We start from the raw sequence: 56,454 nt of genomic DNA, 5'->3' as shown, positions 1-56,454 counted from the left end.
ACGTCGCCTGCGCCGAATCGCTGGCGGCGACCGACGCCGAGCCCGGCCCCGCCCGGCTGTGGCGCGCCGAGGACGGCGAGGCGGCGCAGGCGCTGGTCGATGAGCTGCTGACCGGCTTCGACGGCTTCCCGGCCATCCCGGGCCAGGACTGGCCCGGCCTGTTCGAGGCGATGATGGACGGCGCCGTGGTCCGGCCGCGCTGGGGCCGCCACCCCCGGCTGGCGATCCTGGGCCCGGTCGAGGCCCGGATGGCGCGGTTCGACCGCATCGTGCTGGGGGGGCTGAACGAGGGCAGCTGGCCGGCCGCGCCCGCCGCCGACCCCTGGATGTCGCGGCCGATGCGGCAGAAATTCGGCCTGCCGGCGCCGGAGCGGCGGATCGGCCTGGCCGCCAACGACTTCGCCCAGGCCGCCGCCGGCGCGGAGGTCTTCCTGACCCGGGCGGAGAAGGTGGACGGCACCCCGACCGTGCCGTCTCGCTGGCTGCTGCGGCTGCAGGCGGTGCTGGACGGCGCCGGCCTGGCCCTGGCCCCGCCGGCGCGGGACTGGCGCGCCTTGGCCCGGCGGATCGACCAGCCGGACGCGGTGCGCCCGGTGGCGCCGCCGGCGCCGCGGCCGCCGGTCGCCGCCCGGCCCCGCCGCCTGTCGGTGACCCAGATCGCCACCTGGATGCAGGACCCCTACGCCATCTACGCCCGGCAGGTGCTGCAGCTGAAGCGGCTGGACCCGATCGAGGCCGAGCCGGGGGCGGCCGAGCGCGGCACCGCGATCCACGACGCGCTGGCCGCCTTCCTGCAGGCCTGGCCCGAGGCGCTGCCGCCCGACGCGCTGGACCGGCTGCTGGCGCTGGGCCGCCTCGAATTCGCCCGGCTGCCGCCGGGGCCGGACATCCGCACCTTCTGGTGGCCGCGCTTCGCCCGCATCGCCGGCTGGTTCCTGGAGGCCGAGGCGCGGCTGCGCGCCGCCGGCCGCCGCGCCATCCTGACCGAGCAGAAGGGCGTGGTGACGCTGCCGGCCCCGGCCGGGCCCTTCACCCTGAGCGGCCAGGCCGACCGCATCGACCGGGGCCCGGACGGGCTGGTGGTGGTCGACTACAAGACCGGCACGGTGCCGTCGAACGAGCAGATCCTGGCCGGCCACCAGCCGCAGCTGCCGCTGGAGGCGATGATGATCCGCGCCGGCGGCTTCACCGGCGTGCCGGCGGACCTCGTCCTTGCCGGGCTGGAGCATTGGCGCCTGTCCGGCGGCGCCGTGCCGGGCGAGATCAAGCCGGTGAAGCCGGCGGAGGGCGACCTGGCCGCCCTGGCCGAGCAGGCGCTGGCCGGGCTGCTGGGCCTGATCGCCCGCTTCGACCTGCCCGAGACGCCTTACCTGTCGCAGCCGCGCGGCGTGGCGCCCCGATTCTCCGACTACGCCCATCTCGCCCGGGTCAAGGAATGGTCGGCGGGGGGCGAGGGATGACCCTGATCCGCCCCGATCCCACCGCGACCCAGCGGCGTGCCTCGGACCCCGGCAGCTCGGTCTGGGTCGGCGCCTCGGCCGGCACCGGCAAGACCAAGGTGCTGACCGACCGGGTGCTGCGGCTGATGCTGGCCGACACCCCGCCCGACCGCATCCTGTGCATCACCTTCACCCGCGCCGCCGCGGCGGAGATGGCCAACCGCATCGCCGTCACCCTGGCGGGCTGGGCCACGATGCCGGACGCCGAGCTGCAGCTGAAGCTGGCTGACCTGATGGGCGCGCCGCCCGACACCGCCACCCAGACCGCGGCGCGGCGGCTGTTCGCGCAGGTGCTGGACGTGCCCGGCGGGATGCGGATCCAGACCGTACACAGCTTCTGCCAGTCGCTGCTGCGCCGCTTCCCGGTCGAGGCCGGGCTGCCGCCGCAATTCGAGCTGATCGACGACCGCAGCGCCGCCGAGATGCTGGAGCGGGTGCGCCGCCAGGTGCTGGAGGATCCGGACCTGGGCTGGGCGGTCGACCGGGTGGCCGGCGCGGTCGGCGCCGACGAGTTCGGCGACATGGTGCGGGCGCTGGTGTCCGAGCGCGGCCTGCTGACCCGGCTGCTGGACGAGCAGGGCGGGCTGGACGCCCTGGTCGACGCCATCCGCCATCACCTCGACCTGCCCGATGGCGCCACAGCCGACGGGTTGCTGCAGGAGGCCTGCGCCGATTCGGCCCTCGACTGCACAGCACTGCGCGCCGCCGCCTATGCCCTGCTGGACAGCGACAAGAAGACCGACCAGGACCGCGGCACCGCCATCGCCAACTGGCTGGAGGCCCCCGAGGGCCGGGCCGCCGGATGGGGCGACTATCTCCGCGGGTTCCTGACCAAGGAGGGCACGGTCTACAAGACGCTCGCCACCCGGGCCGTCGCCGCGGTTCCCGGCGTGCTCGACGCGCTGCAGGCCGAGGCCGATCGCGTCCTGGCCCTGACCGAGCAGCTGCGCGCCGCCGAGACCGCCGACAACACCGCCGCCCTGCTGGCCCTCGGCGCCGCCCTGATCGCCCGCTACCGGGCGGAGAAGGACCGCCGCGCCCTGCTGGACTATGACGACCTGATCCTGCAGGCGGCGGCGCTGCTGGAGCGGCCGGGCAAGTCGGCCTGGGTGCTGTACAAGCTGGATGGCGGCATCGACCACGTGCTGATCGACGAGGCGCAGGACACCAATCCGGAGCAGTGGCGCGTGGTCGCCGCCCTGACCGAGGAGTTCTTCGCTGGCCTCGGCGCCCGCGCCGATGTCGCCCGCACCGTCTTCGTGGTCGGCGACGAGAAGCAGTCGATCTTCAGCTTCCAGGGCGCCGACCCGGCCGAATTCGCCCGCATGCGCGCGGTGTTCGACCGCCGCATCCACGCCGCCGAGCGGCCCTTCGAGATCGTGCCGCTGGAGACCTCGTTCCGCTCGGTCTCGACCGTGCTGGCCATGGTCGACGCCGTGTTCGCCGGCGGCCCGGCGCTGGACGGCGTGGCCCCCGAGCCGCCGCATCATTTCGTGTCCGAGCGCCGCAAGCTGGATGGCGGGCTGGTCGAGCTGTGGCCGCTCTTGGGCCCGAGCGAGAGCGACGAGCGCCCGGCCTGGGAGCCGCCGACCGAGCAGCGCGGCATCAGCGACCCCGGCGCCCGGCTGGCCCGGCTGATCGCCGAGCGCATCTCCGGCTGGCTGCGCGACGGCGCCCTGCTGGAATCGAAGGGCCGGCCGATCCGCCCCGGCGACATCCTGGTGCTGGTGCGCACCCGCAACCGCTTCTTCGTCGAGCTGATGCGGGCGCTGAAGGCGGCGGGCGTGCCGGTCGGCGGCATGGACCGCATGGTGCTGACCGAACAGCTGGCGGTGATGGACCTGATGGCCCTGGCCCGCTTCCTGCTGCTGCCGGAGGACGACCTGTCGCTGGCCGAGCTGCTGAAGGGCCCGCTGGTCGGCTTCGACGACATCAGGCTGTTCGCGGTGGCCCATGGCCGCCCCGGCACGCTGTGGGCCGCGGTGATCGCGTCGCGCGACCCGGTGGTGATGGCGGCGCGGCAATGGCTGTCGGAGCTGTTCTCTCAGGTCGACTACCAGGCGCCGTTCGAGCTGTTCTCGGCCGTGCTGGCCCGCCCCTGCCCCGGCGACGCCCTGTCCGGCCGCCGCGCCATGCTGGGCCGGCTGGGGGCCGAGGCCGAGGACCCGCTGGACGAGCTGCTGTCGCTGGCCCTGGGCTTCGAGCGCCAGCTGCCGCCGTCGCTGCAGCGCTTCCTGCACTGGCTGGAGACCGGCGAGACCGAGGTCAAGCGCGAGCAGGAGCAGGGCGACGCCCAGGTGCGGATCATGACCGCCCACGGCTCCAAGGGGCTGCAGGCGCCGATCGTGATCCTGCCCGACACCGTCGGCATGCCGCGCGGCACCGCCCGGGCCGGCGAGAAGATCCTGTGGCCGGACGAGGGCCTGCCGGTGCCGCTGTGGGCGCCGCGCGCCGCGTCGCGCCCGCCGGCCTATCGCGAGGCGCTGGAGCGGGCCGAGCGCCGCCGCGACCAGGAGTACCGCCGCCTGCTCTACGTCGCCCTGACCCGGGCCGAGGACCGGCTGTATGTCTGCGGCCACTACGCCACCGAGCGCGGCAAGCCGGCCGAGGGCTGCTGGTACCATCTGTGCCGCGACGGGCTCGCCGGGCTGGCGGAGACGACGGCGCTGGCGGTCGACGGCATCGAGGGCGAAGGCTTGCGGCTGCACCGGCCCCAGGCTGACCGGCCGGCCGGGCCCGACGCGGTGGCGCCGGCCGCGGTCGCCGCCGTGCCGCCGCCCGACTGGCTGCATCGCCCGGCGCCGGCCGAGCCCGAGCCGACCCGGCCGCTGACCCCGTCGCGGCCGGAGACCGAGCCGCCGGCCCGGTCGCCGCTGGACGGCACCGACGAGGGCCGGTTCCGGCGCGGCGCGCTGATCCACGCCCTGCTGCAGGCGCTGCCCGACCTGCCGCCCGAGGCGCGGGAGGCGGCGGCGCGGCGCTATCTGGCCCGGCCGCATCACGACCGCGACCCGGCGGAGCAGGCCGAGATCGTGGCCACCACCCTGGCCGTGCTGGAGCAGCCGGGATTCGAGGCCCTGTTCGGCCCCGGCAGCCGGGCCGAGGTGCCGGTGGTGGGCCTGGTCGGGGGCCGCGCCCTGTCCGGCCAGATCGACCGGCTGGTGGTCGGCCCCGAGTCGGTGCTGGTGGTCGACTACAAGACCAACCGGCCGCCCCCGGCCAGCGTCGACGCCGTGCCGCGCGCCTATCTGGTGCAGATGGCCGCCTACCGGGCCGCGCTGCGCCTGGTTTATCCCGGCCGATCCGTGCGTTGCGCGCTGTTGTGGACCGAAGGGCCGAGACTCATGGAGCTCCCGCCCCCGGCGCTTGACCGGCATGCCCCCGGCGCATCGGCTTGACCTTGTTCTGTTCCCGTCCCTACCCTATCTCGACATGGTGAGGTGGCGTCCCCGCCCCTAAGGCAAGGAATTCTCATGAGCACGAAGCCCGTCTCGGATAACAGCTTCGAAACCGACGTCCTCAACGCCTCGGGTCCGGTTCTGGTGGACTTCTGGGCGGAATGGTGCGGTCCGTGCAAGATGATCGCCCCGGCGCTCGAGGAAATCTCGGCCGAACTCGGCCAGAAGGTCAGCGTCGTGAAGCTGAACATCGACGAAAACCCGATGACCCCGCCGAAATACGGCGTGCGCGGCATCCCGACCCTGATGCTGTTCAAGGACGGCCAGGTCGCGGCCACCAAGATCGGCGCCGTGCCGAAGGGTGCGCTGTTCAACTGGGTCGAGAGCAATCTCTGATCCCAGCGCCGCGCTACCGGAATGCAGAACCCCGCTTCGGCGGGGTTCTTTTTTGGGCGGATGGCGGGCGCGTCGCCTCTCCCGCCTCCTTCTTCGTCATTGCGAGGAGGCGAAGCCGACGAAGCAATCCATGGCGCCACACAAGCGGCCCGATGGATTGCTTCGCTGCGCTCGCAATGACGGTGTTGGGTATGCCGAAAGGCTTCAAAGGCGGAAAGGCGGCGCGAAACGCTGCCGCCCCCTACTCCACCTTCTCGCCGGGATAGGCGCCCCAGAAGGAGGCGCGGCGCATCCAGCCGCGGTAGCCCTTGAGGTCGACATAGCACCAGTCGGCCTGCCCCCCGGCGCCCGGGCAGCGCAGCAGCGCCCCGATCACCCCGGGCTCCGCCTTGGCCATCAGCCCGGAGCCCTCGCTGGGCTCGTTGTAGATCGGCTGCTCGTCCTTGCCGGTCACCACCAGGCTGCGCCGGCCGGTCAGCAGCGCCTGCTGCACCCAGCCTTCGATCCCCTCCCAGTCGCGCACCCGGCGCCAGGTGTCGAATTCGGCGATGACCTCGACCGGCAGGCCCTTCTTGCTGACCACCCATTCGATCGGATAGCGCGTGCCGGGGCCGGTGCGCAGGTTGACCTCGTCCGACTTCAGCGAGACGAATCGGGGGATCGGCAGCTTGGTTTCCGCCGCCCGGGTCGACCCGACCGGCAAAGCGAGGAAAAGCGCGAGCAGCGGGGCGAAGGAGCGGCGCATGAGTCCTGACGGGCCGTGGCGGTCGATGCCGACACAAGAATCCCGAGGGGGCCCGCCGTCAAGTGCGGCCGTAGCGCCGCATGATGTCGGGAAGCCGTTTGATCGGCAGCGCGTGGCTGGTGCGGCCCTTGCGGCCGGTCATGGTCTCGGCGGCGCAGAGCGAGTTCCAGATCGCCTCCTCGGTCGCCTCGACCACTGCCCCCATCAGCGGCTGCAACGCGAAATCGGGCAGCATGCGCAAGCCCTCGACCGGCAGCTTGCGGCCGGGATCGGTGGCCTGGCCGAGGTCGTTGCCGGTGGAGAAGGCGATGAAGACGTCGCCGCTGCCCGGCCACCCCAGCCCGCCGGCCCGGGCCAAGCCGAGGCCGGCGCGCTGGGCCAGCCGCTTCAGCTGGTGCGGCAGCAGCGGCGCGTCGGTGGCGATCACCACAAGGATCGACCCGTCGACCTTGCGCTCGGCGAAGCAGCTGGGGATGTCGGTGGTCGGGATCTCGCGCCCGACCGGCACGCCGTCCAGCACCAGCCGCTCGCGATCGCCGTAATTGGTCTGCACCAGGATGCCGACCGTCCATTCCTCGCCGCCCAAAGCGACCAGGCGCGACGCGGTGCCGGTGCCGGCCTTGAACTCATGCGCGTTGGTGCCGGTGCCGCCGCCGGCATTGCCCTCCTTGACCGGGTCGGCGGTGGCGGCCTTCAGCGCCTCCAGCGCGTGGTGCGGCCGCAGCACGAAGTTCTCGCTCTCCGACAGCCAGCCGTCATAGGTCTCGGACACCAGCGGCATCTTGAAGTCGGCCCCGGTGTCCAGCGTCAGCTCGGCGTCGACCATGCCCTCGTGCACCGCGCCGATCGAGAAGGTGCCGGTCAGCGCCAGCGGGCCGCACAGCAGCCCGAACTCGTTGATCCAGGTCAGCCCGGTGACCTCGCTGTTGCCGTTCAGCACATGGCCGGCAGCGAACAGGTTGCGGCGCCAGATCGCGCCGTCCTGCGGCACGATGGTGGTGATGCCGGTGCGGATGATATGCGGCGAGTCCTCGACCAGCGTCACCTGGCCGACCAGCACCCCGGGGACATCGGTGATGCCGTTCTTCGGGCCGGGCGGCAACAGGCCGATCGAAATCCCCAGATCCCGCAATCTCGCGCGCGCCATCTCAACCCTCATCCCGACTCGGAGGCTCACCACCCCGCGCCTGGGTATCAGAGGGCGGGCGGTCTCAGCTACGACCCGATTGGGGTGGGGCCGGAGGCCCAAAAAGAAGGAGGCCGGCCCCGAAGGCCGGCCCGAGTTGAACAGGGAGGTTCATGCACGATGCGGACGTGCACTCCTAGAACGCCTCGCCAGGGGGGAGGTTCCCACCCCCTGAAAAATTTCACTCAAAGCCCGAGCGCGGCGTCGAACAGCGCCTCGTACTCCGCGCGGCCCACCGGCCGGGCGTTGCTGGCGGTGGAGTGGTCGGCCAGCGCCCCGGCCACCGCGCGCTCGCGATGCGCCTCGGTCACTCCCATCGCCCGCAGGCTGTCCGGCAGGCCGAGCCGGAGATTGAGCGCCTCGATCGCGGCGGCGAGGTCCGCCCCGTCCGCCAGCCCCATCGCCGCCGCCAGCCGGGCATATTTGTCGCCCACGGACGGCGCGTTGAAGCGCAGCACCGCCGGCAGGATCACGGCGTTGAGCGTGCCGTGGTGCAGCACCGGGTCCTTGATCGCGCCCAGCGCGTGCGACAGGCCATGCACCGCGCCGAGCCCCTTCTGGAAGGTCAGCCCGCCCTGCAGCGCCGCCATCATCATCTCCGACCGGGCCTCGCGGTCGCCGCCTTCCGCCACCGCGCGGGGCAGGAAGCGCATCACCCGGGCGGCGCCGTCCAGCGCGATGGCGTCGGCCGGCGGGTTGTAACGCGGCGAGAGGAAGGTCTCGATGCAATGGGTCAGCGCGTCCATGCCAGTGGCCGCGGTCAGCAGCGGCGGCAGGCCCAGCGTCAGCTCGGGGTCGCAGACCGCCCGGGCGGGGATCAGGTGCTGGCTGATCAGCGCCAGCTTGCGGCCGTCGCGCAGCGTGATCAGGGCGCCGCGCCCGACCTCGCTGCCGGTGCCGGAGGTGGTCGGCACCGCGATCAGCGGCGACACCGGCCCGATGCGGCCGGCGCCGCCCTCGATCAGCGCGTATTCGGCCAGCACCCCGGCATGGGTGGCGCGCAGGGCCACCGCCTTGGCCAGGTCCATCGCCGAGCCGCCGCCGAGCGCGACCAGACCGTCGCAGACGGCATGGCGGTAGGCGTCGAAGGCCTGGTCGACCGCGGCCTCGGTCGGGTTGGCCGGGGTCTCGGCGAACACCGCATGCTCCGCCGGCAGCAGGCCGCGCACCCGGCCGAACAGCGGCAGCGCCGCCAGCCCGGGGTCGGTGACCAGCAGCGGCTTGCGGATGCCGAGCTCGGCCAGCTCCTGCGGCAGCAGCTCGACCGCGCCCGACCCGAATCGGGTGGTGGTCAGATAGGTGATGGTGTCGGCCATGCGGTCCTCCCCGGCATTCGTCCGGCAAACCCTAGAGGATGCCGCCGGCCACCGGAAGCCGCGCCATGACCCACGCAAAGCCTTTGCGCGGCGCGGGCTGATACGCAAACCGATCGACCGGCCGACGCGATATCCTGCCGCGGCAACCGCTTCGGACCCGACATGAACGCCCCCGCGATCGACCATGCCCGCCTGCTCGACCGGCTCCAGCGACTCGGGGCGGTCGGCCGGACCGCGTCGGGGGCGCTGAGCCGGCTGGCCCTGACCGATGCCGACCGCGAGGGCCGCGACCTGCTGGCCGGCTGGATGCGCGAGGCCGGGCTGGAGGTCCGGGTCGACCGCATCGGCAACATCTTCGGCCTGTGGCCTGTCTCCCAGGTTGCCGACCCCGTCATGATCGGCTCCCACATCGACAGCGTGATCGACGCCGGGATCTATGACGGCTGCTACGGCGTGCTGGCGGGGCTGGCTGTGGTCGAGGCGCTGCGGCAGGCCGGCGCCGCCCCGGCGCGGCCGATCGCGGTCGCCGCCTTCACCAATGAGGAGGGGGTGCGGTTCCAGCCGGACATGATGGGGTCGCTGGTCCATGCCGGCGGGCTGGACATCGATGCGGCGCTGGCCGCGGTGGACAGCGACGGCTGCGTGCTGGGCGAGGAGCTGGCCCGCATCGGCTATGCCGGCGACCTGGCGCCCGGCGCGATCCGCCCGCATTGCTATCTCGAGCTGCACATCGAGCAGGGCCCGGTCCTGGAGGCGGCGGGGCTGGCCATCGGCGCGGTCGATTCGCTGCAGGGCATCTCGTGGCAGCGGGTGACGATCGAGGGCGCCGCCAACCATGCCGGCACCACGCCGATCGCCGCCCGCCGCGATGCCGGCCTGGCCGCGGCCCGCGTGATCGCCCATCTGCGCGACCGGGTGGCGGGCGCCAATGCCGGCACCCTGGCCACCGTCGGGTCGCTGCGCTTCGAGCCCGATGCGATCAATGTGATCCCGTCGCGCGCGGTCTTCACCGTCGACCTGCGCGACCCGGAGGAAGAGCGGCTGCAGGCCGCGGAGGATTCGCTGGCGCGGTTCCTGGAGGGCCTGGCCGAATCGGAAGGGGTGACGGTGGCGACCGAGCGGCTGGCGCGCTTCCAGCCGGTGCGGTTCGACCCGGCGCTGGTCGGGCTGGTCGCGGCGGCGGCGGGACGGCGCGGCCTGGGCCATCGCCGCATGACCTCCGGCGCCGGCCACGACGCGCAGATGATCGCCCGAATCGCGCCGGCGGCGATGATCTTCGTACCCAGCCGCGGCGGCATCAGCCACAACCCGGCGGAGTTCACCGCACCGGCCGACCTTGCGGCCGGGGCGGATGTGCTGCTGGACGTCGTGGCAGAGTTGATTGAGGCGTAGGGAACGACGCAGGGCGGCCCTGACCTCTTTCCCCCAATTCCATTCTGTCATGCCCGGGCCTGACCCGGGCATCCAGGAAATGTCGATGCCGCTCTGGGTGGCCCCTGGATTGCCGGGTCAAGTCCGGCAATGACAGGATAAGGGGAGCCTCACGCGCGGGCTTACGCCCGGATCAACGTCCCGACGCCCCCTTCGGTGAAGACCTCCAGCAGCACGGCGTGCGGCACGCGGCCGTCCATGATCACCGCACCTTCGACGCCCTGGTCGACGGCCGAGATGCAGGTCTCGATCTTCGGGATCATGCCGCCGGAGATGGTGCCGTCGGTCATCAGCTCGCGCGCCCGGGCCAGCGGCAGCTCGTGGATCAGCACCTTGTCCTTGTCGAGCACGCCGGCGACGTCGGTCAACAGGAAGAAGCGGGTGGCGTTCAGTGCCGCGGCGATGGCGCCGGCGGCGGTGTCGGCGTTGATGTTGTAGCTCTCGCCGCGCGGGCCGACGCCGATCGGCGCGATCACCGGAATGAAGTCGCTGTCCTCGAACGCCTCGAGGATCTCGGGGTTGACCGAGGCCGGCTCGCCCACGAAGCCGAGGTCGAGAATGCGCTCGATGTTGCTGTCGGGGTCGCGCTTGGTGCGCTGCAGCTTGCGAGCCGAGATCAGCGCGCCGTCCTTGCCGGAGACGCCGACCGCCTTGCCGCCGACCGCCTGGATCGCCGAGACGATCGACTTGTTGATGTTGCCGGACAGCACCATCTCGACGATATCGACGGTGTTGCGGTCGGTGATGCGCAGCCCGTCGACGAATTCCGACTTGATGTTCAGCCGCTCCAGCATCGCGCCGATCTGCGGCCCGCCGCCATGCACCACCACCGGGTTGATGCCGACCTGCTTCAAGAGCACCACGTCGCGGGCGAAGCTTTCGGTCAGCGAATCATCGCCCATGGCGTTGCCGCCATACTTGATGACGAAGGTGGCGCCGGCGTAGCGGCGCATGAAGGGCAGCGCCTCGACCAGGGTGTTGGCCTTGTCGAGCGAGGCGGCGGGGAGGATGGGCGGGGCGGCGAAAGGCTTGGTCATCGGGCTCGAATCCTGCGAGCTAGTTGCCGGCGTCCCTCTCATGCCCGACCGCGGGGCCGCGATCAACCGTGCTGGGCGATATCCGTGAGAAAGGCCCGCAGCTCGGGGATGCCCTCGCCGCTGTCGCTGCTGGTCAACAGCACATGCGGGAAGGCCGCCGGGTGCGCCTTGAGCACCGCCTCGACCTCCGGGATCCGGCGCTCGCGCTCGCCCTTGCCGACCTTGTCCATCTTGGTCAGCACCACCTGGGTGGCGACGGCGGTGTCGTCGAGCAGCTTCAGGATGTCCCCGTCGGAATCCTTGATGCCGTGGCGGCCGTCGACCAGCACCAGGGCACGGCGCAGGGTGACCCGGCCGCGCAGGTAGCCTTTGAGCGTCTCGGTCCAGCTGGCGACCAGCGACTTCGACACCTTGGCGTAGCCGTAGCCCGGCAGGTCGACCAGCGCCAGCCGGCCGCCGAGGTCGAAGAAGTTCAGCTGCTGGGTGCGGCCCGGGGTGTGGCTGGTGCGGGCCAGGGTCTTCCGCCCGGTCAGGGCGTTGACCAGGCTGGACTTGCCGACATTGGAGCGGCCGGCGAAGGCGATCTCCGGCAGCCCCGCCGGCGGCAGGCCGTCCAACGCCGCAGCCCCCCAGGTGAAGTGGCATTCCTGGGCGAAGAGCAGCCGGCCCGCCTCGATCGCCGCGGCGCTGTATGCCTTGGTCTCGCCGGGCTGGGCCGGGCCGGCCTGGGGGTCGGTCACCCCTTGCGGCCTGCCGGCTTGCGGGTGGCGCCGCCGGTCTTCGGCGTGCCGTCGCCGTTCTTCTTCCGGGTCACCGAAGGCGGCAGCGACGGCGCCGGTTCGGCCGATTCCTCGAGCCCGCCCGAGATCTTCACATGCATCCGCTTCATGATCGACCATTGCTGGAGGATCGTGAGGGTGTTGTTCCAGGCCCAGTACACCACCAGCCCGACCGGGAAATGCGCGAGCATGAAGGTGAACACGACCGGCAGCAGCATGAACACCTTGGCCTGGACCGGGTCGGCCGGCGCCGGGTTCAGCTTCTGCTGCAGGAACATGGTGAAGCCCATGATGATCGGCGCGGCGCCGATCATCAGCATCGACGGCGGCGTCCACGGGATCAGGCCGAACAGGTTGAACACCGTGGTCGGGTCCGGTGCCGACAGGTCGTGGATCCAGCCGAAGAACGGCGCGTGCCGCATCTCGATGGTGACCAGCAGCACCTTGTAGAGCGCGAAGAACACCGGGATCTGGATCACGATCGGCAGGCAACCGGCGGCCGGGTTGACCTTCTCGCGCTTGTACAGCGCCATCAGCTCCTGCTGCTGCTTGGCCTTGTCGTCGGCGAAGCGCTCGCGCAGCTTCACCATCTCGGGCTGCAGCGCCTTCATCTTCGCCATCGAGCGGTAGGACTTGTCCGCCAGCGGGTAGAACAGGAGCTTCAGCGCCAGGGTGAAGATCATGATCGACAGGCCGAAATTGCCGACCACGCTGTGGATCCAGGCGAGGATCTTGAAGAACGGCTTGGTCAGGAACCAGAACCAGCCGAAGTCGATGGCGAAATCGAACTTGGTGATGCCCAGCGTGTCGGCGTAGCTGCTGATCAGGTCGACTTCCTTGGCGCCGGCGAACAGGCGCCCGGTCGATTCCAGCGTCTGGCCGGGGGCCACCGTCTGGGCCTCGCCCTGGTAGGTCGCGAGGTAGCGGCCCTCGCCGTCCGACTGGTGCAGGAACTGGGTGTCGACCTTGGCCGCCTGGTCCGGCACCAGCGCCACCAGCCAGTACTTGTCGGTGAAGCCGAGCCAGCCGCCGGTGGTGGTGTGGCGGACCGCCTTGTCGTCCTGGATGTCCTTGTAGGTCTTCTCGTCCAGCGTGCCGTTGAAGACGCCGTAGGGGCCCTCATGCAGCACGTAGTAGCCCTGGGTCACCGGCGTGCCGAAGCGCAGCACGCGGCCATAGGGCGCCAGCTCCACCGGCTTGCCGGTGTTGTTGACCACGCGCTGGACCACCGTGAACATGTAGTTGGCGTCGACCGAGATCGCGCGCTGGAACACCAGCCCCTGGCCGTTGTCCCAGCTCAGCACCACCGGCGCGTCGGCCGTCAGGGTCTCGCGGTCGGCGGTCCACACCGTGTCGGTGCCGGGCACCGGGATCGACGGGTCGCTGGGCGCCCAGCCATAGTCGGCGTAGTAGGGCGAGGCCGCGGTGCGCGGCGTCAGCAGCACGATCTCCGGGCTGTTCGGATCCACCGTTTCGCGGTAGTCGCGCAGGGTGACGTCGTCGAGCCGGCCGCCGGTCAGGTTGATCGAGCCGTGCATGCGCGGCGCGTCGATCTTGACGCGCTGGGTCTGGGCCAGGGCCTGGGACCGTTCGACCGGGGCCACCGGGCCCGAGCCGATCGCGGTCGGCGCCTGGGGCGAGGCGGTCGAGGTGGTGGTCGCCGTCTGCTGCTGCTGCTCAGGGGTCGGCGCCGGCGTCGATCCCGGGAACAGGAACTGGAAGCCGAGCAGAATGGCGAGCGAAAGGGCGATCGCCAGGATCAGGTTCTTCTGGTCGGTCATCGCATCGAAGCTCCGGTCCCGGCGCCAGCCCGATAGTCTGGCCGGCCGGTCAATCAATCAGGGGCGGTCATCTGTCGGTGGGCCGGGCCGCAGCACGAATCGCGGCCGGGTCCGCCGGCAGTCTTGGTCGGGGCATCGGGCACGGGGTCATACCCCGATCCGCCCCAGGGGTGGCAACGCGCAATGCGCCGCAGGGCCAGCCAGCCCCCGACGATCGCACCGTGCCGCTCAATAGCCTCGATCGCATAGGCGGAGCAAGTGGGCGCGAAGCGGCAGTTGCGTCCGATCAGCGCCGACAGGCTGTAGCGATAGCCGATCACCGCGCCGCGCAGCACATGGGCCAGCGGGCTCACGCCCCCTGACCCGCGGCCTCGGCCGGCTCCCGGCGCACGGCGCCCAGCTTCTCCAGCGCCCGGTCGAGATCGGCCACCAGCGACGCGAAGGGGCGGCGCACGGTCTCGCTGCGCGCGATCAGCACCAGGTCGTGGCCCGGCGCGGCCCGGCGGCCGAGCACCTCGGCGGCGGCGGCGCGCAGGCGGCGACGCGCCCGGTTGCGGATGACGGAATTGCCGACCTTGCGGCTGGCGGTGTAGCCGACGCGGACGTCGCAGCCGTCCGGACCGTCCTCGGCGCCTTCGCCCGGCGCCCCGTCCCAGCGGCGAAGCTGGACGATGACGCCCTGCGCCGCCCATTTCCGGCGGGTCGCGGCCACGGCCAAAAACTCGGCCCGCTTCTTCAGCCGGCCGAGGCGGATCAGGGAAGGATCGTCAAGGCGGACGCGCATCCGGTCACCCCGGCCAGGCAGGATTCGCGGAACCGAAAATCCTGCCCATGCTTGCAGTCGGCAGATCTGCCACGGCAAATCTGCCGGAGCCCGGATTACGCGGAGAGGCGCTTCCGGCCCTTGGCGCGACGATTGGACAGGACGCGACGGCCGCCGACGGTCGCCATACGGGCGCGGAAGCCATGGCGGCGCGCACGCACCAGCTTGCTGGGCTGAAAGGTTCTCTTCACGATCGGAACTCCGGATAGCTCTACTCACGTCCTGCCGGACGCAAAAGGTCGCGGGTTATAGGCAGAAGGGGCGCCCGAGTCAATCGATCCGCCCCGACCCGGTCATGCGTGACCGGGCCGCGGGGGCAACCCGGCCGTTCGACGCGAAGGGATACGCCTGGCGCCGGTTTTCCGGTAGAACTTTGTGATGGAATGGAATCCCGCACAGACCTTGAAGTTCGCCGGTCCCCGGCTGCAGCCGGGGCTTGACCTGATCACCCGGCTGCCGGACATCGCGCCGAAGCGGATCGTCGATCTCGGCTGCGGCAGCGGCGCCCTGGCGGCGCAGCTGGCCGAACGCTGGCCCCGCGCCGCGGTCACCGGCCTGGACCGCGACCGCAACGCCCTGCGCGAGGCCCGGGCGACCCATCCGGACCTGGACTGGGTCGAGGCCGACATCGCCGACTGGGCGCCGGCCGAGCCGGTCGACCTGATCTTTTCCAACGCCGCGCTGCAATGGGTCGAGGGGCATGAGGCGCTGTTTCCGCGCCTGCTGTCCTTCCTCGCCCCCGGCGGGGTGCTGGCGGTGCAGATGCCGCGCAACTTCGACGCGCCGAGCCATGTGCTGATGCGGGCGCTGGCGACCGAGCCGCCCTGGGCCGGCAAGATCCGGCTGCGCCGCCCGCCGGTCGGGATGCCGTCCGCCTATTACGACCTGCTGGCGCCGCGCAGCGCCGCCCTCGACATCTGGGAGACCGAGTATCTCCACGTGCTGAAGGGCGACAATCCGGTGCTGCACTGGGTGCGCGGCACCGCGCTGCTGCCGGTGATGGCGGCGCTGTCGGGCCCCGAGCTGGACGCCTTCATCGCCACCTACGCGTCCCGGCTGGCCCAGGCCTATCCGCCGCAGCCGGACGGCAGCACCCTGTTCCCCTTCCGCCGCCTGCTGCTGCTGGCGAGGGTGGCCGCGTAGGGGGATCGCGCCGCGCCTCATCTCTTTTCTGTCATTGCCGGGCTTGACCCGGCAATCCAGGGGCCACGGAAAGCCGCTCTGGCCGCCCCTGGATGCCACGGTCAAGCCGTGGCATGACAAGAAGAGATAGGTGCCGGCCTACTTCCCCGGCGGCTTGTACCAGGCGTCGAGGGTCTCCTGCACCTTGGCACCGGCCTGTTCCGCGGTCAGGGTGCCGTTCAGCACCTGGGCCGAGACGTTCCAGATCGCCTGGTCGACATTGGGCTTGCCGCGCGACAGAATCTGGTGCGCCAGCCGGATGTTGGAGCCGCAGCTGTCCTTCCAGCTCTGGAACTGCGCCGCCAGCGGGTCCTTCAGCTCGACCTTGTGGGTCGACAGGGTGAAATAGCCCGGCAGGGCGTTGGTGTAGAGCGTCGCGAATTCCGCCGACGCCACCCATTCCAGGAAGGCCCGCGCGGCTTCGGGGTGCTTGCCGCCGGCATTCATGCCGAAGCCGATATCGGTGTGGTTCGAGATGAAGCAGGGATCGCCGGCCTTCTCCACCGGCGGCGGGAAGGCGCCGAGCGGGAAGTCGGCCTGGGCCTCGAACAGCGGGATCTCCCACGACCCGGCCGGGTAGATCGCGGCGCGGCCCAGGGTGAACAGGTTCTGGCTGTCGGGGTAGGATTGCGCCTGGTAGCCGTCGGCCAGGTAGGGCTTCCACGTCGCCAGCTCGGCCCAGGCCGCGACATAGGGCGCGTCGGTGAACTTGGCGGTGCCGGCGATCAGCGCCTTGCGGCCGGGTTCGCCGTGCCAGTGGTTAGGGCCGATGTTCTGGAAGCCCATGGTCGCGGCCTCCCACTGGTCGGCGCTACCGAGCGACAGCGGCACGTCGCCGGCGGCCTTGATCTTGTCGAGCAGGGCGAGGAATTCCGCCTGGGTCTTCGGCGGGGCCAGGCCGAGATCGTCGAACATCTTCTTGTTGTAGATGAAGCCGCCGATGACCGAGCCGACCGGCACGCAATAGGTGGTCTTGCCGTCGTCGGTGCTCCACGCCGTCTTGGCCGCGTCGGTGAAGTTCTCGATGCCCTTGAGGTCGTTCACCGGGGCCAGATGGCCCTTCTGGAACAGCGCCAGCGAGGCGTCGAAGGCGCGGCAGGCGATGATGTCGCCGGCCACCCCGCCCTCCATCTTGGCGTTCAGCGCGGCGTTGTATTCGGTCGGGGCCGAGGGCGCGAAGTTCAGCTTGATGCCGGGATGCGACGCTTCGAAGGCCGGGACGATCTTGTCCTGCCAGATCTTGAGATCGTCGTTGCGCCAGCTTTCGATCGTCAGCGTGACGTCCTCGGCCCGGGCGGCGTCGGTGAGCCCTGCGCCAGCCAGGGCGATGAGCGCGGCGCCGGCCAGCAGCGCGCGCGATGCGATGGTGTTCATGGTCTTGGGCCTCCCCCTCTTGTCTGGTCTAGACCAGCGGCTGGAGGCCGGCTTGTCAACCCCGGGCGGAGAGGGCTCGTCAGTCCAGCTGCAGCACGATGCCCTTGAGATAGGCGCTTTCCGGCAGCAGCGGGTGCACCGGATGGTCCGGCCCGGCGCCGGACTGGCGCAGGATGCGCCCGGTGCGCCCGGCATCGACCAGGCCGCGCGCCACCTGCTCGGCGAACAGCACCGGGTCGACGTGATGGCTGCAGGAGAAGGCGCAGAGGAAGCCGCCGGGCGCGGTGATCCGGGCGGCGAGACGGGTCAGCTTGGCATAGCCCCGCGACCCGGCGGCGAGGTCCTTCTTCGACTTCACGAAGGCCGGCGGGTCGACCACCACCACCTCCCAGCGCTCGCCCTCGCCGCCGCGGCGCTCGATCTCGGCGAAGGCCTCGCCCCGCGCCGTCGTTACCCGGTCGGCGACGCCGTTGGCCGCCGCCGCCTTCGCCGCCAGCTCCAGCGACGGGGCCGAGCGGTCGACCAGCGTCACCGCGGCGGCGCCGGCCAGCGCCGCCTGGATGCCGAAGCCACCGGTGTGGGTGTAGACGTCGATCATCCGCCGGCCGCGCGCCAGCTTGGCCACAAAGGCGCGGTTGTCGCGCTGGTCGAAGAACCAGCCGGTCTTCTGGCCGCCGAGCGGGTCGGCCTCGAACACCGCGCCGTTCTCCTCGACCGCGACCGGGCCGTCGAGGGCGCCGCGGGCGACCCGCACCTCCTCCGCCAGCCCTTCCAGGCTGCGCACGGCGCTGTCGTTGCGCAGCACGATGGCGCGGGGCTTCAGCAGCTCCTCCAGCGCATCGCATAGCGGCCCTTCCAGCCGGTCCATCAGCGCGGTGTTGCTCTGCACCACCAGCACGTCGCCGTAGCGGTCGACGATCAGCCCGGGCAGCCCGTCGGCCTCGGCATGGATCAGGCGGTAGAAGGGCCGGTCGAACAGCCCGTCGCGCAAGGCCACGGCCGCGGCCAGGCGGCGGCGCAGGAAGGCGGTGTCGATCGCCATGCCCGGGTCGCGGTGCAGCATGCGGACGGCGATCAACGCGTGCCGGTTGAAGCCGCCGACGCCCAGCGCCTTGCCGTTCGCCGACTCGACCCGCACCGGGGCGCCCAGCGGCACCTCGCGCAGGTCCGGGGTCATGGCGATCTCGTTGGAGAAGATCCAGGGGTGGCCGGCGGCGACGCGCTTGTCGCGGCCGGGCTGCAGGCGGATGGTCGGCAGGTCGGTCATGGCGGCGGAGCATAGGGATTCGGCCGCCGGACGCAAATCGCCGTGATCGATTGCCGCATAACGCCGATTTGCCGATCGGCGCGCCGACCGATGCGTTGACCGGTCCGAAGCGGCAAGCCTAGCCTTTTCGCCGATGGTTTTCCGCACGGGATCGGACGGAACCGCGGCCGGGTGACGACGCCCGACGCCGCGGCGGGTCCCGGCGGCAGGGGGAGCGCTGCGATGGCCTGCAACGTCACGGATGGGATCCCCCGGTGCTGACCCAGATCAAACGACTGTTGGACGAGAGCGCGCCCGACCTGCGCGGCCGGCTGGTGACGATCTATGCGGTGCTGATCGCGCTCAACCTCGGCGCCTGGCTGTGGGCGCTGCTGAGCTTCTACGACAAGCCGGCCCTGCTGGGCGTCGCCCTGGTGGTGTACGGGCTGGGGCTGCGCCACGCGGTCGACGCCGACCACATCGCCGCCATCGACAACGTCACCCGCAAGCTGATGCAGGCGAGGCAGCGCCCGGTCACGATCGGCTTCTTCTTCGCCATGGGCCATTCCACCGTGGTCGTCATCGCCGCCGGCGCCGTCGCCCTGGCGGCATCGCTGCTGGACGGCTTCGACAGCTTCCAGAGCGTCAGCGGCGTGATCGGCACCGCGGTCTCGGCCCTGTTCCTGTTCGCCATCGCGGCGATGAACATCGTCATCCTGGTCTCGATCTACCGCAGCTACCGCCAGGTCCGGCGCGGCGGCGCCTATGTCGAGCAGGACCTCGACATGCTGCTGAACAACCGCGGCTTCCTGGCCCGGATCTTCCGGCCAGTGTTCCGGCTGGTGACCCGCAGCTGGCACATGTTCCCGCTGGGCTTCCTGTTCGGCCTGGGCTTCGACACCGCGACCGAGGTGGCGGTGTTCGGGGTCTCGGCCGCCCAGGCCACCAAGGGCGTGCCGTTCGAGGCGATCCTGGTGTTTCCGCTGCTGTTCGCCGCCGGCATGTCGCTGGTCGACACCACCGACGGGGTGATGATGCTGGGCGCCTATGACTGGGCGTTCGTGAAGCCGATCCGCAAGCTGTACTACAACATGACCATCACCCTGGTGTCGGTGATCGTGGCCATCCTGATCGGCGGCATCGAGGCGCTGGGCCTGATCGGCGACAAGCTGGGGCTGAGCGGCGGCTTCTGGGACGCGGTCGGGGCGCTGAACGACAACTTCAACAATCTCGGCTTCGTCATCATCGGCATCTTCATCGCCGCCTGGGCGCTGTCCTTCGCCATCTACAAGGCGAAACGGCTGGACGAGCTTGACGTGCGGTCGGCCTGAGCCGATGGCTGGCCGGAGCACGACCGAAGGCCAGAGACCATGACCATCCGCCCCGGCCCGCGCAACGCCATCACCGACATCGCCGGGCTGCGGGTCGGCCAGGCCGAGGACCTGGCCGCGCGCACGGGCGTCACCGTGCTGCTGCCCGAGATGCGCTGCGTCGCCGGGGTCGATGTCCGCGGCGGCGGGCCCGGCACCCGCGAGACCGACGCGCTGGACCCGACCTGCATGGTCGAGGCGGTGGACGCGCTGGTGCTGGCCGGCGGTTCGGTCTACGGCCTCGACGCCGCCTCCGGCGTCGTCTCCTGGCTGGCGGCGCGCGGCCGCGGCCTGCCGGTGGCCGGCCTGCACGTGCCGATCGTGCCCGGCGCGATCCTGTTCGACCTGGCCAATGGCGGTGACAAGAGCTGGGGCGACACCCCGCCCTACCGCGCTTTAGCCCTCGCCGCCTGCGACGCCGCCGGCACCGAGGTCCGCCAGGGCAATGCCGGGGCCGGCACCGGCGCCAAGACCGCGACCTGCAAGGGCGGGCTGGGCACCGCCTCGGCGGTCGACCCGGAGACCGGCATCACCGTTGGCGCCCTGGTCGCGGCCAACCCGGTCGGCGCCGTGACCATGCCGGACGGCACCTTCTGGGCGTGGCCCTGGGAGCAGGACAGCGAGTTCGGCGGCCCGCACCGCCCGACCGGCCCGGCCTCGCCCGAGCCAGAATTCTTCCGCCATCCCGCCGCCGCTCCTGCGGTCGGCACCGCTTCGCCCCAGCCCGATCTGGGCGGCAACACCACGATCGGCATCGTCGCGGTCGACGCCATCCTGACCAAGGCCGAGGCCCAGCGCGTGGCAATCATGGCGCAGGACGGGCTGGCCCGCGCCATCCGCCCGGTGCACACGCCGATGGACGGCGACACCATCTTCGCCCTGGCCACCGGCGCCCGCGCGCTGCCCGAGCCGCGGGCCGTGGCGCTGGCCCGGATCGGCGCCATCGCCGCGGATTGCGTCGCCCGGGCCATCGCCCGCGGGGTCTGGCATGCCGAAACGCTGGGGCCGCACCCGGCCTGGCGCGAACGCTGGGGTGCGGCCAAGCCTTGAACCCAGCCCGACCGGGCTGTCATCATCGCGGCGCGACCAACCGGATTCGGACCGGCCGACAGCGAAACCGGCCGGACAGGGAGATGACGATGGGGATGAGGGGCATGCTCGCAGCCGCCACGCTGGCGGTCGGGCTGATCGCGACGCCGGCGCTGGCGGCCAAGGACCAGGCCGTGATCGGCATGGTGCTGGAGCCGCCGAACCTCGACCCCACCGCCGGCGCCGCCGCGGCCATCGCCGAGGTGGTCTACGCCAACCTGTTCGAGGGGCTGACCCGGATCGACGGCCAGGGCCAGGTGCAGCCGGGCCTGGCCACCGAGTGGAAGGTGTCAGACGACGGGCTGACCTACACCTTCACGCTGCGCCACGGCGCCACCTTCCACGACGGCACCAAATTCGAGAGCGACGCGGTCAAGTTCTCGCTGGACCGCGCCCGCGCCCCGGATTCGACCAACCCGCAGAAGGCCTTCTTCGAGCCGATCAAGTCGGTCGACACCCCGGCGGCCGACCAGGTGGTGGTGACCCTGTCGCATCCCGACGGGATGTTCCTGTTCAATATGGGCCAGGCGGCGGCGGTGATCGTGTCGTCGATTTCGGCACCGACCGACAGCACCAAGCCGGTCGGCACCGGCCCGTTCAAATTCGTCGAATGGGTGCCGGGCGACCATGTCACGCTGGAGCGCACCGATGCCTATGCCGGGCCGGCGCCCAAGCTGAACAAGCTGATCTTCCGCTTCGTCGCCGACCCGGCCGCCGCCTCCGCCGCCGTGATGTCGGGCGACGTCGACGCCTTCCCCAACATGCCGGCGCCCGAGACGCTGGACCAGTTCAAGGCCGATCCGCGCTTCGTGGTCGAGATCGGCACCACCGCGGGCAAGACGGTGATGGCGGTGAATCAGCGCCGCAAGCCGTTCGACGACGTCAAGGTGCGGCGGGCGCTGGCCATGGCGATCGACCGCAAGGCGCTGATCGACGGCGCCATGTTCGGCTACGGCACCCCGATCGGCAGCCATTTCGCGCCCTATGAGGCCGCGTACAAGGACCTGACCGGCGCCTATCCCTACGACCCGACGAAGGCCAAGGCGCTGCTGGCCGAGGCCGGCTATCCCGACGGCTTCAAGGCGACGCTGAAGCTGCCGCCGCCCGGCTATGCCCGCCGCGGCGGCGAGATCATCCAGGCCCAGCTGGCCGAGATCGGCGTCCAGGTCGAGCTGATTCCGGTGGAATGGGCGCAGTGGCTGGAGCAGGTGTTCAAGGGCTTCGACTACGACATGACCATCGTCTCGCACACCGAGGCGCTGGACATCGGCATCTACGCCCGCGGCAAGGACAAGTACTATTTCGGCTACGACAACCCGGCCTTCGACCAGGTGATCCAGCAGCTGAACAGCGCGGTGGATCCGGAGCAGCGCAAGGCGCTGTACCAGCAGGCGCAGCAGATCCTGTCCGACGACGAGGCGGCGATATTCCTGTTCCAGCTGGCCAAGACCGGGGTGCGCAACGCCAAGCTGATGGGGATGTGGCAGAACAGCCCGATCGCCGCCAACGACATGACCGGGGCGTATTGGGCCGAATGAGAAAGGCGCTGCCGTTCCCTTTCAGTCCCGCTTCCCGCAAGGGGCTATCGGACTCTCACATCCGGGATCGGCAGGGCAGCCTTCGGACGAGAGAGCAGATTGCCTCTCCCGCTTGCGGGAGAGGTCGGGCTCGCGCAGCGAGACCGGGTGAGGGCAGCCCGGCCGCGACACCAGAATCTGAGTTTTAGGGGCGGGCGGATCATGCGCTCCTTCCCGGTCCAGCGGCGCTTTCGGTGAGGCCGCCATCCCCTCACCCGGAGCCGCTTCGCGTCTCCGACCTCTCCCGCAAGCGGGAGAGGCAATCTCGGAGAAGCGGCCCTCGCCCCCTCTTCGCGGCCCGGAGCCCCTGATGCTGGCCTTCCTGGCGCGGCGGTTCGTGACGCTGCTGCTGACCCTGGTGGCCGCCTCGATCGTGGTGTTCACCGTGCTCGAGGTGCTGCCCGGCGACCCCGCCCTGCTGATGCTGGGCACCGAGGCGCGCGAGGACACGCTGGCGGCCCTGCGCAGCCAGATGGGCCTCGACCGGCCGGCGCCGGTCCGCTACCTCGACTGGGTCGGCGGCGCGCTGACCGGCGATCTCGGCACCAGCTACACCTATAAGCTGCCGGTGGCGCAGCTGATCGGCGACCGGCTGGCGGTGACGGCGCCGCTGGCGCTGTTCGCGCTGGCCCTGTCCACCCTCCTGGCCCTGCCGCTGGGCATGCTGGCGGCGATCAAGCACAACCGGGTCGGCGACTGGGGGGTGATGGGGTTCAGCCAGCTCGGCCTCGCCGTGCCCAATTTCTGGGTCGGCATCATGCTGATCTGGCTGTTCGCGCTGCAGCTGGGCTGGTTCGGCGCCGGCGGCTTCCCCGGCTGGTCCGCCGGCTGGGGCGGTGCCCTGCACGCGCTGGTGCTGCCGGCCCTGGCCCTGGCCCTGACCGAGGCGGCGATCCTGGCCCGCGTGGTGCGCTCGGCGATGCTGGAGACGATGCGCGAGGACTATGTCCGCACCGCCCGGGCCAAGGGCCTGTCGAAGGGCGCGGTGCTGCGCCGCCACGTGCTGCGCAACGCGCTGATCCCGGTCGCCACCATCATCGGGCTGCAGTTCGGCTTCCTGATGGCCGGCGCGGTGGTGGTGGAGAACGTCTTCACCCTGCCCGGCCTGGGCCGCCTCGCGTTCCAGGCGATCGCCCAGCGCGACCTGATCGTGGTCAAGGACGTGGTGGTGCTGCTGGCCGCCATCGTCGTCGTGGTGAATTTCCTGATCGACGTGGTCTATGCCGTGATCGACCCGCGGCCGAAGCAGGCGGGGTGACACGATGGTCCGGCTGCTGACCCATCGCGGCTTCATCCTCGGCCTGGCACTGTGCCTGGTCTTCGTCGGCATGGCGCTGCTGAGCCTCGTCTGGACGCCCTATGCGCCGAATGCCATCGCCATCCCCCAGAAGCTGCAGACACCCAGCGCGCTGCACTGGCTGGGCACCGACCAGCTGGGGCGGGACACCCTCTCGCGGCTGATGGTCGGCGCCCGCACCTCGGTCGCGGTCGGGGTGGTCGCGGTCGCCATCGGCCTGGCCGCCGGGCTGCCGTTGGGCTTGTGGGCGGCAGCAAGGCGCGGCTGGACCGACGAGATCCTGGGCCGGGCGATCGACTTGACCTTCGCCTTCCCGGCCATCCTCAGCGCCATCCTGATCACCGCCCTGCTGGGCCCCGGCGCGGTCAACGCCATCCTGGCCATCGGCATCTTCAACATCGCCGTCTTCGCCCGGGTGTCGCGCGGCGCGGCGATGGTGGTGTACGGCCGCGACTTCGTCCGCGCCGCCCAGTCGCTGGGTCGGTCGCGCATCGACATCGCGCTGCGCCACGTGCTGCCGAACATGGCCAATGCGCTGATCGTGCAGGCCACCATCCAGTTCGCCATCGCCATCCTGGCCGAGGCGGCGCTGGGCTATCTCGGCCTCGGCACCCAGCCGCCGCAGGCCAGCTGGGGCAAGATGCTGCTGGACGCCCAGACCCTCTTGGCCCAGGCGCCGCTGCAGGCGGTGTTCCCCGGCCTCGCCATCGCCGTCGCCGTGCTGGGCCTGAACTTGATCGGTGACGGGCTGCGCGACCTGATGGATCCCAGGATGAAGGTCGGGCGAATCGGATAAGCGCCCACGCAAGAACTTTGCGCTGCCACGGGACAATCAGGCGCAACATCCCGCCGACCGGCGGATACCGTCGCGAGACCGCAATCCAGGCCGGGGCCGACCGATGCAGCTGCTGTACCAGACCCATTCCCCCTATGCCCGCAAGGTGCTGGTGATGGCGCATGAGGCCGGGCTGGCTGGCCGGATCGAGGTGATCCACCACGAGACCAGCCCGACCCGGCGCAACGACACCGTGTTCGCCGCCAACCCGCTGGGCAAGGTGCCGGTGCTGGTCTGCGACGACGGGCTGGCGCTGTTCGATTCCGTGGTGATCTGCGACCATCTGGACAGCCTGCATGACGGGCCGAAGCTGATCCCGGCCGCCGCGGGTCGGGCCCGGGCCCTGACGCTGCGGTCGCAGGCTATCGCCCAGGGCCTGGCCGATGCCGGCATCGCCCTGCGCTGGGAGACGGAGCGCCGGCCGGAAGCGCTGCGCTATCCGGCGTTGGCCGAGGGCCAGGCGGCGAAGCTGGTCGCGGCCTATGACTTCATCGAGAGCGAGGTCGATCTCGACGGCCCGGTCGATCTCGGCCAGATCGCGCTGGCGACGACGCTGAGCTGGCTGGAGTTCCGCCGGCTGCCGCCGTTTCGCCCGGGCCGCCCACGCCTGTCGGCCTGGTACGACGCCTTCAGCCGCCGCCCGTCGATGCTGGCGACGCCGCTGGAGGGCGAAACCCAGGATTGAGAGTGCAGGTTGGGTTCGCCGACGCGAACCCAACCACCGAATTGCGGAATTCAGACCGACCCGGCCGGTGTCACGGCGGGAAAGTCCTTCTCGGGATCGAACACGTTGTTGAAGAAATTGGTCAGGGAGTACATGGCCACCAGCGCGACGATCTCCATGACATTCGCATCCGTGTGGCCGGCATCGCGGACGGCTTTCAGATCGGCGTCACCGACATGGCCGCGGGTTTCGATCACCTTGCGGGCAAACTGGACGGCGGCATCCCGCTTCGGGTCGCTGCCATGGCCCTTGCGGGCGAGGATGATCTCATTCGCCGGCAGCTTGGCCAGATGCTCGGCCGTGAAGCTGTGGACCGTCAGGCAGTAGTTGCAGCCATTCACTTCGGAGACCGCGAGGCCGATGCTGTCACGCGTCTTCACGTCGAGCGCCTTGCTCAAGGAGAGGAGCAGGGCGGCCCATGCGTTGAAGGCGATCGGGCTCTGCGCGAAGGTCGCCATCATGTTCGGGGTGAACCCGATGTTCTTGGTGAACATATCGAGAGTCGGCTTTGAATCGGCCGGCACCTGTTCCGGCTTGAGAGCCGCGGCTCTTGCCATCGTATTCTCCGCAAGTCACTGATTGCACGGGGAATTAGACGAGATCCAGCACTTCGGCCACCGGACGGCGCGGCTTCTGCGGCCAGTTTCCCGGGCGCTCCGGCCCGACGGACAGCAGCATGACCGGCACCTCGTCCTCGGCCAGTCCGAATTCGCGGGCCACGGCTTCGGCATCGAAACCGATCATCGGCGTCGAACCCAGGCCCAGCGAGCGGGCCGCATAGATCATCGCCGTCGCGCCGATGGCGCCGGAGCGCACGGCCTCGTCACGCTGGCGCTGGGGGTACTCCAGATACAGGCCGCGTGCGGGGATCTCCCAATCCGGCACCATCGCTGCCGGCATGATGCCCGCTGCCACCAGCGGCGCCAGGCGCTCCGGTATCACGCTGGAATCCGCCAGCTGGCCGCAGATGATGAAGGTGACGGCCGCTTCGGTGATGGGAGGCTGATTCCAGGCGATCGGTTTCAACCGAGCCTTGGCTTCGGGCGTGCGTACGGCGATGAAGCGCCAGTTCTGCAGGTGGAAGGATGTCGGCGCGGTGGTGCCGATCCGCACCAGCTCGCGGATCTGGTCGTCGCTCAAGCTGGCGGCAGGGTCGTAGTACTTGGCGGCGCTGCGGCTCAAAATACAGTCGATGACGGCGTTGGTCATGGCGGATCCGTTGGACATGGTGATTTCTGTGGGTGGAGGGTGGGGTGAAGTAAAAGAGCGATCCGCTCTTTCTCTTCCGGAAATGCTGCCGGGATGGAGCCTGTCCGGCATCTCATGCCAGGAGCCATGGATCGCGTCCCGGATTGTCCCGGGCGCGTCCAACTGGGCGCAGTCGGCCGTTCCGGACAGCGCCGGCCGGCCGCATGCATCGATGGGCGCGTGTCGCCTAGAGACCGTTTGGAAATGCGCTGGTGTGAGTCGGCTGGCGGTGGTTTCGAGAACCGGCGCGCAACGGACGTTTGAGTGCGTGAGCACCGAAAGCGGAGAAACCGCCGTCAGACGGCCTCACCGGTAGCGTTTCCAAACGGTCTCTTAGGGACGGACGCGGATGATCGTCTTGCCCGGGCGCCGCTCGGTCGGGTTGAAGGCGACGACGGCATCGTCGAGGGTCGAGACGGTGCCGATATGCGGTCGCAGGCGTCCGTCCCGCACCCGCTGGACGATTTCACCCAGCTGGGCACGATCGGATTCGACAACGAAATCGACCGCCCGGCCGTCGGTCGGCCTCACCTCGGCCGGCCCGACGACGGACACCAGCGTTCCCCCAGCCCGAACCAGGCCTGCGGATCGCTTCCCGATGTCGCCGCCGATGACATCGAACACCAGATCGATGGCGCCGATGTCTTCCAGGATTTCGTTGTCGAGGTCGACGAACTCCTGTGCGCCGAAGTCGAGCGCCGCCTGACGGTCGGCGGCGCGTCCGGTGCCGATGACGTGGGCGCCGGCCGCTTTGGCGAGCTGGGTCACCATCGACCCGACTGCGCCGGCCGAGCCGTGCACGAGGACGCTCTGCCCCGCCTGAAGGCGGCCGTGCTGGAACAGTCCCTGCCACGCGGTCAGGCCCGAGATCGGCAGGCTCGCGCCCACCGTGACGTCGACGTCGCCCGGCAGCGGCGCGAGGTTGCGTGCCTCGATCGCTACATACTCCGCCAGCGTGCCGTCGCGGTACCAGTCGGCGAGGCCGAACACCCGCTGTCCCACCGACAATCCCGTCGTGCCGTAGCCGAGAGCGGTGACCACGCCGGCCAGTTCGTGCCCGGGGATCGACGGTGTTCGGTCACGGTCGCGGCGATCGGTCCAGGTCGAGGGCCATGCCAGCTCGGTCGGGACGAATCCCGATGCATGGATCTCGACGACGACGTCGTTGATCGCCGCCTGCGGCTCGGGCCGCTCGGCCAGCGTCATCCCGGCCGTTCCCGCCGCCTGGTCCGTCACAACGATTGCCTTCATCGTCCACCTGCCTGTGTGCGGTAGCTCGTGATCTGAAGCCACGCTGCCACCGGTGCCGGCGCGATGAAACCCGCTTCGGGCGTCCCTGGACGAGCGGACACGCATTCTGGAATCCGGAGCTGGCGAGTGCCGAGGATCAATGGCTGACGGGATATCGAGCGTCTTCGTGCGTTGCCTCTCCCGCTCGCGAGACCTTTTCAGAACAGCGTTCCACCCTTTGGCCGTCATTCCCGCGAAAGCGGGAATCTTCTGCAGATCAAGCCGCTACGAGATCCCCGCTTTCGCGGGGATGACGAGTTGAGGGATTGTGAAAAGGTCTCGCGAGCGGGAGAGGTAACAACTCACCGCCTCAGTTGGGTCGCGGCGCGGGTGTGCTGGAGCTCACGCCGCGTTTGGCTCAGGCGTCCCCATCCGCCTCATCGGTCTTCGCGCTCTGCCGGTAGTCGCTGGGATCGACATCGTAGGCTTTGCGGAAGGCCCGCACGAAGCTCGAGCGGCTTTCGTAGCCGGCGTTGTAGGCCACGACGTCGACCGGGGCTGACGTCGTAGTGAGATCGAGCGCCGCCTGCCGCATCCTGAGATCCCGGACGACGGCCATCGGCGAACGGCCGAAGACCCCCGAGAACCGCGCCATGAAGGCCGACCGGCTCAGGCCCGCGCTGTGCGCCAGGCTCTGAACCGTATGGGCGGCCCCCGGACGCGCAACCATGTCGGCGAAGGCACGCGTGATCTGCCGGTCCGCCAGAATCGAAAACCGATCAATCCAGCTGCGCGAGGACTTCATCGACCGCCGCACCAGGGCGACGATGACCTGCTTCAGCAGGGACGCCGTCATGGCGCCCGTGCCGAGTTCCTGCGCGCAAAGCTCCTCTACCGCTTCGCGAAGCTTCAGGCCGATCCTGTCCGTCGGCTCGAATTTCTCGACCACCGGCTCTTGCAATTCGCGAAACAACCCGACGGACTGCCCGAAGGATGCGTTGAAGAAGCCACAGATCTGGATGATTTCGGGCTGCTCGGCCGGCATGCCGATGCGCAGCACGCCGTCATGCCGCTGCCAGCAATCGCGAGAGATCAGCGTCCTCGGGCCGCCGGCTCCGTCGACCTCGATCGCGAACGGGGTGTTCGGAGGCTTGATGATGAGCAGATGGGGCTCGAGCGGGATCGAAGGCCCGTTGCCGATCGAGATCCGTCCCCTGCCGCTGACGGTGTAATGGATCGCCGGCGCGTCGATCGTCCCCATCTCGGCGCGATGGTCCGGTGGAATCAGCATCTCGGTGAGCGCGATGACATCGATCTCGAGCGCCCGCATGAGGTTGTCGAGGTCGGCGGCGGAGAGCTTCGAGGCAGAGCCGGCGATCATCGAATCGGTCCGCTCGCCCCGTCCGCTCCCGGCCCGCGATTTGCCCGTGTTCTGCATGGCAATCTGCTTACAAGACCAACCCGTGAATCCGCCAGACGGATCATGCCTTGATCCCTGAGCTGGATTTCAGGGCACGCTGAAAGGACTTCGCGCAGCGGCCGTCCGATCAGATATGTAGGTCGATCTGCAGGAAACTGTCGGCGCTCGTCTGGTCTCGGCCTTCAAGGGTGGATCGTCGGGGAGGTATGGAGCGCGGCGCCGATTCACCTCTCCTTGGGGAGAGGCCGGAAATCCCTGGGGATTTCCGGGTGAGGGGGGCGGCCCCGGCCCATCTCATTCCAGTGCCGATGACGGCGCGGCTCAGGCGACGACGAGGTCGGTCGGCGCCAGGGTCAGGGCCTCGCAGCCGGTGTCGGTGACCAGCACGGTCTGGCCCGAGGTCATGGCCAGGCCGCGGTCGCTGTCGTAGAGGATGATGTGGATGAAGAACACCATCCCGGGCTCCGCCAGCGTCGGGTTGCCGTGGAAGAACATCGACAGGCTGGGCGCGTCCATCCAGTTCGGCGCGAAGGTGGTGCCGAGCGCATAGCCGCAGGCGTTCAGCCGGGCATGGCGCAGCCCGGCGGCATCCGCCACCCGGGCATGGGCGTCGAACACGTCGCCTAGCGGCCTGCCCGGCCGCAGCGCGGCCTTCGCCGCCTCCAGCGCGTCCACCGCCGCCTTGTGCATCGCCCTGTGCTCCGGCGACGCCTTGCCGACCAGCAGGGTGCGCATCAGGCAGGCGTGGTAGTGCCGGTAGGTACCGGCGAATTCGAGCGTCAGCTGGTCTTCGGCCGAGAGGTGACGACGGCCGGTGAAGTACCGGCACATCAGCGCGCCGGGGCCCGAGCCGATGATGAACTCATTGGCCGGGTCGTCGCCGCCGCCGCGCCACACCGCGCCCTGCATCGCCGCCAGGATGTCGCCTTCGAAGGCGCCCGGCGCGGTCAGGTCGACCGCGGCCTGGTAGGCGGCGTCGGCCAGCTTCGCCGCCTCGCGGACGTAGACCAGCTCGGCCGGGCTCTTGACCATCCGGAAGCGCGAGACGAGGTCGGAGGCATCCTCATGCGCAGCGTAGCCGTCGAGCTTGGCCTTCAGCCGGAAACCCAGCGCCGCGGTCAGGCCATAGGCGTCCCATTCGACCCCGACCTTGCCGTCGCGGACCTGGTATTCGTCCAGAATCGCCAGCAGGTCGTCCGCCGGCTCGGACCCCGCCCGGTCGACCCAGACGCGCACATCCTCGATCACCGAGGTGAAGTACGCCTGCCGCTCGTCGGCGGAGCGGGTCAGCAGCGTCATCCGCCCGTCCACGCTCAGCCACAGGCACTGGAAGTAGACATAGCCGAAGGTGTCGTAGCCGGTCAGCCAGTACAGCGACTCCTGCCGGAACACCAGCAGGCCGTCGAGGCCGCGGGCGGCGATTTCGGCACAGACGCGGCGGCGGCGATCCGCCAGCTCAGACGCCTCGAAATGGATCGGCATGGAGGTCTCGCTTCAGCGCTTCTGGCGGATCTCGGCGATCGGCTCGGCGTAGCGGTATTCGATGTCCCAGGGGAAGAAGATCCAGGTGTCCTGGCTGACCTCGGTGATGAAGGTGTCGACCAGCGGCCGCCCGGCCGGCTTGGCGTAGACCGTGGCGAAATGCGCCTTCGGCAGCAGGTCGCGCACCACGCGCGCGGTGCGGCCGGTGTCGACCAGGTCGTCGACGATCAGCCAGCCTTCGCCGTCGCCCTCGATCGGCGCCTTCAGGAGCTTGGATTCCCGCTTGTCCTGGTGGTCGTAGGTCGAGACGCAGACCGTGTCGATCAGCCGGACGTCGAGTTCGCGCGCCAGGATCGCGGCCGGCACCAGCCCGCCGCGGGTGATGGCGACGATGCCCTTCCACGGCCCCAGCTCGGCCAGGCGCCAGGCCAGGGCGCGGGCGTTGCGGTGCAACTCCTCCCAGGAGACCGGGAAGTCCTTCCGGAAGCTGGGATTCTCGGCCATGTCCTGCAACTCCACCACCTGGGAATTGGGCTTCATAGCGCAACCGCGACGGCGCCGGAAGGGCGATCGCCTTGATGTCGCCATGCTGCCGGGCGATACCTCGGCTGCAGCCGACCGGCTGCCATACGACCTTGAGAGTGGGAAATGCTCCGCCTCGTCCTGATCGCCGGCCTTATCACCTTCGCCGCCGCGCCGGCGCTGGCGGCCGTCTGCGACGTCAACGCCGAATCCGCAGCGGTGGTCGCCGCCTGGGGGTCGAAGGTGCGCGACGGGTCGCTGCCCGAGGACAAGCTGGCCGCCATCTCCGCCAAGATCCAGTCGATCCCGTCGATCAGCGCCAAGGATCCGGACAAGGCCTGCGCCACCCTGGCCGAGATCAAGCGCGAACTCGGGCTGTAGGCCGCGTCCCGCCGGCGACGCCCGGGCCCGGCCCAGACATCGCCTCGATTTGCGCCGCCCGCCGCCCTCAGCGGAAGTTGATGATGTCGAGCGCCCGCTGGATCTTGGCGGCCGGCCAGCGCTTGACCACGTCCGGCGGCGCCTTGCGGGTGGTGACCATGGTGCCGTCGCCCGGCCCGAGCGAGACCGTGCCGCCATCGGTGGTGACGTCGACCGCGCCGGCGAAGACGAAGACGCCGAAGGCGCCGTCGATCGGGCCGGCGAAGAAGCGGGTGCCGCGCACCCCCAGCGTGGCGACTCCGGTTTCGATCGACAGGCGCCGGCCGGGCACGGATTCGATGCCGCCGCCGACGAACAGGAAGGCGCCCTGCAGGCGGCGCAGCGCCAGCTGCGCGCCGCCGCCACTGTCCCCGCCATAGGCGAAGCGGTCGACCACCAGCCGCGCCGCCGGCCCCAGCGTCAGCTCGGTGCCATCGTCGAGCCGGACCTGCAGACGCGACTGCGGCCCGGTCCACAGCAGGTCGTCGCGGAACACCGGCGAGGCCGGGTCGAGCAGCCGGTCCTGGCCCTGGTACTGCGCCCCGGCCGCCGGCTCCAGCCGGTCGACCGATCCGACCTTGGACCGGTCCTCGGCCGCCGCCGCGGCGAACGGCAGCAGCAGGCAGGCCAGGCCGAGCGCGAGGACTCTTGATATCGGTGTCATCCCAGTCTCCTTTCGAAACGAGATGATCGGGCATAATCAGGGCGCGGAGTGTGACGCCCGTCATCGCACCGCGCAACCGGCCTTCCCGTCGCGGCGGCGAGCCCCTATCCTGGCGCAGCGATGCCAGGAGAGCCCGAGTGGTCAGCGTTCAGCCGGCGGAAAAGCGTCGTTTACTGTCCGAAACCCCGTTCTTCGCTGCGTTTCCGCCGGCGCAGCGCGATGCCCTGGCCGCGCATCTGAGCGAGCGCAACTGCGACGATGGCGGCACCATCTTCCTGCGCGGCGACGACAGCACCAGCCTGATGATCGTCGTCGCCGGCCGGGTGGCGCTGCGGCTGACCTCGCCGCAGGGCCGCGAGATCCTGCTGGCCATCCTGGAGCCGGGCGAGATCTTCGGCGAGATGTCCCTGCTGGACGGCCGCGGCCGCAGCGCCGACGCCGTCGCCTTCGGCGACTGCCGGCTGCTGATCCTCGAGCGCCGCGACATGGTGCCGGTGCTGCGGGATTCGCCCGAGGCCTGCATCCGCCTGCTGGAACTGCTGTCCGCCCGGCTGCGGCGCACCAGCGACCAGCTGGAGGGCGTGGCCCTGCTGGCCCTGCCGTCGCGGCTGGCCCGGCTGCTGCTGGCGCTGTCCGAGACCCACGGCACCCGCTCCGGCGCCGGCCAGATGCTGCTGCCGCTGTCGCTGTCGCAGCGCGATCTCGGCCAGCTGATCGGGGCGAGCCGGGAGAAGGTCAACCTGCAGCTCGGCCGCTGGGTCGCCGACGGGCTGCTGACCCGCGAGGACGGCGCGCTGGGGATCCGCGACCGCGACGCGCTGGCCGACATCGCCGACATGGGAGCGCCGTGACCTGATGCGCGCCTTGTGGCGGCGCCTCGGCCCGGTCCTGCCGGGCCTCGTGGTCCTGGCCGGGCTGCTGGCCCTGCGCGTCGCCGACCCCGCGCCCCTGGAGGCGCTGCGGCTGCAGAGCTTCGACCTGTTCCAGCGGATGGCGCCGCGGCCCTACGACCCGGATGTGCCGGTCCGCGTCGTCGCGATCGACGAGGAGTCGCTGCGCCGGGTCGGCCAGTGGCCCTGGCCGCGCGACCGCCTGGCCCGGCTGGTCGAGCGGCTCGGCCAGGCCGGGGCCGCGGCGATCGCCCTGGACCTGGTCCTGGCCGAACCCGACCGGTCCGCCCCCGCCCGGATTGCCGAGCTGCTGGCCGGGCACGCCGACCCGGCCACGCTGGCGGCGCTGACCGCCGGCCTGCCGGACCCCGACCGCGACTTCGCCGCGGCGCTGGCCCAGGCGCCCAGCGTCGTCGCCTTCGCCATCAGCGACATGCCGGGCCGGGCGCCGCGCATCACCGCCAGCTTCGCCGAGATCGGCCCGGTCCGCGCCCAGCTCGACCATTTCGCCGGCGCGGTGCCGAGCCTGCCGATGTTCGAGGAGGCGGCCTGGGGCAATGGCAGCATCGGCGCCCCGTCCGGCCGCGACGAGGTGCTGCGGCGGCTGCCGGTGGTCGCCCTGCTGGGCGATACCCCGATCCCGTCGCTGGCGGTCGAGGCCCTGCGGGTCGCCCAGGACGCCAAGACCATCACCCTGCGGGCATCGACCGCGGCGATGGGGCTGGAGGTGGTCCGGGTCGGCACCGCGATCGTGCCGGTGGCGCCGGACGGCCGGATCTGGCTGCATTTCGCGCCCGACGCGCCGGCCCGCGAGGTGCCGGCCTGGCAGATGCTCGACCCCGCCACGCCGGACGCCACGGTCGCCGCCGCGGTGCGCGGCCGGGTCGTGCTGATCGGCGTGACCGCGGCAGGGTTCGGCGACACCGTGCTGACCCCGCTGCACGACCGCATCGCCGGTGTCACCGCCCATGCGGAGATCCTGGAGCAGATGCTGCTCGGCCGCTATCTGACGCGGCCGGCATGGGCGGTGGGGCTGGAGGGGACGTTGCTGCTGGTGCTGGGCCTCGGCCTGATCGCGTCATGGCGGCGCCTGCCCGCGCTGGTCGCGGCCGGGCTGGTGGCGCTGGCCGCCGCCGGCATCGCCGTCGGCGCCTTCCTGGCCTTCAGCCGGGCGGGGCTGCTGCTCGACCCGACGCTGCCGGCACTCGGCCTGCTGCTGACCCATGGCGCGGTGGCGGCGACGGCGCAGTGGCGGGTCGAGAGCGAACGCCGCAGCATCCGCGCCGCCTTCGGCCAGTATCTGGCCCCCACCCTGGTGGCCCGGCTGGCCGAGCATCCGGAACGGCTGCGGCTGGGCGGCGAATGGCGGGAGATGTCGTTCCTGTTCACCGACATCGCCAACTTCACCGCGCTGAGCGAGGCGGTGCGGCCGGACCTGCTGGTCGGCACCCTGAACGCCTATTTCGACGGTGTCTGCGACTGCGTGCTGGCGGCCGGCGGCACCATCGACAAGATGGTCGGCGACGCCTTGCACGCGATGTTCAACGCGCCGCTGGACCAGCCCGACCACGCCGCCCGCGCCGTCGGCTGCGCCCTGGCGGTGCATCGCTTCACCAGCGAATTCGCCGCCGCCCGCCGGGCCGAGGGCATGCCGTTCGGCGACACCCGGATCGGCGTCAGCACCGGCGGCGCCGTGGTCGGCAATTTCGGCAGCAAGCACCATTTCGACTACACCGCCTACAGCGATGTGGTGAACATGGCGGCCCGGCTGGAGCATGCCAACAAGCGGCTGGGCACGCCGCTGTGCATCGCGACGGCCACCGCCGCCGCCTGCCCCGGCCAGGTGTTCCGGCCGATCGGGCGGCTGCTGCTGCGCGGCCTGAGCACGCCGCTGGAGACGGTGTTTCCGGAGGTGCTGTGCACCGCGCCGGCCGCAGCCTATGCGGCGGCCCATGCGGCGATGTGCCGGAACGAGGCTGCGGCCGGCGAGATGTTCGCAGCGCTGGCGACCGCCCATCCCGACGACCCGCTGGCCCGGCTGCACGCCCGGCGCCTGGCCAAGGGCACAGCAGACGGCGACCTGATCACCATCGACTGATCAGAACTGGTAGGGCGCCCCGTGCCGACGCGGCCGCGACGATCTGATTTCCACCGTCTGGCGGGTGGGCGCCAGGACGCTCCAGCGGCGCGGCTGGACCACCCAGCGATGCGAAACTTGGGTCGGCTGCATCCCCTCCTCGTCGCGCCAGGCGGCGCGGCACAGGGCGAGGCCGTAGACGGCGGCGAGAACGACACCGCCGCAGAGAATTGCGAGCATCATCCGTTCCTCCTGAAGCACCAACGACCAAGCATGCCCGCAGGTTCCCGAGGGATTGCGGATGAGGGGCCCGGCGCCGGGCCGGCGATCTGCTGGGAGAAAAGGGAGCTGGCTGGGGCGCTAGGATTCGAACCTAGGAATGACGGGATCAAAACCCGTTGCCTTACCACTTGGCGACGCCCCAATCGGCCGCGATAGATAGCTCAGCCGATCCGGCACCGCAACCGCGCGTTGCCGACCCGCCCTCGGCATAATAGAAGACTAGTCCCATATGCGGGGGCGGCACGAGTCACGGCAACGATCGAGGCAGGTCACGGCATGAGCGGCGAGCGGCCCCCAGATGATCCCCTGCATTTCCCAGCGCAGCAGGCACCCGAGACGCCGGACGAAGCCCGGCTGAAGTCCCTGAGCGACAGCGTCGTGCGGCTGCAGCAGGAGCTGGCGACCGCGCGGGGCGAGATCGGCGCGATGAACGAGAGGCTGGCGGAGGCCGCGGCGCCGCCGCGCCGCCGCGGCGGGTTCACCGGCTGGGCGGTCGCAATCGTGATCGCGTTGCTCGGCGCCGGCTGGCTGGCCGCCGATGGCTTCGGCCAACGCGGACCGCTCAGCCCGGCACCGTCGACCAAGCCGTCGGCCGCCGAGACCAAGTCGGTCGCGGCGCAGCAGGCGCCGGCCGCCCCACAGCCTGCGGCGAAGGAGGCGCCGTCGATCGACACTCCCGCACCTGCACCCGCCGCCGACGCGCCGCCAGGTCCGGCAACGACCGAGACCGCAGCGGCACCCCAGGCTGGCATGCCCACTCCGGCAGCCCCGTCTCTTCCGGCCGAACCGCCGGTCGCCGCCGCGACCATCACGACGGCGCAGCAGGAAGTGACCCCCGCGCCAGCCGCCACGCCGGCCAAGACCGAGCCGGACACGGCACAGGGTTCGACGACGCCCGACGACGAGCCCGCGACCACTCCCCCACCGGCTGCGGCACCCGGCGCCGCGGCCGTGGCCGACGATCCGGCGGCCCAGGCGCCACTGCCCGACACCGCCTCGGCGGAACTGCGCACCCTGGCCCGCAAGGCGATCGCGGGGGATGCGAATTCGGAGCATGACCTCGGCACCTTCTACGCGGTCGGCGTCCAGGTGCCGCGCAGCTTCGAGCATGCCGCCTACTGGTATCGCCGCGCGTCCGACCAGGGCGTCGCCAACGCCACCTACAATCTCGGCGTTCTGCTGGAGCGGGGCCTGGGCGTGCCGCAGGATTCGGCCGCGGCGACCGAACGCTTCCGCAAGGCGGCGGAGGCCGGCCATCCCGATGCCGAAAACGCGCTCGGCCTGGCCTATCTGAACGGCACCGGCGTGGCCGCCGACCCGGCCGAGGCGCTGAAATGGTTCCGCCAGGCCAGTGCCAACGGCAACGCCCGCGGTGCCTACAACATGGGCCGGCTGTACGAAACGGGCGCCACCGGCGCGCCAGACCCGCGCGCCGCCGCCGGCTGGTACCGCGTCGCCGCCGATGCCGGCAGCGAGGACGCCAAGGCGGCGCTGGCCCGGCTGCAGGAGCAGGCGGCGGCGCCGCGCACCGGCTTCGTCACCGTGGCGCCGGCCGCCCCCGGCATCGCGGCGGTGGCCCCGGCCGACACCTCCCCGGCCGCTGCCCAGGCGGACCAGGCCCTGGGGGCGCTGGCAGCGCAGCTGGCACCGCCGGGATCGGCCGGATCGGCCCCATCGCTGGCCGCCGACGCCCCGGCACCGGCCGCCCAGGCGCCTGTGACCACGGCACCGCCGCCCGCCGCGCCAGCGCCCCGCGCCAAGCCGCCAGCGCCGCCCGCCGTTGCGGCAGCCGCGGCTGCGCCGGCAGCAGAACCGGTGCGGCCCGACAGCACGGCGGCTGCGTCCGTGGCCCCGGCCCGAAAAGCGGCGGCCCCCCGGCCTGCCGCGGAACCCGCGGCGGAGCCGGAGACCCCGGTGCCCGAGAGCACGGCGACCGCGCCCGGCGCCCCGCCCCGGCGGGTGGCGGCAGTGCCGGCCCAGCCCGCCGCGCCTGCGGCCCCCGCCGCGCCGGACCAGCCGGCGACCGACAGCCAGCTCAAGGAGATCCAGCAGCTGCTGGGAATGATGAACTACGACCCGGGGGCGGCCGACGGCAGGATGGGCCGCAAGACCGGCGACGCCATCGGCGGCTTCCAGCGCAGCCAGAAGCTGCCGGTCACGCGCCGGCCCTCGGCGGCGCTGCTGGAGGCGCTGCGCAAAGCGGCCGGCGCCGATGCGCCGGACTGGACGCCGGGGCATTTCTGACCACGGTCCCGACCAGGGATGACACCGGGCCGCGCGATCGGGCGGGCCCGACGCGAGGGGGATGGGCGATGACGCAGGACGCGGTGTGCATCTGGGAGGCCGGGGCGACACTGGGCGAAGGGGCGCTGTGGTCGGCCGAGGAGCAGGCGCTGTATTGGCTCGACATCCTGGCGCCCTGCATCTTCCGCTGGGACCCGGCGACCGGAACCCGGACGGTGTGGCCGATGCCGGAGCCGATCGGCTGCATCGCCCCGCGCCGCCGCGGCGGGCTGGTGGCCGGGATGCGCTCCGGCTTTCACCTCATCGACCTCGACGCCGGCAGCGTCACGCCGATCGGCGACCCGGAGCCGGACCGGCCCGGCAACCGCTTCAACGACGGCAAGGTCGATCCCGCCGGCCGGCTGTGGGCCGGGACCATGGATTTCGACTGCGTCGAATCGACCGGCGCCCTGTACCGCCTGGACCCGGACCATCGCTGGCACCGCATGGATGACGGCTACATCGTCACCAACGGCCCCGCCTTCTCGCCCGACGGCCGCATCCTGTACCATACGGATTCGGAGCGCCGGGTGGTCTATGCCTACGACCTCGACCTCGCCAGCGGCGCCATCGCCAACCGCCGGCCCTTCATCCTGTTCCCCGACGACGGCAGCGATGGCGTGCCCGACGGCATGACGGTCGACCGCGACGGCCATCTGTGGGTGGCGCATTGGGGCGGCGCGCGGGTCAGCCGCTTCCGGCCGGACGGCACGCTGGACCGCGCCATCGCCATCCCGGCGCCGCATGTCACCAGCTGCACCTTCGGCGGACCGGGGCTGACCACGCTGTACGTCACCACCGCCCGGTCCGGGATGTCCGAGGCGGCGCTGCGCCAGCATCCGCAGGCGGGCGGCCTGTTCGAGATCGCCGGCGCCGGGCACGGCCTGCCGGCGGCGCATTTCGCCGGCTGATCAGGGCGGCGGCGGCTCCGGCGGGTTGACGCCCTCGGCCGCTTTGGCCGCCGCCTTGGCTGCGACCCAGTCCTGCAGCGTCCGGGTCTCGAGCCGGCGCACCGGGGCCGAGGGGGTGCCGTCGAAGCGCAGCCCCACCGGCGGCACGTCCGGATGGGCGTGGAAGCCGAAATCGACCCCGAGGTCGAGCCGCCAGCGCGGCAGGTCGAGGGTGAAGCCCCCCGTCCCCACCGCCACGTCGGTGACCAGGCGCAGATCGGTCGCGGCCACCATGCCGTCGGCGATGGTGAAGGTGGCGTTGGTCGCCGGGATCGCGGTGCTGCCGCCGGACAGGGCGGCGCGGAGCCCGTCGAGGAATGCCCCCGGCAGTCCGGGATCGGCCAGCAGCCGGTCCACGGCGGCGAGGTCGAGATCGGTCAGGGTGGCGTCGCGGATCGCGATCAGCCCCTTGCCGGACAGGCCGTAGACGATGCCGGCGACGCTGTTGCCTGTGGCCGCCGCATCGAAGCCGAGATCGAGCTTGCCGGCGATCCCGGCCGGGCCGGCCGACTGCTTCAGCACCGCGGCGAGATCGGCATCGACCACATCGGCGTGCACCGCCCAGCGCGGCATCCCGGCGAGATCGACCCGCCCGCTGCCGCCGAGCCGCCCGCCGGCGACCCCGGCCGACAGCCGGTCCAGCGTCAGCGCCCCCTGGTCGAGCCCGGCGTGCAGCGCGGGCTGGTCCAGGGTCCAGCCGCCGAGCGAGATCGCCGCCGCGTCGAGATCCAGGGTGCCGTCGATCCGGGCGAGGCCGCTGAGGTCGAAGGTCCGCGCCGACCATTGGCCGACGACGTCGCCGGCCGATCCGGCGGCGCCGAACAGCCGGTCGAGCGGCAGCGCCGTGGTGCGCAGCGACACCGCCAGCCGGGGCCGGGCCGCGCCCATGGTCAGCTCGGCCCTGCCGCCCAGCGAGACCGGGCCCAGCGTGCCCTGCAGGTTGTCGAGCAGCAGGCGACCGCCGGCCCAGTCGGCATCGGCGTAGAGGTCGACCGCGCCGAGATCGGGCGCCACCGCATCGCCCTCGCCGAAGCGCCGCAGCAGTGCCGGCAGGTCGGAATGGGTGACGCGCACGCCCAGTGCGGCATGCGGCGCCGCCGCCAGGTCGGACAGGGTGCCGCCCAGCGCCACGGTGCCGCCCAGGGCCTCGACCGTGCCGTCGACCGACAGCGCGGCCGGATCGCCACGCAGCCGCAGCGAGGCCGCGAGTGGGCCTGCCGGAGGCGGCGGCAGCCGGCCGCCGAGGCGCAGGGCGCGGATCACCGCCGCCGGGTCTTCCGCCTGCAGCTGGGCCTGGAGGTCGACATCGCCGAGCGTGGCCAGCGTCCCGATGGCGCCGTTGAGCGTCAGGCTGGTCCCGCCCGGGCCGCCGACCCGGCCGCTGTGGATGGTCAGGGCCCCCTGGGCCAAAGTGGCTTCCAGCCGCAGCGCATTGAAGCCGGTGCCGTCGACCGTGGCGGCGTCGACGGTGGTGTCGAGATTGACGTCGATGCCGCCGAGCACGCCCAGGATGCGGTCGCGTAGCGCCGCGTCGGAGCGCAGCAGGTCGAGCAGCCGCGGCGCCCCCGCCGGGCGATAGGCGTCGAGGTCGATGCGGTTCAGCGTCAGCCTGGCGCCGACGCCCGGCCGCTCGCCGCCGACATAGGTCAGGGCGCCGGTCAGGCGGTTGCCGTCGAGATCGGCGTCCAGCCCGGTGACCCTCAAATTGGCGACGTCGCCGGACAGGGTGGCGGCGACCCTGGCACGACGCAGCGCCGTGGCCGGCACCGGGCCGGGATCGATCCCGGCCCAGGCGAGCGCGCCGCGCAGGTCGTCGGCCGCGGCCTGGACCATCAGCTGCTCCGCCGCCGGCCGGTCGCCGTCGAGCCGGATGGCGCCGGACAGCGCCGCCGAGCCGCCGCCCGGCAGGCCGAAGGCGAAGCGGGTCAGGGTGAGCCGCGCGGCATCCAGCGTCGCCTGCAGCCGGAGGTCGCGGACCAGCCCGTCGCGCACCGCCAGGGCCGCGACGGACAGGTCGAGCGTGCCGGTCACCGGCACCGAGAGCTTGCGCGACAGCGCCTGGAGCAGGCGGGTGCCCAGCGTCGCCGGATCGGCGTCGCCGACCCAGTCGGCCAGCGCCAGCCGGTTGAAGCCGAGCGTCGCCTCGACCCGGGGCGCGGCGCCGAGGATCACCGTCAGGCCGCCGGCGGCGCGCATGTCGCCAAGATCGGCGGTCAGCTGGGTCAGTTCGATGCGGTCGGCGCCCGCCGGGTCGGCGGTGGTCAGCACCGTGCCGCGCAGGGCGAAGACGCCGGGCCGGGACGACGAGGCCGGCAGCTTGACGCCGAGCCGCGCCAGACTGGCGTCGAGGTCCTTGCCCACCACCGAGATGTCGCCCTGCAGACCGCCCTCGGGCCGCAGCAGCCCGCCGATCCGCGCCTCGGTGGCATCGAGACCGACCGTCGCCGTCACCGGCAGGGCGCCGAGCGGCGAGCGCGGCTGCAGCGCCAGGTCGAGCGTCATCGGGATGCCGGCCAGCACGCCGGTGCCGGTGATCGACACCGGCGCGCCCGGCCCGGCGGCGACCAGCCGCGCATCCGCCGTGTCGATGCCGATCTGGCGGCCGCTGCGGCGGTCGAGCCACAGGATCGAACCCTGGATGATCGAGGCGCGGACCGCGCCGACGCGATGGCCGATGCCGTCGCCCAGCCCGTCCCAGGAATGGCGGCCGTCCGGCAGCGTCTCCAATGCCACGCTGGGCTTCTGGAAGGTGACGCCTTCGACCTCGATCCGGCCGAGCAGCAGCGGGAACAGCGCGACCCGCAGGTCGACGCCGGTTGCGGTCAGGAGGTCGGGCACCTCGGCGCCGGGGATGCTGGCGACGCGGATGTCGCCGGCCGACAGGCGCGGCATCGGCAGCATCTCGAACGCGACCGGCCCGTCGATCACGACGGCACGGCCGGTCAGCGCGCCGATTTCATCGGCGATGCGCCCGCGATAGGGGGTCCAGTCGATCTGGCCGGGCACCACGAGGATCGCGGCGACGAGCAGAACGAGGACAAGAAGGAGACCGAAGGCGAATTTCTTCACGGCGCCCAAGCGTCGTCTGGTGGTGCGACTCCGGCCCATGATCGGAAATCACCTGTCGGAGTCACAATACAAAACCAATGAATCGATCGGCAGCGAAGGCCGATCTTATGCCACGCCACGGTTTCCGATAGTGTCGATTGCGACGCGGTGGGCGCAAGGGGTGCCGCCGGGGCCCGGGAATGGTCGGCCGGGGATGATCGGAATGGGGCGCGCTGCCGATGGGGGATGTGATCAATCTGCGGCAGGCGCGCAAGGCCAAGGCCCGCGCCGGCAAGGAGGCGCAGGCGCAGGAGAACCGCATCCGCTTCGGCCGGACCGGCGCGGAGAAGCGGCGCGACGCCGATGCCGAGGACCGCGGCGCCCGGGCGCATGACGGCCACCGCATCGAAGGCGGGGGCATCGAAGGCGGCGGCAACGAAGACGAACAGGATCCGGACGGGGGCAAGGTCTAGATGCGGCACGCTGCGAAGACCGGGATCCTGCTGGCGATCCTGGGGCCGATCCTGGCCGCCTGCGCCGGCCCCGCCAGGTCGCCGGCCGGCGGCGGCACCGGCGGCGTCGCCACCGACTTCCAGCACCTGCCGGGCTGGGACGAGGACGACCTGGCCGCGGCCATGCCCGCGGTGTGGAACACCTGCAGCGTCTATGCCGGCAAGCCGGCGGGCACGCGGCTGAACTACAACGGCATCGAGGGGCCGGTCGAGGATTGGCGGCCGATCTGCGACGCCGCCAACCGCCAGACCGGGCGCGACCGCGCCCAGATCCGCCATTTCTTCGAAAGCTGGTTCACCCCGGTCGCGCTGACCGGCCTGGACCGCGGCCAGTACGGCCGCTTCACCGGCTATTTCGCGCCGGAGCTGAACGGCAGCCGGGTGCGCGGCGGCGTGTTCCAGACGCCGTTGTACCGCACCCCGTCGCGCGACCGCGACCGCCGCCACAGCCGCGCCGAGATCGCCCGCGGCGCCCTGGAGGGCCGCGGCTACGAGATCGTCTGGGTCGACGACCCGATCGACGCCTTCTTCCTGGAGATCCAGGGGTCGGGCAAGGTGCGGCTGACCGACGGCAGCGTCATCGGGCTGAAGTTCGACGGCCAGAACGGCCAGCGCTACAAGGCGGTCGGCCGGGTGCTGGTCGATTCCGGCGTCGCCACGCTGGACGAGATGTCGATGGGCTACATCCGCAACTGGATGCTGGCCAATCCCGACCGCGCCCAATGGCTGATGAACCAGAACCCGAGCTACGTCTATTTCCGCGAGAAGGCGGCGGCGGACGTGGTCGGGGCCCATGACGTGCCGCTGACGGCGGGGCGCAGCCTGGCGGTGGACAACGACTACATCTCGCTCGGCACCCCGGTCTGGCTCGACATCGAGGATGACCCGACGGTGCCGAACCGGACGCTGCGCCGGCTGGTGCTGGCGCAGGACATCGGCGGCGCCATCCGCGGCCCGATCCGCGGCGACCTGTATTGGGGCGAGGGCCACGACGCCGGCGCCCTGGCCAGCGCCATGAACGCCGAGGGCCGGGCCTATCTGCTGGTGCCGCGCGCCACGCTGGGCCTGCCCCCGGCGCAATAGGGCCGGGTGCCAAGCCTTCGCGGCGGAATTCGGGCGGCGAGACCTGCGCGGATCGCCGGCTGGCGATGCGAGGCCTGCAATGGCGCCGCCGAGTCGCCCGACGTAGGCTGGGGATCGCGGCCTCGAGGTCGCTCTACCCGGCCGCCGCCCCCATGACCGTCGCCCTCGCCCCCTCCCGCAGCTCCGTTTCGGCGGGCATCGGCTTTGCCTGCCTCGGCTTCGCCCTCTACACCTGCATGGACACGGCGGTGAAGTGGCTGAGCGCGGGCTATCCCCTCTATCAGGTGATCTTCTTCAACGCCGCCTTCGGGCTGGTGCCGATGCTGGCCTATGCCCAGCTGACCGGCGGCTTCGGCCAGCTGAAGACCAGGCGGTCCTGGCTGCACGGCGTCCGCGCGGCGCTGGCGCTGATCGGCTCCTTCACCTGCTTCCACGCCTATTCGGTGATGCCGATCGCCGACGTCTACGCCATCCTGTTCTGTGCGCCGCTGCTGATCACCGCCCTGTCGGTGCCGATCCTCGGCGAATCGGTCGGCTGGCGGCGCTGGAGCGCGGTCGGCGTCGGCTTCATCGGGGTGATGGTGATGCTGCGCCCGGGCGCCGGCATGGCCAACCCGGCGATTCTGGGCGCCCTGTTCTCCGCCGTCGCCAACGCGCTGGGCTTCCTGCTGCTGCGCCGCTTCATCGCCACCGAGAACCGCATCACCTTCGGCTTCTACGCCAGCGCGGCCACGGCGATCGCCACCGGGCTGATGATCCTGGTGTTCGGCGGGGTGATGCCGGCGCTGAACGATCTGCTGCCGATCGCGATCGGCGGCATGCTGGGCGGCAGCGCCTATCTGTTCGTCACCAACGCCTACCGCCAGGCGCCGGCGGCGGTGGTGGCGCCGTTCCAATACACCCAGATGATCTGGGGCGTGCTGTCCGGCTACCTGCTGTGGCAGGACGTGCCTGATACGACCATGCTGATCGGCTGCGCCATCGTCATCGCCAGCGGCCTGTACATCCTGCATCGCGAGACGGTGCGGCAGGCGCCGGTGGCGCAGGGCGCCACCCCGGCCGGCACCGTCGCCTCGGCCGCGTCGCCGATCAAGACGACTTAACCCACATTACTCCCCGACCGGCGGGAAGCAGGACAGCAGCCAGGACCGGAACGCGCCCGCGGCCGGCGACAGGCGGCGGCCTTCCGCCATCACCAGCCAGTACCAGCTGCGCGGCACCGTGACGTCGAACAGCCGCACCAGCCGGCCGGCGGCGATGTCGCGGGCGCACAGCACGTCGTCGCCCATGGCGATGCCCTGCCCGGCCATGGCGGCGTCGAGCGCCAGGGCCACGTCGTGGAAGCGCGGCCCTCTTGTGGCGTCGATGCCGGCGATGCCGGCGGCGTCCAGCCACAGCGCCCAGGTCTGCGCGCTTTCGTCATGCAGCAGGGTCTGGCCGCGCAGGTCTTGCGGCCGGGCCAGGGATGCCGCCAGGTCGGGGGCGCAGACCGGATAGTCCATGACATGCACCAGCCGCTCGGCCACCAGCCCGGGCCAGGTGCCGCGGCCGTAGCGGATCGCCAGGTCGGTCTGGTCGGCCCGGAAATCCACCAGCCGGTTGGTGGGGTCGAGCTCGATGTCGATGCCGGGATGGGTCTGCCGGAACTCGCCCAGCCGCGGCACCAGCCAGCGCCCGGCAAAGGCCGGTTCGACCGACAGCCGCATGCGGCCGCGCCCGGATTCGGCCGAGATCGCGACCATGCCCTGGGACAGCCGGTCGAAGGCGTCGGCGACCACCGCGGCGAAGGCCTGGCCCGCCTCGGTCAGCACCAGGCCGCGGCCCTCGCGCAGCAGCAGCGGCACGCCCAGCCGGGCCTCGAGCCCGCGGACATGGCGGCTGATCGCGGCATGGCTGACGCCGAGTTCGGTTGCGGCCGCGGTGAAGCTGCCGCGGCGGGCGGCAGCCTCGAAGGCACGGACGGCGTTGAGCGGCGGCAGTGGGCGCATGCCCACCTGTAACTTTTCCTGACAGATCCTGCAAGGGAACGGCGTTTGTGCCGGAGCACCGTTCGCGACAGAGTCGGGGTCAAGCCCAGGAGGCGACCATGTTCCACCGTCTGCTCGACGCCTATCTCACCGTCTTCGCACCGCCGCGCCGCAGCCCGACGCTGCCGGCGGAGCTGCGCGCCGCGGCCGAGCCCCTGCCGCCGCTGCCGATCGGCCGGCGCCGCAGCCGCCCAGCGCCCCGCCCGATGGTGATCGGCCGGCCATGAGCCTGTTCCCGCTGGAGGGCGGCTGCCTGTGCGGCGCGGTGCGCTACCACATCGACGGGCCGCTGGAGTCGGTCGACTACTGCCACTGCCGGATGTGCCAGAAGGCCACCGGCAGCCCGGCCGTGGCCTGGGCGACCGGCCCGATCGGCGGCTTCCGCTGGACCAAGGGCCAGCCGCGCGGCTTCCGCTCCTCCCCGATCGGGCGGCGCTGGTTCTGCGCCGACTGCGGCTCACCGCTGGCCTTCGAGGGCTTCGAGCCCGAGGGCAAGACCATGGGCATCGCCCTGGCGACGCTGGACGACCCGACGGCGCTGCGCCCGCGCCAGCATGCCTGGGTCGGCACCCGCATCCCCTGGCACGTGATCGACGAGACGCTGCCGCAGTATGAGGATGAAGGCCCGCCCAGCGGCCTGTGACCGCGCTACGCGCCCACCTTGACCGCCGGCGCCGCGCCGCCGTTGCGGCGTCCCGGCAGCCGGGCGAAGACCAGCAGGTTGCCGAGCAGCACCAGCGCCACCCCGGCCACCGCCGCCGCGGTCCAGACATAGCCCTCGAGCAGGGCCGAGGCGTTCAGCGCCACCAACGGGAACAGCACGCTGGAATAGGCCGCCTTGTCCGCGCCGATGCGGCCGACCAGGGTCAGATAGGCCAGGAAGGCGACCACCGAGCCGGGGATGGCGAGGTAGAGCAGGGCGCCGACATAGGCCGGCGCCGGATCGAAGCGCCAGGGCAGCCCTTCGGCCAGCACCACGGCGACCAGGATCAGCGTGCCGTACAGCATGCCCCAGGCCGTGGTGGTCCAGGGCGTCAGGCCGCGCCGGCGGTGGATCACCGCGAACACGTTGCCGAAGGCGAAGCCCATGGTGCCGGCCAGCGCCAGGCCCAGCCCGTACAGCGTGTCGAGGTCGAGCCGCGCCGGGTCGATGCCGAACAGCAGCCACAGCCCGGCCAGCCCCACCAGCCCGCCGGCGATCACGCGAGGGCTGAGCTTTTGGCCTAGCGCGACCCAGCTGAACACCGCCGTCCAGATGCTGCCGGTGGAGAAGGCGACGGCGACCAGCCCGCTCGGGACCCAGGCCGAGGCGTGGTAGATCAGCAGGAAATTGCCGCTGAACAACGCCAGCCCCTGGCCGAGGCAGACCAGATGGTCGCGGGCGCGCAGCCGTTCGAACCGGCGGGTGACCAGCAGCAGCGCGAACATCACCACGGTGGCCAGGGCGAAGCGGTAGAGGATCGACAGCTCCACCGCCACCGGGCCGATCTGGTAGTGGATGGCGATCCAGGTGGTGCCCCAGATCAGGACGACAAGCAGGTACAAAACGGCGGTCATGATGGCGCTCAGGGTTCCGGACTCTCGATGCCACCCTGCGCCCGGCTGGGTCGGCGCGGCTTGCACATCCTTGCGCTCTTTCGGCCCCCGCCATGGCGCAGGGCGGGGCGCGGGTCTAGGCTGACGGCACGATGATGGAGCATGGACCCAGGGTCGAGGCCGGGCTGCAGCGGCGGCTGGCGGCGCGCTACGGCGTGGTCGCGGTGCTGGCGTCGTCGCGCGCGGTGCTGGAGCACGCGGCCGAGATCGGCGATGGCTTCACCCTGGCGCAGTGGCGCAACGCCCATGACACCACCGGCTACGAGGCGCCCGGTCACCACACACTGAGCCTGTATCTGGAGGGCGGCGAGGGCACCCGGCGCATCGGCTTCCCCGACCGCTTCGGCGGCCCCGGCCGGTTCTGCCTGCTGCCGGCGGAGCATGAATCGCACTGGATCCTGAGCCGGCCGATGCGCTTCCTGCACTTCTACTTCGACACCGGGGCCCTGGCCGCGGCCGGCGCCGCCGTGCATGACGCCGACATCCGCGAGACGGCGCTGCCGGACGAGACCTTCTTCGACGACCCCGAGGCGGCGCGCCTGATGGCCGGCTTCACCGGGCTGGACTGGAGCGATGCCGGCGACCGGCTGGCCGCGACCCAGACCGGGCACGAGATCCTGGCCCATCTCGCCGGCAGCCGGCTGCGCCGCCGCCCCTCCCCTGCCCTCGACGGCGGCCTGGCCCCGCATGTCCGCCGCCGGGTGCTGGACGTCGTCGAGACGGCGCTGGACCAGCCGCTGACGCTGGGCCGGCTGGCGGCCGCGGCGGGGCTGTCGGAGTTCCATTTCGCCCGCATGTTCCGCGCCTCGGTCGGGCTGCCGCCGCATGCCTATGTGCTGGCCCGGCGGCTGGACCGCGCCCGCCGGCTGCTGGCCGCCACCGACCTGCCGCTGGCCGACATCGCGGCCGCCTGCGGCTTCACCCACCCGAGCCACCTGACCCGGCATTTCCGCGCCGCCTTCGGCGGCCCGCCCGGCGCGTGGCGGGCGGCGATCCGGGGCTGACGATCCGGCTTTATCCGCCCGAAGCCGCCCGCCATAGTGGCGGCAAATGGGGGAGCGGAACGATGAGACGGATGCTGAGCTTGGCCGGCGGCCTGGTGTTCCTGTTCGGCGCGAGCGATCCAGCCTGTGCCCAGGCCACAGCGGAGTGCGCCGCCAAGCTGAAAACGCTGTTTGAGGCCTGGCTGGCACCGATGGAGAAGCTGACATCGGCGGAAGCCCGCTATCTCGCGACGAAGCTGTCGGGCATCCAGATCATCGGCCAGTGGCAAGTCGAACCCGACGGCGACGGATACCGCATCCAAACCCCTGGGTTCCGGACAGCAGTGGTCGCGAGCCTGTCGCCCGTGACCGGTGAGCTTATGCTCGCCTGCGAGCCGGACCAGTGGCACGCGACACCGGCCGCAGATGGTGCCTATGCTCTGGGCGCCGACGCACCGCCGACGTGCCGGCTGGAGGGTGAAGGGGGTTCGGCATGGCCCATCACCGCCGAGCGCCGGCAGACCACAGGCTCGGTTGACCTCAACGGTGCGGGTGGCCTGTCGATAGACACCGTTCTCGAACGGGTATCGGTCGGCAGTACCGGCAACAGCCGCGTGGCCGCGATCAATCGCCTGACCCTGACCGACAGTTTCAAGCTCATGACGAGCGGTCGTTCGGACCTGACCGAGCACTATATCCTTGAAGGCGCCTCCTTCGCCGGCCAGGGCAACTATGGCACAATCACGGCCGACCTGATCGCCATCGACAGCTGGGCGCAAGGGGCCGACATCCCGACCGTTACGGGCGCCTCGGTCGCATTGGTAAGGCGCCTTACCGGGCTGGCGGACTATCCCAGGCCCATGTCCGGGATGTTCCTGGGCAAGTTCGAGGACATCCGGGTTGTCCGACCTTTTCAGGAAAAACTCCTCGACGGCTGGGGCACCGACGGCCACGCCGAGGTCAAGATCGAAGGATTGCAGACGTCGATCCCTGACAGGACGATCCGGATCGGCAATCTGACGCTTCGCACCACATTCACGGGCCTCGACCAGGAGGCTGGCGATCTGACTGTGCGCATCGCAAGCCAAGGCATATCGGCCGAGCCGTCGGCCCCATACACCGCATGGATGCCGGCCGAAGGAACGATCGAGGTCTCGTTCCAGAGCCTGCCGCTGCGGGCCTTACTGGCAAACTCGATGCTGCCGGGCAAGGCGGCCCCCGAGTATACGGTTCGACTGCTCAACGAGGCGTCGAGCCGCATCCTCATCGAGACCTTCCACTTCACCGCACCCCAGAGCCTGCTCGATCTGACCGGAGCGGTCTGGTCGGCCGGCGAGACGGAACGGACGCTAACCGGCCAGTTGCACCTGCGCCTGGCTGGCCTCGACGACCTGTTGGAGAGGCTGAAGGACCAACTGCGAAGCCGCGAAATCACCGAGGGCTTGAGCGTGCTGCGAGTCCTGGGACGACAGATCACTCTGCCGGATGGCGGCGCCGCCCGGGACTACGAGATCGTGCTCGATCCGGAGAATCGCATCTTGGTCAATGGAAGCGATGTGCGGGGACTGCTCCGAGATCCGCCCTGATCCGAGTCTTCCGCCTATCCGCCGTAGAAGCTGCGGTACCACTCCACGAAGCGCGGGATGCCGATCTCGATCGGGGTGGTCGGGTGGAAGTCGATCGCCGCCTCCAGCTCCGCCACATCGGCGTAGGTCTCGGGCACGTCGCCGGGCTGCAGCTCGCGGAAGATCTTCTGCGCCTCACGGCCCAGCGCCTTTTCCAGCACCCCGATCATGTCCATCAACGCCACCGGTCGGGTGTTGCCGATGTTGTAGAGCCGGTAGGGCGCCGTGCTGGTGGCCGGGTTCGGCGCGTCGCCGGACCAGGCCGGGTCGGGCGCCGGCACGCGGTCCAGCACCCGGGCGACGCCTTCGACCAGGTCGTCGACATAGGTGAAGTCGCGCAGCATATGGCCGTGGTTGAACACCTCGATCGGCCGCCCCTCGAGGATGGCGCGGGTGAACAGGAACATCGCCATGTCGGGCCGGCCCCAGGGGCCGTAGGCGGTGAAGAAGCGCAGGCCGGTGACCGGCATCCGGTAGAGATGGGCGTAGCAATGCGCCATCAGCTCATTCGCCTTCTTGGTCGCGGCGTAGAGGCTGAGGGGATGGTCGACATTCTGCCGCACCGAGAACGGCATCGCCGTGTTGGCGCCGTAGACCGAGCTGGATGAGGCGTAGACCAGGTGGCGCACGCCGTTGTGGCGACAGCCTTCCAGCACGTTGAGGAAGCCGACCACATTGGCGTCGACATAGGTCTCGGGATGGGTCAGCGAATGCCGCACCCCGGCCTGGGCCGCGAGATGCGCCACCAGGCCTGGCTTTTCCCGGGCGAACAGGTCGGCCATGCCGGGCCGGTCGGCGATGTCGAGGCGGTGGAAGGTGAAGCCCGGCTGTTCGGCCAGCACCGCCAGCCGCGCTTCCTTCAGCCGCACGTCGTAATAGGGGCTGAGGTTGTCGACCCCCACCACCCGGCGCCCGGCCGCGAGCAGCCGCCGCGCCAGGGTGAAGCCGATGAAGCCGGCAGCCCCGGTGACGAGGACGGGATCTGCGCCCGAGAACTCAGGGGACGGGTCGACCGGGGCGGGCATCTACAGGCTCCAATAGGCGAGGCGGGACGGCACGCTCGCCGGATCCAACGCGGATTTCACATCCATGACCAGGCCGCCGTCGCGCAGGCAAGGCCAGAATTCACCGAACGGTCGGTCAATATAAGCCCGGTGCGGCACCGCCAGCACCAGCGCGTCGAGATCGCGGAAGGCGCCCAGGCCGGACAGGGTGAGGCCGTATTCGTGCCGCGCCCGGTCCGGATCGGCCAGCGGATCGTGGACCAGCGGCTCGATGCCGTAGCCCGCGAGTTCGGTGACGATGTCGGGCACCCGGCTGTTGCGCAGGTCGGACACGTTCTCCTTGAAGGTCAGGCCGAGGATGCCGACCCGGGCGCCCAGGATGGTGCGGCCCTGGCGCGCCAGCACCTTGACCAGCTTGCCCGCGAGGAAGGCGCCCATCTGGTCGTTGATGCGGCGGCCGGCCAGGATCATCTCCGGCCGGTAGCCCACCGCCTCGGCCTTGGCCGTGAGGTAGTAGGGGTCGACGCCGATGCAGTGGCCGCCGACCAGCCCGGGCTGGAACTTCAGGAAATTCCATTTGGTGCCGGACGCGGCCAGCACCTCGGCCGTGCGCAGGCCGAGCCGGTCGAAGATCATCGCCAGCTCGTTCATCAGGGCGATGTTGAGGTCGCGCTGGGTGTTCTCGATCACCTTCGCCGCCTCGGCGACGCGGATCGACGGCGCGCGGTGGATGCCCGCCGGCACGATGGCGCCATAGGCCGCCGCCACGCGCTCCAGCGTCGCCGCGTCCTGGCCGGAGACGACCTTGACGATGCTCTCCAGCCGGTGCTCGCGGTCGCCGGGGTTGATCCGCTCCGGCGAATAGGCCAGGGCGAAGTCGATGCCGGCCCGCAGGCCGGAGGCGCGGGCCAGAGCCGGGCCGCACACCTCCTCGGTGGCGCCGGGATAGACGGTGGATTCGAACACCACCACGGCGCCGGGCGACAGCGCCCGGCCGATGGTCTCGCAGGCCCGCAGCAGCGGCCCGAAATCGGGCCGGCGCTCGGCATCGATCGGCGTCGGCACGGTGGCGACGAAGAAGGTCGCGCCCTTCAGCACCGCCGGGTCGGCGGTGATCGCCAGGCCGGTGCCGGCCAGGTCCGCCGCCTCGACCTCGCCGGTGATGTCGCGGCCCTCGCGCAGCGCGGCGACGCGGCCGGGATCGATGTCGAAGCCGACAGCGCCGGGGTAGCACCGGGCGAAGGCCAGCGCCACCGGCAGCCCGACATAGCCCAGGCCGACGACGGCGATGCGCTCCGCCGCAAGGGACTCCGCCGCAGGGGATGAGGTCATGCCGCGGTCCGGCGGGTGCGGGGGCGCCGCTTCACCGCGGCCGCCACCGGCTTGGCCACCGGGTCCGCCACCACCCCGGTCAGGGTCTTGCGGATCTGCGCCAGCTTGGCCTCATGGGTGATCTTCAGCCCGAACACGTCCTTGACGTAGAACACGTCGACCGCGCGGGCGCCGAAGGTCGAGATCTTGGCCGAGGAGATCTGCAGGCCGAGATTGGTCAGCGACCGGCCGACGGCGTGCAGCAGGCCCGGCCGGTCGCGGCCGTTCAGCTCGATCACCGTGTGGGTGCGGCTGGCCTCGTTGTCGACCAGCACGCGCGGCGCGATCGACACCGCGTTGAACCTGGGATAGGTGCGGTGCCGCCGCTCCAGCTCGGCCGACATCTTCATCTCGCCGGACAGGCTGCGTTCGATCGCGACCTTGACCTTGGCCAGCCGCTCCGGCGCGTCGAAGGCGCCGCCCTCGACCGCGTCCTGGACCAGGAAGGTGTCCAGCGCCATGCCGTCGGCGAAGGTGAAGATCTTGGCCTCGACGATGTTGCCGCCGGACACGGCGATGGCGCCGGCCAGGCGCGAGAACAGGCCGGGATGGTCGGCGGTGTGGATGGTCAGCTCGGCCACCGTGCGCTGCTGGTCGACCCGGATGTCGATGGCCAGCGGCGTGGCCTCGGCCTTGGCGTCCGCCGCCTGCACCAGCCGGGCGTGGCGGGCCTGGGTGGCGCCGTCGAAGGCCAGCCAATAGGCGCGGCTGACCTTGGCGATATAGGGCTCGACCGTGTCCTTCGGCCAATCCGCCAGCGCCTCGCGCAGCAGGTCCTTGGCCAGCTCGACCCGGCGCTCGGCCCCGACCGTCTCGTCGGCGCCCGACAGCCGCTCCTCGGCCCGGTAGTAGAGCTCGGACAAGAGCGTCGCCTTCCAGGCGGTCCAGCGCCCGGGGCCGACCGCGCTGATGTCGGCCGCGGTCAGCACCAGCAGCAGCCGCAGCCGCTCCGGGCTTTCCACCGCGGCGACGAAGTCCTGCACCGTCTTGTCGTCCTCGATGTCGCGCTTGAAGGCAGTGTCGCTGAGCAGCAGGTGCCAGCGCACCAGCCACTGCGCGGTCTCGGTCTCCTCCGGCGTCAGGCCGAAGCGGGGGCCCAGCTTGCGCGCCACGCGGGCGCCCAGCACCGAATGGTCGCCGCCGCGGCCCTTGGCGATGTCGTGGCACAGCAGGGCGACGTAGAGGGCGCGGCGCGACCCGGTCTTGCGCATCACCTGGGTGGCCAGCGGCAGGGTGTCCGCCGCCTCGCCGGTCTCGATCCGGTGCAGGATGCCCAGCGCGAACAGCGTGTGCTCGTCCACCGTATAGGTGTGGTACATGTCGTACTGCATCTGCGCCACCACGCGGCCGAAATCCGGGATGAAGCGGCCCAGCACGCCGGCCTCGTTCATGCGCCGCAGCGGGATCTCCGGGTCCTGCTCCGCGGTCAGGATCTCCAGGAAGATGCGGTTCGCCTCCGGGTCCTCGCGCAGGCCCGGGATGAGATCGATGTTGCGGGTGATCAGCTTCAGCGCCGCCGGATGGATGTCGAGGTCGCGCAGCTGCGCCACCCGGAACAGCCGGATGATGTCGACCGGGTGCTCGCGGATCTGCTTCTCGCCGGCCAGGCTGATGCGGTCGCCGTCCAGCGGCAGCCCGTCGACCATGGGCGCCGCGAAGCCGAGGAAGGCCAGGCCGCGCTTCGGCCGCCGCTGGCTTTCCGCCTCCAGCGCCGCGCAGAAGATGCGGGTGAGGTTGCCGACCTCCTTGGCCACCAGGAAGTAGTGCTTCATCAGCCGCTCGACGCCCTTGGCGCCGGCATGGTCGGTGTAGCCGGCGACGCGTGCCATCTCCGGCTGCAGGTCGAAGGTCAGCCGGTCCTCGGCCCGCCCGGTCAGGTAGTGCAGCTGGCAGCGCACGGCGCGCAGGAAGCTCTGCGACCGGCGGAAGTGCCGCGCCTCCTCCTCGGTCAGCACCCCCTTGGCCACCAGCCCCTCGACGCCATCGACCTGGTAGAGGTACTTGCCGATCCAGAACAGGGTCTGCAGGTCACGCAGGCCGCCCTTGCCCTCCTTCACATTCGGCTCCAGCACATAGCGGCTGTCGCCCATGCGGCGGTGGCGGGCGTCGCGTTCGCCCAGCTTGGCTTCGGTGAAGGCGGCGCCGGTGCCGGCCGCCACCTCCTCGATGAAGCGCTTGCGCAGCGTGTCGTACAGGGACGGCTCGCCCCACAGCAGCCGGGTCTCCATCAGGCTGGTGCAGATGGTGGTGTCGCTGCGGGCCAGGCGCAGGCATTCGTCGACCGAGCGCACGGCGTGGCCGACCTTCAGCCCGAGGTCCCACAAGAGGTAGAGCATGTACTCCACCACCTGCTCGACCCGCGGGTTGCGCTTGTAGGGCAGCAGGAACAGGAGGTCGATGTCGGAGAACGGCGCCAGCTCGCCGCGGCCGTAGCCGCCGATCGCGGCGATGGCGAAGCGTTCGCCCACCGTCGGGTTGGACACCGGGAACAGCCGCGACACGGTCAGCGCCGCCAGCCCCGCGATCAGCACATCCATGAGATAGGCGGATTCGCTGACGCAGGCATCGGCCGACCCGTCCTCGTCGACGAAGCGGCGGCGGACCACCGCACGGCCGTCCGCCAGCGCCTGGCGCAGCACCGCCAGGATCTCCGCCCGCTGCGCCTGGGCGTCGCCGCGGTCCAGTGCTGCGTAGAGACGCTGCTCCAGCACCGCGGGATCGATGATCTCGAGCGGCGCGTCGATCCGCTCGCCGCCGCGCCGCACCGCGCTGGGCGCAGGCGAGGCGGCAGCCGAAGGCGCTGCCTGCGGCAGGAAGCGGCGGAGGCGGCCACGCAGGCCGGGTCGGGCGATGATCTCGTCGGGCATGATGGGTCTTAGGTGAGCAGCGCCTTCAAAGCATACAACCGTTCGAGCGCTTCGCGCGGCGTCATCGCATCGGGATCGATCTCCGCCAGCGCGGATTCGACCTCGGACGGGCCTGCCGCCTCTGCCAGCGTGGTCGGCCGCGCCATCGCCGCCGAGAACAGCGGCAGGTCGTCGACCAGCCGGGCGACGCTGCGCCCCTGCTTGCCCTGCTCCAGCGCCTCCAGCACCTCCTCGGCCCGGCCGATCACCGCGGCCGGCAGCCCGGCCAGCCGGGCGACATGGATGCCGTAGGACCGGTCGGCGGTGCCCGGCGCGACCTCGTGCAGGAACACGATGTCGCCCTGCCACTCCTTCACCCGCATGGTGTGGCAGGACAGGCGCGACAGCCGCGCCTGCAGCGCCGTCAGCTCGTGGTAATGGGTGGCGAACAGCGCGCGGCAGCGCGTGGTCTCGTGCAGATGCTCGACGCAGGCCCAGGCGATCGACAGCCCGTCGAAGGTGGCGGTGCCGCGCCCGATCTCGTCGAGGATGACCAGCGCCCGCGGGCCGGCCTGGTTCAGGATCGCCGCGGTCTCGACCATCTCGACCATGAAGGTGGAGTGGCCGCGCGCCAGGTCGTCGGCGGCGCCGACCCGGCTGAACAGCCGGTCGACCACGCCGATCTCGGCATCCTCGGCCGGCACGAAGCCGCCCATCTGGGCCAGCACGGCGATCAGCGCGTTCTGGCGCAGGAAGGTGGATTTACCGGCCATGTTCGGGCCGGTCAGCAGCCACAGCCGACGCTCCTCCGACAGGTCGCAGTCATTGCCGACGAAGGCGCCGCCCTGGGATTCGGCCAGCGCGATCTCGACCACCGGGTGGCGGCCGCCCCTGATGCGGAAGGCGGTGTCGTCGGTCACCCGCGGCCGGCAGTAGCGCCGCTCGACCGCCAGCTCGGCCTGCGACGCGGCGACGTCGAAGCCGGCCAAAGCGCGGATCGCGGACGACACTGCCTCGGCCCGGCCGGTGACCTCGCCGACCAGGTCGGCGAACAGCCGCAACTCGATCGCCAGCGCCTTGTCCGCCGCCTCGGCGATCGACCGCTCCAGCGTGCCGAGCTCGACCGTGGTGAAGCGCATCGCCGAGGCCATGGTCTGGCGATGGATGAAGGTGCCGATATGCGGCGGCTGGGTTAGCTTGTCGGCCTGGTTGGCCGAGACCTCGACGTGATAGCCGATGACGTTGTTGTGGCGGATGCGCAGCGTCGAAATCTTGGTCTCGTCGACGTAACGCTGCTGCAGCGCCGCGATCAGCCGGCGCGACTCGTCGCGCAGGGTGCGCAGCTCGTCCAGCTCGGGCAGGTAGCCCGCGGCGATGAAACCGCCGTCGCGGATCAGCAGCGGCAGCTCCTCCGCCAAGGCCCGGGCCAGCCGGTCGATCAGCCCGTCATGCTCGCCGAGTTCCGCCGCGGCGCGGGACAAGAGCGGCGGCAGGTCGAGGAAGCGCGGGGCGCCCAGCCGGTCGCGCAGGGCGGTGCCCTGGCGCAGCGCGTCGCGGATCGCCGCGAGATCGCGCGGGCCGCCGCGGCCGAGGCCCAGCCGGGTCAGCGCCCGCTCGCCATCCGGGCAGGCGCGCAGCAGGGTGCGCAGGTCGTCGCGCAGCCGCCCGTCCTCGACCAGCGCCTGGACGGCATCGAGCCGTTCGCCGATCGCCGCCGGGTCGGTCAGCGGCGCCGCCAGCTGCGATGCCAGCATGCGGGCGCCGGGGCCGGTGACGGTGCGGTCGATCGCGGCCAGCAGGCTGCCA

The 56,454-nt window shown here is 71.3% G+C and carries 49 protein-coding genes and 1 tRNA gene (2 of these 50 cut by a window edge); 23 read left to right on the top strand and 27 right to left on the bottom strand.

All coding sequences use genetic code 11. The features are described from left to right. From addB to trxA, 3 genes are all read left to right on the top strand, one after another. Positions 1–1,460: the 3' portion of a double-strand break repair protein AddB gene (gene addB, locus E9232_RS25605; protein WP_309798860.1), read on the top strand. 1,489 nt of this gene lie to the left of the window's left edge; the window shows 1,460 of its 2,949 coding nt (coding positions 1,490–2,949); its start codon lies off the left edge, out of view; its stop codon occupies positions 1,458–1,460. Next, complete coding sequence (addA, locus tag E9232_RS25600; RefSeq protein WP_309798859.1) at positions 1,457–4,897, top strand: double-strand break repair helicase AddA; 3,441 nt, start codon at positions 1,457–1,459, stop codon at positions 4,895–4,897. The genes addB and addA overlap by 4 nt, the downstream gene beginning before the upstream one ends. A 75-nt stretch (positions 4,898–4,972) precedes the next feature. After that, entirely contained in the window at positions 4,973–5,293 is a 321-nt protein-coding gene (gene trxA / locus E9232_RS25595) for a thioredoxin TrxA (RefSeq protein ID WP_309798858.1), read from the top strand. A gap of 241 nt (positions 5,294–5,534) precedes the next feature. Here the strand turns inward: trxA and E9232_RS25590 are convergent, their stop codons facing one another. The 3 genes from E9232_RS25590 to gbd form a co-directional block, all read right to left on the bottom strand. Then, entirely contained in the window at positions 5,535–6,038 is a 504-nt protein-coding gene (locus tag E9232_RS25590) for an SH3 domain-containing protein (RefSeq protein WP_309798856.1), read from the bottom strand. Between the two features lie 58 nt (positions 6,039–6,096). Further along, positions 6,097–7,185, bottom strand: coding sequence for a P1 family peptidase (locus E9232_RS25585; RefSeq protein WP_309798854.1), 1,089 nt, complete (start codon positions 7,183–7,185; stop codon positions 6,097–6,099). A 224-nt stretch (positions 7,186–7,409) separates the two neighbouring features. Then, positions 7,410–8,540 carry a 4-hydroxybutyrate dehydrogenase gene (gene gbd / locus E9232_RS25580; protein ID WP_309798852.1) on the bottom strand — a complete coding sequence of 377 codons (1,131 nt, stop codon included), beginning with the start codon at positions 8,538–8,540 and terminating at the stop codon, positions 7,410–7,412. A gap of 162 nt (positions 8,541–8,702) precedes the next feature. Here gbd and E9232_RS25575 point away from each other — a divergent pair, with 162 nt between their 5' ends. After that, a complete protein-coding gene (locus tag E9232_RS25575; RefSeq protein ID WP_309798850.1) occupies positions 8,703–9,932 on the top strand; it encodes a Zn-dependent hydrolase in 1,230 nt (409 codons plus the stop codon). Between the two features lie 161 nt (positions 9,933–10,093). Here the strand turns inward: E9232_RS25575 and argB are convergent, their stop codons facing one another. The 6 genes from argB to rpmH form a co-directional block, all read right to left on the bottom strand. Continuing rightward, positions 10,094–11,008: an acetylglutamate kinase gene (gene argB / locus E9232_RS25570; protein WP_309798848.1), complete on the bottom strand. Its 915-nt coding sequence runs from the start codon at positions 11,006–11,008 to the stop codon at positions 10,094–10,096. 62 nt (positions 11,009–11,070) lie between these two features. After that, the gene (gene yihA, locus E9232_RS25565; RefSeq protein ID WP_309798847.1) at positions 11,071–11,748 is read right to left on the bottom strand and encodes a ribosome biogenesis GTP-binding protein YihA/YsxC; all 678 of its coding nucleotides are present in this window, start codon (positions 11,746–11,748) and stop codon (positions 11,071–11,073) included. After that, positions 11,745–13,568: a membrane protein insertase YidC gene (yidC, locus tag E9232_RS25560; protein WP_309798845.1), complete on the bottom strand. Its 1,824-nt coding sequence runs from the start codon at positions 13,566–13,568 to the stop codon at positions 11,745–11,747. The genes yihA and yidC overlap by 4 nt, the downstream gene beginning before the upstream one ends. 53 nt (positions 13,569–13,621) lie before the next feature. Further along, on the bottom strand, positions 13,622–13,921 hold the full coding sequence (gene yidD / locus E9232_RS25555; RefSeq protein WP_309798843.1) for a membrane protein insertion efficiency factor YidD: 300 nt from the start codon (positions 13,919–13,921) through the stop codon (positions 13,622–13,624). After that, positions 13,918–14,352, bottom strand: coding sequence for a ribonuclease P protein component (gene rnpA / locus E9232_RS25550; protein ID WP_309798841.1), 435 nt, complete (start codon positions 14,350–14,352; stop codon positions 13,918–13,920). The genes yidD and rnpA overlap by 4 nt, the downstream gene beginning before the upstream one ends. A 95-nt stretch (positions 14,353–14,447) precedes the next feature. Beyond that, positions 14,448–14,582, bottom strand: coding sequence for a 50S ribosomal protein L34 (gene rpmH, locus E9232_RS25545; RefSeq protein ID WP_138887974.1), 135 nt, complete (start codon positions 14,580–14,582; stop codon positions 14,448–14,450). Between the two features lie 187 nt (positions 14,583–14,769). On the opposite strand from rpmH, the gene E9232_RS25540 reads away from it, so the two are divergent. Continuing rightward, positions 14,770–15,534, top strand: coding sequence for a methyltransferase domain-containing protein (locus E9232_RS25540; RefSeq protein ID WP_309798838.1), 765 nt, complete (start codon positions 14,770–14,772; stop codon positions 15,532–15,534). 138 nt (positions 15,535–15,672) lie between these two features. Here the strand turns inward: E9232_RS25540 and E9232_RS25535 are convergent, their stop codons facing one another. Together E9232_RS25535 and E9232_RS25530 are read right to left on the bottom strand one after the other, a co-directional pair. Further along, positions 15,673–16,947, bottom strand: a complete 1,275-nt coding sequence (locus E9232_RS25535; protein ID WP_309798836.1) for an ABC transporter substrate-binding protein — start codon at positions 16,945–16,947, stop codon at positions 15,673–15,675. A 79-nt stretch (positions 16,948–17,026) separates the two neighbouring features. Then, the gene (locus E9232_RS25530) at positions 17,027–18,214 is read right to left on the bottom strand and encodes a class I SAM-dependent rRNA methyltransferase (protein WP_309798834.1); all 1,188 of its coding nucleotides are present in this window, start codon (positions 18,212–18,214) and stop codon (positions 17,027–17,029) included. A gap of 254 nt (positions 18,215–18,468) precedes the next feature. Between E9232_RS25530 and E9232_RS25525 the strand changes: the two genes are divergently transcribed. The 6 genes from E9232_RS25525 (at position 18,469) to E9232_RS25500 (ending at position 25,046) form a co-directional block, all read left to right on the top strand. Next, entirely contained in the window at positions 18,469–19,524 is a 1,056-nt protein-coding gene (locus E9232_RS25525) for a HoxN/HupN/NixA family nickel/cobalt transporter (protein WP_309798832.1), read from the top strand. 39 nt (positions 19,525–19,563) lie between these two features. Further along, positions 19,564–20,613, top strand: a complete 1,050-nt coding sequence (locus E9232_RS25520) for a P1 family peptidase (RefSeq protein WP_309798830.1) — start codon at positions 19,564–19,566, stop codon at positions 20,611–20,613. Between the two features lie 104 nt (positions 20,614–20,717). Then, entirely contained in the window at positions 20,718–22,190 is a 1,473-nt protein-coding gene (locus E9232_RS25515; protein WP_309798828.1) for an ABC transporter substrate-binding protein, read from the top strand. Between the two features lie 349 nt (positions 22,191–22,539). Next, entirely contained in the window at positions 22,540–23,487 is a 948-nt protein-coding gene (locus E9232_RS25510; RefSeq protein WP_309798826.1) for an ABC transporter permease, read from the top strand. 4 nt (positions 23,488–23,491) lie between these two features. Continuing rightward, entirely contained in the window at positions 23,492–24,322 is an 831-nt protein-coding gene (locus E9232_RS25505) for an ABC transporter permease (protein ID WP_309798824.1), read from the top strand. A gap of 103 nt (positions 24,323–24,425) precedes the next feature. Beyond that, positions 24,426–25,046, top strand: coding sequence for a glutathione S-transferase family protein (locus E9232_RS25500; RefSeq protein ID WP_309798822.1), 621 nt, complete (start codon positions 24,426–24,428; stop codon positions 25,044–25,046). Positions 25,047–25,096: 50 nt separating this feature from the next. On the opposite strand, the gene E9232_RS25495 is transcribed toward E9232_RS25500, so the two are convergent. The 6 genes from E9232_RS25495 to gpt all read right to left on the bottom strand — a co-directional run bounded on the left by E9232_RS25495 (position 25,097) and on the right by gpt (position 30,969). Further along, on the bottom strand, positions 25,097–25,642 hold the full coding sequence (locus tag E9232_RS25495) for a carboxymuconolactone decarboxylase family protein (RefSeq protein WP_309798821.1): 546 nt from the start codon (positions 25,640–25,642) through the stop codon (positions 25,097–25,099). Positions 25,643–25,676: 34 nt separating this feature from the next. Next, on the bottom strand, positions 25,677–26,294 hold the full coding sequence (locus E9232_RS25490) for a nitroreductase family protein (RefSeq protein ID WP_309798819.1): 618 nt from the start codon (positions 26,292–26,294) through the stop codon (positions 25,677–25,679). A 372-nt stretch (positions 26,295–26,666) separates the two neighbouring features. After that, on the bottom strand, positions 26,667–27,584 hold the full coding sequence (locus E9232_RS25485) for an NADP-dependent oxidoreductase (protein ID WP_309798817.1): 918 nt from the start codon (positions 27,582–27,584) through the stop codon (positions 26,667–26,669). A gap of 397 nt (positions 27,585–27,981) precedes the next feature. After that, positions 27,982–29,001, bottom strand: a complete 1,020-nt coding sequence (locus E9232_RS25480; protein ID WP_309798815.1) for a helix-turn-helix transcriptional regulator — start codon at positions 28,999–29,001, stop codon at positions 27,982–27,984. A 303-nt stretch (positions 29,002–29,304) separates the two neighbouring features. Further along, positions 29,305–30,465, bottom strand: coding sequence for a M24 family metallopeptidase (locus E9232_RS25475; protein WP_309798813.1), 1,161 nt, complete (start codon positions 30,463–30,465; stop codon positions 29,305–29,307). A 12-nt stretch (positions 30,466–30,477) separates the two neighbouring features. Beyond that, positions 30,478–30,969, bottom strand: coding sequence for a xanthine phosphoribosyltransferase (gene gpt / locus E9232_RS25470; protein WP_309799089.1), 492 nt, complete (start codon positions 30,967–30,969; stop codon positions 30,478–30,480). Positions 30,970–31,113: 144 nt separating this feature from the next. Here gpt and E9232_RS25465 point away from each other — a divergent pair, with 144 nt between their 5' ends. Then, positions 31,114–31,368, top strand: coding sequence for a hypothetical protein (locus E9232_RS25465; RefSeq protein ID WP_309798811.1), 255 nt, complete (start codon positions 31,114–31,116; stop codon positions 31,366–31,368). Positions 31,369–31,435: 67 nt separating this feature from the next. On the opposite strand, the gene E9232_RS25460 is transcribed toward E9232_RS25465, so the two are convergent. Next, complete coding sequence (locus E9232_RS25460) at positions 31,436–32,071, bottom strand: FecR family protein (RefSeq protein ID WP_309798809.1); 636 nt, start codon at positions 32,069–32,071, stop codon at positions 31,436–31,438. Between the two features lie 137 nt (positions 32,072–32,208). On the opposite strand from E9232_RS25460, the gene E9232_RS25455 reads away from it, so the two are divergent. Together E9232_RS25455 and E9232_RS25450 are read left to right on the top strand one after the other, a co-directional pair. Beyond that, positions 32,209–32,922, top strand: a complete 714-nt coding sequence (locus tag E9232_RS25455) for a Crp/Fnr family transcriptional regulator (RefSeq protein ID WP_309798807.1) — start codon at positions 32,209–32,211, stop codon at positions 32,920–32,922. Between the two features lie 4 nt (positions 32,923–32,926). Then, positions 32,927–35,059, top strand: coding sequence for a CHASE2 domain-containing protein (locus E9232_RS25450; RefSeq protein ID WP_309798806.1), 2,133 nt, complete (start codon positions 32,927–32,929; stop codon positions 35,057–35,059). Here E9232_RS25450 and E9232_RS25445 read toward each other — a convergent pair whose 3' ends face one another. After that, complete coding sequence (locus tag E9232_RS25445; RefSeq protein WP_309798804.1) at positions 35,060–35,281, bottom strand: hypothetical protein; 222 nt, start codon at positions 35,279–35,281, stop codon at positions 35,060–35,062. 106 nt (positions 35,282–35,387) lie between these two features. Further along, positions 35,388–35,462: transfer RNA gene (locus E9232_RS25440), tRNA-Gln, on the bottom strand. Positions 35,463–35,596: 134 nt separating this feature from the next. On the opposite strand from E9232_RS25440, the gene E9232_RS25435 reads away from it, so the two are divergent. Together E9232_RS25435 and E9232_RS25430 are read left to right on the top strand one after the other, a co-directional pair. Then, positions 35,597–37,564, top strand: coding sequence for a peptidoglycan-binding protein (locus E9232_RS25435; protein WP_309798803.1), 1,968 nt, complete (start codon positions 35,597–35,599; stop codon positions 37,562–37,564). 68 nt (positions 37,565–37,632) lie between these two features. Then, complete coding sequence (locus E9232_RS25430) at positions 37,633–38,514, top strand: SMP-30/gluconolactonase/LRE family protein (protein ID WP_309798801.1); 882 nt, start codon at positions 37,633–37,635, stop codon at positions 38,512–38,514. Here E9232_RS25430 and E9232_RS25425 read toward each other — a convergent pair whose 3' ends face one another. Continuing rightward, the gene (locus tag E9232_RS25425; RefSeq protein ID WP_309798800.1) at positions 38,515–41,622 is read right to left on the bottom strand and encodes an AsmA family protein; all 3,108 of its coding nucleotides are present in this window, start codon (positions 41,620–41,622) and stop codon (positions 38,515–38,517) included. A 218-nt stretch (positions 41,623–41,840) separates the two neighbouring features. Between E9232_RS25425 and E9232_RS25420 the strand changes: the two genes are divergently transcribed. The 3 genes from E9232_RS25420 (at position 41,841) to E9232_RS25410 (ending at position 44,299) form a co-directional block, all read left to right on the top strand. Then, positions 41,841–42,074 (top strand): DUF4169 family protein, encoded by a 234-nt coding sequence (locus E9232_RS25420; RefSeq protein WP_309798798.1) that lies wholly within the window; start codon positions 41,841–41,843, stop codon positions 42,072–42,074. Further along, a complete protein-coding gene (mltA, locus tag E9232_RS25415; protein WP_309798797.1) occupies positions 42,075–43,196 on the top strand; it encodes a murein transglycosylase A in 1,122 nt (373 codons plus the stop codon). It abuts the gene before it with no gap. A 152-nt stretch (positions 43,197–43,348) separates the two neighbouring features. Continuing rightward, positions 43,349–44,299, top strand: a complete 951-nt coding sequence (locus E9232_RS25410) for a DMT family transporter (RefSeq protein WP_309798795.1) — start codon at positions 43,349–43,351, stop codon at positions 44,297–44,299. A gap of 6 nt (positions 44,300–44,305) precedes the next feature. Here the strand turns inward: E9232_RS25410 and gcvA are convergent, their stop codons facing one another. Beyond that, the gene (gene gcvA, locus E9232_RS25405) at positions 44,306–45,184 is read right to left on the bottom strand and encodes a transcriptional regulator GcvA (protein WP_309799088.1); all 879 of its coding nucleotides are present in this window, start codon (positions 45,182–45,184) and stop codon (positions 44,306–44,308) included. A 98-nt stretch (positions 45,185–45,282) separates the two neighbouring features. On the opposite strand from gcvA, the gene E9232_RS25400 reads away from it, so the two are divergent. Together E9232_RS25400 and E9232_RS25395 are read left to right on the top strand one after the other, a co-directional pair. Continuing rightward, positions 45,283–45,450 (top strand): hypothetical protein, encoded by a 168-nt coding sequence (locus E9232_RS25400; protein ID WP_309798793.1) that lies wholly within the window; start codon positions 45,283–45,285, stop codon positions 45,448–45,450. Next, positions 45,447–45,866, top strand: a complete 420-nt coding sequence (locus tag E9232_RS25395) for a GFA family protein (RefSeq protein WP_309798791.1) — start codon at positions 45,447–45,449, stop codon at positions 45,864–45,866. The genes E9232_RS25400 and E9232_RS25395 overlap by 4 nt, the downstream gene beginning before the upstream one ends. A gap of 5 nt (positions 45,867–45,871) precedes the next feature. Here the strand turns inward: E9232_RS25395 and E9232_RS25390 are convergent, their stop codons facing one another. After that, positions 45,872–46,780 (bottom strand): DMT family transporter, encoded by a 909-nt coding sequence (locus E9232_RS25390; RefSeq protein ID WP_309798789.1) that lies wholly within the window; start codon positions 46,778–46,780, stop codon positions 45,872–45,874. A 131-nt stretch (positions 46,781–46,911) separates the two neighbouring features. Between E9232_RS25390 and E9232_RS25385 the strand changes: the two genes are divergently transcribed. Both E9232_RS25385 and E9232_RS25380 read left to right on the top strand, forming a co-directional pair. Then, the gene (locus tag E9232_RS25385) at positions 46,912–47,823 is read left to right on the top strand and encodes an AraC family transcriptional regulator (protein WP_309798787.1); all 912 of its coding nucleotides are present in this window, start codon (positions 46,912–46,914) and stop codon (positions 47,821–47,823) included. Between the two features lie 62 nt (positions 47,824–47,885). Next, on the top strand, positions 47,886–49,388 hold the full coding sequence (locus E9232_RS25380) for a ricin-type beta-trefoil lectin domain protein (RefSeq protein ID WP_309798785.1): 1,503 nt from the start codon (positions 47,886–47,888) through the stop codon (positions 49,386–49,388). Between the two features lie 14 nt (positions 49,389–49,402). Here E9232_RS25380 and E9232_RS25375 read toward each other — a convergent pair whose 3' ends face one another. The 4 genes in view from E9232_RS25375 to mutS are tightly spaced (at most 8 nt apart) and all read right to left on the bottom strand, a layout consistent with a single transcriptional unit that may run on beyond the window. Beyond that, a complete protein-coding gene (locus tag E9232_RS25375) occupies positions 49,403–50,452 on the bottom strand; it encodes an NAD-dependent epimerase (protein ID WP_309798783.1) in 1,050 nt (349 codons plus the stop codon). Beyond that, entirely contained in the window at positions 50,453–51,763 is a 1,311-nt protein-coding gene (locus tag E9232_RS25370) for a nucleotide sugar dehydrogenase (RefSeq protein WP_309798782.1), read from the bottom strand. Then, positions 51,760–54,669, bottom strand: a complete 2,910-nt coding sequence (locus tag E9232_RS25365; protein WP_309798779.1) for a [protein-PII] uridylyltransferase — start codon at positions 54,667–54,669, stop codon at positions 51,760–51,762. Before E9232_RS25365 ends, E9232_RS25370 begins: the two co-directional genes overlap by 4 nt. An 8-nt stretch (positions 54,670–54,677) precedes the next feature. Continuing rightward, positions 54,678–56,454 carry the 3' portion of a DNA mismatch repair protein MutS gene (mutS, locus tag E9232_RS25360; protein ID WP_309799086.1) on the bottom strand. Its footprint extends 848 nt past the window's final position, so the window shows 1,777 of its 2,625 coding nt (coding positions 849–2,625); the start codon falls outside the window, past its right edge — the gene reads right to left on this strand; the stop codon is at positions 54,678–54,680.

It is taken from the genome of Inquilinus ginsengisoli, from assembly GCF_031453975.1.
Classification (GTDB): domain Bacteria; phylum Pseudomonadota; class Alphaproteobacteria; order DSM-16000; family Inquilinaceae; genus Inquilinus; species Inquilinus ginsengisoli_A.
This window is presented reverse-complemented; position numbering and strand designations above follow the sequence as displayed.

What these genes read in the sequence shown, in the direction of transcription:
- addA (WP_309798859.1), top strand. Translation starts at nt 1,457, where the DNA reads ATGACCCTGATCCGCCCCGATCCCACCGCGACCCAGCGGCGTGCCTCG.
- trxA (WP_309798858.1), top strand. Translation starts at nt 4,973, where the DNA reads ATGAGCACGAAGCCCGTCTCGGATAACAGCTTCGAAACCGACGTCCTC.
- E9232_RS25590 (WP_309798856.1), bottom strand. Translation starts at nt 6,038, where the DNA reads ATGCGCCGCTCCTTCGCCCCGCTGCTCGCGCTTTTCCTCGCTTTGCCG.
- E9232_RS25585 (WP_309798854.1), bottom strand. Translation starts at nt 7,185, where the DNA reads ATGGCGCGCGCGAGATTGCGGGATCTGGGGATTTCGATCGGCCTGTTG.
- gbd (WP_309798852.1), bottom strand. Translation starts at nt 8,540, where the DNA reads ATGGCCGACACCATCACCTATCTGACCACCACCCGATTCGGGTCGGGC.
- E9232_RS25575 (WP_309798850.1), top strand. Translation starts at nt 8,703, where the DNA reads ATGAACGCCCCCGCGATCGACCATGCCCGCCTGCTCGACCGGCTCCAG.
- argB (WP_309798848.1), bottom strand. Translation starts at nt 11,008, where the DNA reads ATGACCAAGCCTTTCGCCGCCCCGCCCATCCTCCCCGCCGCCTCGCTC.
- yidC (WP_309798845.1), bottom strand. Translation starts at nt 13,568, where the DNA reads ATGACCGACCAGAAGAACCTGATCCTGGCGATCGCCCTTTCGCTCGCC.
- rnpA (WP_309798841.1), bottom strand. Translation starts at nt 14,352, where the DNA reads ATGCGCGTCCGCCTTGACGATCCTTCCCTGATCCGCCTCGGCCGGCTG.
- E9232_RS25540 (WP_309798838.1), top strand. Translation starts at nt 14,770, where the DNA reads ATGGAATGGAATCCCGCACAGACCTTGAAGTTCGCCGGTCCCCGGCTG.
- E9232_RS25535 (WP_309798836.1), bottom strand. Translation starts at nt 16,947, where the DNA reads ATGAACACCATCGCATCGCGCGCGCTGCTGGCCGGCGCCGCGCTCATC.
- E9232_RS25530 (WP_309798834.1), bottom strand. Translation starts at nt 18,214, where the DNA reads ATGACCGACCTGCCGACCATCCGCCTGCAGCCCGGCCGCGACAAGCGC.
- E9232_RS25520 (WP_309798830.1), top strand. Translation starts at nt 19,564, where the DNA reads ATGACCATCCGCCCCGGCCCGCGCAACGCCATCACCGACATCGCCGGG.
- E9232_RS25515 (WP_309798828.1), top strand. Translation starts at nt 20,718, where the DNA reads ATGCTCGCAGCCGCCACGCTGGCGGTCGGGCTGATCGCGACGCCGGCG.
- E9232_RS25510 (WP_309798826.1), top strand. Translation starts at nt 22,540, where the DNA reads ATGCTGGCCTTCCTGGCGCGGCGGTTCGTGACGCTGCTGCTGACCCTG.
- E9232_RS25505 (WP_309798824.1), top strand. Translation starts at nt 23,492, where the DNA reads ATGGTCCGGCTGCTGACCCATCGCGGCTTCATCCTCGGCCTGGCACTG.
- E9232_RS25500 (WP_309798822.1), top strand. Translation starts at nt 24,426, where the DNA reads ATGCAGCTGCTGTACCAGACCCATTCCCCCTATGCCCGCAAGGTGCTG.
- E9232_RS25495 (WP_309798821.1), bottom strand. Translation starts at nt 25,642, where the DNA reads ATGGCAAGAGCCGCGGCTCTCAAGCCGGAACAGGTGCCGGCCGATTCA.
- E9232_RS25490 (WP_309798819.1), bottom strand. Translation starts at nt 26,294, where the DNA reads ATGACCAACGCCGTCATCGACTGTATTTTGAGCCGCAGCGCCGCCAAG.
- E9232_RS25485 (WP_309798817.1), bottom strand. Translation starts at nt 27,584, where the DNA reads ATGAAGGCAATCGTTGTGACGGACCAGGCGGCGGGAACGGCCGGGATG.
- E9232_RS25480 (WP_309798815.1), bottom strand. Translation starts at nt 29,001, where the DNA reads ATGCAGAACACGGGCAAATCGCGGGCCGGGAGCGGACGGGGCGAGCGG.
- E9232_RS25475 (WP_309798813.1), bottom strand. Translation starts at nt 30,465, where the DNA reads ATGCCGATCCATTTCGAGGCGTCTGAGCTGGCGGATCGCCGCCGCCGC.
- gpt (WP_309799089.1), bottom strand. Translation starts at nt 30,969, where the DNA reads ATGGCCGAGAATCCCAGCTTCCGGAAGGACTTCCCGGTCTCCTGGGAG.
- E9232_RS25465 (WP_309798811.1), top strand. Translation starts at nt 31,114, where the DNA reads ATGCTCCGCCTCGTCCTGATCGCCGGCCTTATCACCTTCGCCGCCGCG.
- E9232_RS25460 (WP_309798809.1), bottom strand. Translation starts at nt 32,071, where the DNA reads ATGACACCGATATCAAGAGTCCTCGCGCTCGGCCTGGCCTGCCTGCTG.
- E9232_RS25450 (WP_309798806.1), top strand. Translation starts at nt 32,927, where the DNA reads ATGCGCGCCTTGTGGCGGCGCCTCGGCCCGGTCCTGCCGGGCCTCGTG.
- E9232_RS25445 (WP_309798804.1), bottom strand. Translation starts at nt 35,281, where the DNA reads ATGATGCTCGCAATTCTCTGCGGCGGTGTCGTTCTCGCCGCCGTCTAC.
- E9232_RS25435 (WP_309798803.1), top strand. Translation starts at nt 35,597, where the DNA reads ATGAGCGGCGAGCGGCCCCCAGATGATCCCCTGCATTTCCCAGCGCAG.
- E9232_RS25430 (WP_309798801.1), top strand. Translation starts at nt 37,633, where the DNA reads ATGACGCAGGACGCGGTGTGCATCTGGGAGGCCGGGGCGACACTGGGC.
- E9232_RS25420 (WP_309798798.1), top strand. Translation starts at nt 41,841, where the DNA reads ATGGGGGATGTGATCAATCTGCGGCAGGCGCGCAAGGCCAAGGCCCGC.
- mltA (WP_309798797.1), top strand. Translation starts at nt 42,075, where the DNA reads ATGCGGCACGCTGCGAAGACCGGGATCCTGCTGGCGATCCTGGGGCCG.
- E9232_RS25410 (WP_309798795.1), top strand. Translation starts at nt 43,349, where the DNA reads ATGACCGTCGCCCTCGCCCCCTCCCGCAGCTCCGTTTCGGCGGGCATC.
- gcvA (WP_309799088.1), bottom strand. Translation starts at nt 45,184, where the DNA reads ATGCGCCCACTGCCGCCGCTCAACGCCGTCCGTGCCTTCGAGGCTGCC.
- E9232_RS25400 (WP_309798793.1), top strand. Translation starts at nt 45,283, where the DNA reads ATGTTCCACCGTCTGCTCGACGCCTATCTCACCGTCTTCGCACCGCCG.
- E9232_RS25395 (WP_309798791.1), top strand. Translation starts at nt 45,447, where the DNA reads ATGAGCCTGTTCCCGCTGGAGGGCGGCTGCCTGTGCGGCGCGGTGCGC.
- E9232_RS25390 (WP_309798789.1), bottom strand. Translation starts at nt 46,780, where the DNA reads ATGACCGCCGTTTTGTACCTGCTTGTCGTCCTGATCTGGGGCACCACC.
- E9232_RS25385 (WP_309798787.1), top strand. Translation starts at nt 46,912, where the DNA reads ATGATGGAGCATGGACCCAGGGTCGAGGCCGGGCTGCAGCGGCGGCTG.
- E9232_RS25380 (WP_309798785.1), top strand. Translation starts at nt 47,886, where the DNA reads ATGAGACGGATGCTGAGCTTGGCCGGCGGCCTGGTGTTCCTGTTCGGC.
- E9232_RS25375 (WP_309798783.1), bottom strand. Translation starts at nt 50,452, where the DNA reads ATGCCCGCCCCGGTCGACCCGTCCCCTGAGTTCTCGGGCGCAGATCCC.
- E9232_RS25370 (WP_309798782.1), bottom strand. Translation starts at nt 51,763, where the DNA reads ATGACCTCATCCCCTGCGGCGGAGTCCCTTGCGGCGGAGCGCATCGCC.
- E9232_RS25365 (WP_309798779.1), bottom strand. Translation starts at nt 54,669, where the DNA reads ATGCCCGACGAGATCATCGCCCGACCCGGCCTGCGTGGCCGCCTCCGC.